The 57,671-nt window shown below is 59.9% G+C and carries 47 protein-coding genes; 21 read left to right on the top strand and 26 right to left on the bottom strand.

Annotated elements, in window-relative coordinates:
• Positions 1 to 47: 47 nt before the first annotated feature.
• From ABD819_RS11915 to ABD819_RS11905, 3 genes are read left to right on the top strand one after another with little or no spacing between them, the layout of a single operon-like run.
• Positions 48 to 1,586, top strand: coding sequence for a carbon-nitrogen hydrolase family protein (locus tag ABD819_RS11915; protein WP_425553980.1), 1,539 nt, complete (start codon positions 48 to 50; stop codon positions 1,584 to 1,586).
• Between the two features lie 13 nt (positions 1,587 to 1,599).
• A complete protein-coding gene (locus ABD819_RS11910) occupies positions 1,600 to 2,184 on the top strand; it encodes an ATPase (protein ID WP_345124560.1) in 585 nt (194 codons plus the stop codon).
• A gap of 6 nt (positions 2,185 to 2,190) precedes the next feature.
• Positions 2,191 to 2,418, top strand: a complete 228-nt coding sequence (locus tag ABD819_RS11905) for a hypothetical protein (RefSeq protein WP_345124558.1) — start codon at positions 2,191 to 2,193, stop codon at positions 2,416 to 2,418.
• Between the two features lie 16 nt (positions 2,419 to 2,434).
• Here ABD819_RS11905 and ABD819_RS11900 read toward each other — a convergent pair whose 3' ends face one another.
• On the bottom strand, positions 2,435 to 3,022 hold the full coding sequence (locus ABD819_RS11900) for a GNAT family N-acetyltransferase (protein ID WP_345124556.1): 588 nt from the start codon (positions 3,020 to 3,022) through the stop codon (positions 2,435 to 2,437).
• A gap of 124 nt (positions 3,023 to 3,146) precedes the next feature.
• Between ABD819_RS11900 and ABD819_RS11895 the strand changes: the two genes are divergently transcribed.
• The gene (locus tag ABD819_RS11895; protein ID WP_345124554.1) at positions 3,147 to 3,860 is read left to right on the top strand and encodes an SDR family oxidoreductase; all 714 of its coding nucleotides are present in this window, start codon (positions 3,147 to 3,149) and stop codon (positions 3,858 to 3,860) included.
• 351 nt (positions 3,861 to 4,211) lie between these two features.
• On the opposite strand, the gene ABD819_RS11890 is transcribed toward ABD819_RS11895, so the two are convergent.
• Both ABD819_RS11890 and phhA read right to left on the bottom strand, forming a co-directional pair.
• Entirely contained in the window at positions 4,212 to 4,955 is a 744-nt protein-coding gene (locus tag ABD819_RS11890) for an RDD family protein (protein WP_345124552.1), read from the bottom strand.
• 40 nt (positions 4,956 to 4,995) lie between these two features.
• Positions 4,996 to 5,769, bottom strand: a complete 774-nt coding sequence (phhA, locus tag ABD819_RS11885) for a phenylalanine 4-monooxygenase (RefSeq protein ID WP_345124549.1) — start codon at positions 5,767 to 5,769, stop codon at positions 4,996 to 4,998.
• A 365-nt stretch (positions 5,770 to 6,134) separates the two neighbouring features.
• Here phhA and ABD819_RS11880 point away from each other — a divergent pair, with 365 nt between their 5' ends.
• From ABD819_RS11880 to ABD819_RS11850, 7 genes are all read left to right on the top strand, one after another.
• Positions 6,135 to 7,094, top strand: coding sequence for a stage II sporulation protein M (locus ABD819_RS11880; protein ID WP_345124545.1), 960 nt, complete (start codon positions 6,135 to 6,137; stop codon positions 7,092 to 7,094).
• A 48-nt stretch (positions 7,095 to 7,142) separates the two neighbouring features.
• Positions 7,143 to 8,147 (top strand): hypothetical protein, encoded by a 1,005-nt coding sequence (locus tag ABD819_RS11875; protein ID WP_345124543.1) that lies wholly within the window; start codon positions 7,143 to 7,145, stop codon positions 8,145 to 8,147.
• Positions 8,148 to 8,454: 307 nt separating this feature from the next.
• A complete protein-coding gene (locus ABD819_RS11870) occupies positions 8,455 to 9,237 on the top strand; it encodes a DUF4129 domain-containing protein (protein WP_345124538.1) in 783 nt (260 codons plus the stop codon).
• A complete protein-coding gene (locus tag ABD819_RS11865) occupies positions 9,237 to 10,652 on the top strand; it encodes a DUF4350 domain-containing protein (RefSeq protein ID WP_345124536.1) in 1,416 nt (471 codons plus the stop codon). The genes ABD819_RS11870 and ABD819_RS11865 overlap by 1 nt, the downstream gene beginning before the upstream one ends.
• Before the next feature lie 172 nt (positions 10,653 to 10,824).
• Positions 10,825 to 11,823 carry an AAA family ATPase gene (locus ABD819_RS11860; RefSeq protein ID WP_425553979.1) on the top strand — a complete coding sequence of 333 codons (999 nt, stop codon included), beginning with the start codon at positions 10,825 to 10,827 and terminating at the stop codon, positions 11,821 to 11,823.
• Between the two features lie 48 nt (positions 11,824 to 11,871).
• Positions 11,872 to 12,255 carry a four helix bundle protein gene (locus tag ABD819_RS11855; RefSeq protein ID WP_345124530.1) on the top strand — a complete coding sequence of 128 codons (384 nt, stop codon included), beginning with the start codon at positions 11,872 to 11,874 and terminating at the stop codon, positions 12,253 to 12,255.
• A 29-nt stretch (positions 12,256 to 12,284) separates the two neighbouring features.
• Positions 12,285 to 13,634 carry a DUF58 domain-containing protein gene (locus ABD819_RS11850; protein WP_345124527.1) on the top strand — a complete coding sequence of 450 codons (1,350 nt, stop codon included), beginning with the start codon at positions 12,285 to 12,287 and terminating at the stop codon, positions 13,632 to 13,634.
• Between the two features lie 9 nt (positions 13,635 to 13,643).
• Here ABD819_RS11850 and ABD819_RS11845 read toward each other — a convergent pair whose 3' ends face one another.
• The gene (locus ABD819_RS11845) at positions 13,644 to 15,443 is read right to left on the bottom strand and encodes a hypothetical protein (protein ID WP_345124521.1); all 1,800 of its coding nucleotides are present in this window, start codon (positions 15,441 to 15,443) and stop codon (positions 13,644 to 13,646) included.
• 168 nt (positions 15,444 to 15,611) lie between these two features.
• Between ABD819_RS11845 and ABD819_RS11840 the strand changes: the two genes are divergently transcribed.
• The 5 genes from ABD819_RS11840 to ABD819_RS11820 all read left to right on the top strand — a co-directional run bounded on the left by ABD819_RS11840 (position 15,612) and on the right by ABD819_RS11820 (position 20,925).
• A complete protein-coding gene (locus tag ABD819_RS11840; protein WP_345124515.1) occupies positions 15,612 to 17,564 on the top strand; it encodes a beta-N-acetylhexosaminidase in 1,953 nt (650 codons plus the stop codon).
• Positions 17,565 to 17,622: 58 nt separating this feature from the next.
• Positions 17,623 to 19,116 carry a hypothetical protein gene (locus ABD819_RS11835; protein WP_345124513.1) on the top strand — a complete coding sequence of 498 codons (1,494 nt, stop codon included), beginning with the start codon at positions 17,623 to 17,625 and terminating at the stop codon, positions 19,114 to 19,116.
• Between the two features lie 49 nt (positions 19,117 to 19,165).
• A complete protein-coding gene (locus tag ABD819_RS11830) occupies positions 19,166 to 19,777 on the top strand; it encodes a 3'-5' exonuclease (protein ID WP_345124511.1) in 612 nt (203 codons plus the stop codon).
• Between the two features lie 110 nt (positions 19,778 to 19,887).
• Complete coding sequence (locus tag ABD819_RS11825; RefSeq protein ID WP_345124509.1) at positions 19,888 to 20,073, top strand: hypothetical protein; 186 nt, start codon at positions 19,888 to 19,890, stop codon at positions 20,071 to 20,073.
• A gap of 12 nt (positions 20,074 to 20,085) precedes the next feature.
• Complete coding sequence (locus tag ABD819_RS11820) at positions 20,086 to 20,925, top strand: hypothetical protein (RefSeq protein WP_345124507.1); 840 nt, start codon at positions 20,086 to 20,088, stop codon at positions 20,923 to 20,925.
• A 29-nt stretch (positions 20,926 to 20,954) separates the two neighbouring features.
• On the opposite strand, the gene ABD819_RS11815 is transcribed toward ABD819_RS11820, so the two are convergent.
• From ABD819_RS11815 to ABD819_RS11710, 22 genes are all read right to left on the bottom strand, one after another.
• Positions 20,955 to 24,827 (bottom strand): hypothetical protein, encoded by a 3,873-nt coding sequence (locus ABD819_RS11815; RefSeq protein ID WP_345124505.1) that lies wholly within the window; start codon positions 24,825 to 24,827, stop codon positions 20,955 to 20,957.
• A 107-nt stretch (positions 24,828 to 24,934) separates the two neighbouring features.
• Positions 24,935 to 25,723, bottom strand: coding sequence for a LytR/AlgR family response regulator transcription factor (locus ABD819_RS11810; RefSeq protein WP_345124501.1), 789 nt, complete (start codon positions 25,721 to 25,723; stop codon positions 24,935 to 24,937).
• Positions 25,698 to 26,756, bottom strand: coding sequence for a sensor histidine kinase (locus ABD819_RS11805; protein ID WP_345124498.1), 1,059 nt, complete (start codon positions 26,754 to 26,756; stop codon positions 25,698 to 25,700). The genes ABD819_RS11810 and ABD819_RS11805 overlap by 26 nt, the downstream gene beginning before the upstream one ends.
• A gap of 89 nt (positions 26,757 to 26,845) precedes the next feature.
• Positions 26,846 to 28,159: an erythromycin esterase family protein gene (locus ABD819_RS11800; protein WP_345124496.1), complete on the bottom strand. Its 1,314-nt coding sequence runs from the start codon at positions 28,157 to 28,159 to the stop codon at positions 26,846 to 26,848.
• Between the two features lie 179 nt (positions 28,160 to 28,338).
• A complete protein-coding gene (locus ABD819_RS11795; RefSeq protein WP_345124494.1) occupies positions 28,339 to 32,208 on the bottom strand; it encodes a sensor histidine kinase in 3,870 nt (1,289 codons plus the stop codon).
• A gap of 251 nt (positions 32,209 to 32,459) precedes the next feature.
• Positions 32,460 to 32,858: a DUF983 domain-containing protein gene (locus ABD819_RS11790; protein ID WP_345124492.1), complete on the bottom strand. Its 399-nt coding sequence runs from the start codon at positions 32,856 to 32,858 to the stop codon at positions 32,460 to 32,462.
• Entirely contained in the window at positions 32,858 to 33,118 is a 261-nt protein-coding gene (locus tag ABD819_RS11785) for a hypothetical protein (RefSeq protein WP_345124490.1), read from the bottom strand. Before ABD819_RS11785 ends, ABD819_RS11790 begins: the two co-directional genes overlap by 1 nt.
• A gap of 40 nt (positions 33,119 to 33,158) precedes the next feature.
• The gene (locus ABD819_RS11780; protein WP_345124488.1) at positions 33,159 to 33,734 is read right to left on the bottom strand and encodes a DUF420 domain-containing protein; all 576 of its coding nucleotides are present in this window, start codon (positions 33,732 to 33,734) and stop codon (positions 33,159 to 33,161) included.
• Positions 33,718 to 34,380 carry a hypothetical protein gene (locus tag ABD819_RS11775; protein ID WP_345124485.1) on the bottom strand — a complete coding sequence of 221 codons (663 nt, stop codon included), beginning with the start codon at positions 34,378 to 34,380 and terminating at the stop codon, positions 33,718 to 33,720. Before ABD819_RS11775 ends, ABD819_RS11780 begins: the two co-directional genes overlap by 17 nt.
• 3 nt (positions 34,381 to 34,383) lie before the next feature.
• The gene (locus ABD819_RS11770; RefSeq protein ID WP_345124482.1) at positions 34,384 to 34,728 is read right to left on the bottom strand and encodes a cytochrome C oxidase subunit IV family protein; all 345 of its coding nucleotides are present in this window, start codon (positions 34,726 to 34,728) and stop codon (positions 34,384 to 34,386) included.
• Positions 34,729 to 34,819: 91 nt separating this feature from the next.
• Positions 34,820 to 35,593, bottom strand: a complete 774-nt coding sequence (locus ABD819_RS11765) for a cytochrome c oxidase subunit 3 (protein ID WP_345124478.1) — start codon at positions 35,591 to 35,593, stop codon at positions 34,820 to 34,822.
• Between the two features lie 21 nt (positions 35,594 to 35,614).
• Positions 35,615 to 36,202: a cytochrome c oxidase subunit 3 gene (locus ABD819_RS11760; protein ID WP_345124474.1), complete on the bottom strand. Its 588-nt coding sequence runs from the start codon at positions 36,200 to 36,202 to the stop codon at positions 35,615 to 35,617.
• A 96-nt stretch (positions 36,203 to 36,298) separates the two neighbouring features.
• Positions 36,299 to 37,150 carry a heme o synthase gene (cyoE, locus tag ABD819_RS11755; protein WP_345124471.1) on the bottom strand — a complete coding sequence of 284 codons (852 nt, stop codon included), beginning with the start codon at positions 37,148 to 37,150 and terminating at the stop codon, positions 36,299 to 36,301.
• A gap of 66 nt (positions 37,151 to 37,216) precedes the next feature.
• Entirely contained in the window at positions 37,217 to 38,356 is a 1,140-nt protein-coding gene (locus ABD819_RS11750) for a COX15/CtaA family protein (protein WP_345124466.1), read from the bottom strand.
• 144 nt (positions 38,357 to 38,500) lie between these two features.
• A complete protein-coding gene (locus ABD819_RS11745; RefSeq protein ID WP_345124463.1) occupies positions 38,501 to 40,384 on the bottom strand; it encodes a cytochrome c oxidase subunit I in 1,884 nt (627 codons plus the stop codon).
• 31 nt (positions 40,385 to 40,415) lie between these two features.
• Positions 40,416 to 41,489 (bottom strand): cytochrome c oxidase subunit II, encoded by a 1,074-nt coding sequence (locus tag ABD819_RS11740; RefSeq protein WP_345124460.1) that lies wholly within the window; start codon positions 41,487 to 41,489, stop codon positions 40,416 to 40,418.
• Positions 41,490 to 41,581: 92 nt separating this feature from the next.
• On the bottom strand, positions 41,582 to 42,892 hold the full coding sequence (locus tag ABD819_RS11735) for a quinol:cytochrome C oxidoreductase (RefSeq protein WP_345124458.1): 1,311 nt from the start codon (positions 42,890 to 42,892) through the stop codon (positions 41,582 to 41,584).
• A 6-nt stretch (positions 42,893 to 42,898) separates the two neighbouring features.
• A complete protein-coding gene (locus ABD819_RS11730; RefSeq protein WP_345124453.1) occupies positions 42,899 to 43,645 on the bottom strand; it encodes a c-type cytochrome in 747 nt (248 codons plus the stop codon).
• Positions 43,645 to 44,172 (bottom strand): DUF3341 domain-containing protein, encoded by a 528-nt coding sequence (locus tag ABD819_RS11725; protein WP_345124449.1) that lies wholly within the window; start codon positions 44,170 to 44,172, stop codon positions 43,645 to 43,647. Before ABD819_RS11725 ends, ABD819_RS11730 begins: the two co-directional genes overlap by 1 nt.
• Positions 44,165 to 45,622, bottom strand: coding sequence for an NrfD/PsrC family molybdoenzyme membrane anchor subunit (gene nrfD, locus ABD819_RS11720; protein WP_345124444.1), 1,458 nt, complete (start codon positions 45,620 to 45,622; stop codon positions 44,165 to 44,167). Before nrfD ends, ABD819_RS11725 begins: the two co-directional genes overlap by 8 nt.
• A gap of 11 nt (positions 45,623 to 45,633) precedes the next feature.
• On the bottom strand, positions 45,634 to 48,660 hold the full coding sequence (locus ABD819_RS11715; protein WP_345124440.1) for a TAT-variant-translocated molybdopterin oxidoreductase: 3,027 nt from the start codon (positions 48,658 to 48,660) through the stop codon (positions 45,634 to 45,636).
• Between the two features lie 98 nt (positions 48,661 to 48,758).
• The gene (locus ABD819_RS11710; protein WP_345124437.1) at positions 48,759 to 50,099 is read right to left on the bottom strand and encodes a c-type cytochrome; all 1,341 of its coding nucleotides are present in this window, start codon (positions 50,097 to 50,099) and stop codon (positions 48,759 to 48,761) included.
• 487 nt (positions 50,100 to 50,586) lie between these two features.
• On the opposite strand from ABD819_RS11710, the gene rpsF reads away from it, so the two are divergent.
• The 5 genes from rpsF (at position 50,587) to ABD819_RS11685 (ending at position 57,142) form a co-directional block, all read left to right on the top strand.
• On the top strand, positions 50,587 to 50,964 hold the full coding sequence (gene rpsF / locus ABD819_RS11705; protein WP_345124435.1) for a 30S ribosomal protein S6: 378 nt from the start codon (positions 50,587 to 50,589) through the stop codon (positions 50,962 to 50,964).
• Positions 50,965 to 51,019: 55 nt separating this feature from the next.
• Positions 51,020 to 51,253 (top strand): 30S ribosomal protein S18, encoded by a 234-nt coding sequence (gene rpsR / locus ABD819_RS11700; protein WP_188560159.1) that lies wholly within the window; start codon positions 51,020 to 51,022, stop codon positions 51,251 to 51,253.
• Positions 51,254 to 51,345: 92 nt separating this feature from the next.
• On the top strand, positions 51,346 to 51,789 hold the full coding sequence (rplI, locus tag ABD819_RS11695) for a 50S ribosomal protein L9 (protein WP_345124433.1): 444 nt from the start codon (positions 51,346 to 51,348) through the stop codon (positions 51,787 to 51,789).
• A 203-nt stretch (positions 51,790 to 51,992) separates the two neighbouring features.
• Entirely contained in the window at positions 51,993 to 54,749 is a 2,757-nt protein-coding gene (locus tag ABD819_RS11690; RefSeq protein ID WP_345124431.1) for a GSCFA domain-containing protein, read from the top strand.
• Between the two features lie 287 nt (positions 54,750 to 55,036).
• The gene (locus ABD819_RS11685) at positions 55,037 to 57,142 is read left to right on the top strand and encodes a thioredoxin domain-containing protein (protein WP_345124428.1); all 2,106 of its coding nucleotides are present in this window, start codon (positions 55,037 to 55,039) and stop codon (positions 57,140 to 57,142) included.
• Positions 57,143 to 57,671 lie beyond the last annotated feature (529 nt).

Here is a 57,671-nt window from a genome sequence, read left to right as displayed (position 1 = left end):
TGCTGCGCACCCTGCGCCGCTCCGACTTCAAGGCGATTAAGGGCATTATGGACCAGGTGTATTCCAACATGGAAGGCGCGTGGTCGGCCGACGAGTTCAGCGCCCTGATTCGCAAGTTTCCGGAGGGCCAGATTGGTATCGAGGACAACGGCCGGCTGGTGGCCGCAGCTCTGGCCATCATCGTGGACTATGACAAGTACGGCGACAAGCACACCTACGCCAAAATCACGGGCAACGGCAAGTTCGACACCCACGACTCGGACGGCGACACGCTCTATGGTGTCGACGTATTCGTGGACCCCGAATACCGCAGCCTGCGCCTGGGCCGCCGCCTCTACGATGCCCGCAAGGAGCTGTGCGAAAACCTGAACCTGCGCGCCATGGTGGCCGGTGGCCGCATTCCCGGCTACGCTACCTACGCCAACGAGATGACCCCGGCCAAGTACGTGGAGATGGTGCGGAACAAGGAATTGGTCGACCCCATCCTCACTTTCCAGCTCAGCAACGAGTTCTACGTGCGGAAGCTCATCCGGGGCTACCTGCCTTACGACTCCGAATCAAAGGCTTACGCCACGCTGCTGGAGTGGATTAACGTGTATTACGAGGAAGAAGAAAAGCTCATCGGCAACACCAAATCCAACGTGCGCATCGGCATTGTGCAGTGGCAGATGCGCGCCACCCGCAGCCTGGAAGACCTGTTGCAGCAGATTGAGTTTTTCGTGGACACCGTGAGCGGCTACAAGTCTGACTGCGTGATGTTTCCGGAATTCTTCAACGCTCCGCTCATGGCCCTCACCAACGAGGATTCGCCGGCGGTGGCCATCCGGGCCATGGCGGCCTTCACCGAGCCCATCAAGGTCAAGATGATGGAGCTGGCCGTGAGCTACAACATCAACATCGTAGCCGGCTCGATGCCAGTTTACCTCGATGAAAAGCTGCACAACGTGGCCTTCCTCTGCCGCCGCGACGGCACCGTGGACGAGCAGTATAAGCTGCACGTCACGCCCGACGAGGCCAGCTACTGGGGCATGCGCGGGGGCGACAAGCTGAAGTGCTTCGACACGGATTTTGGCAAAATCGGCATTCTGGTGTGCTACGACGTGGAATTCCCGGAGCTCTCGCGCATGCTGAGCGACGAGGGCATGAAAATCCTGTTCGTGCCCTTCTGGACCGATACCAAAAACGCCTACCAGCGCGTGCGCCTCTGCGCCCAGGCCCGGGCCATCGAAAACGAGTGCTACGTGGCCATCACCGGCTCGGTGGGCAACCTGCCCCGCGTCGAGAACATGGACATTCAGTACTCGCAGTCGGCCGTGTTCAGCCCGTCGGACTTTGCCTTCCCGCACGATGCCATCGTGGCCGAAGCCACGCCCAACACGGAGATGACGCTGATTGCCGACCTCGACCTCGACCTGCTCAAAGACCTGAACACCAGCGGCGCGGTGCGCAACCTGCGCGACCGTCGCAAGGACCTGTACTCGGTGAGCTGGGTGAAGAAAACCGAGCGCGACGACGAACTGCTGGAGCAGGGCGTGGAGCGCGCCCCCAAAACGAGCTCGCGCCGGAAGGCCATCGCGGCCGGGTAGGTACATTTGGAAGATGAACGACCAACCAAAACTGTTTTTGATTGGCGGGCCCAACGGAGCCGGCAAGTCAACGTTCGCGCACGAATTTTTAGCAGACAACCCGGACTTCATCTTTTTGAATGCGGACGAAATAGCCTGGAGCATTCGCCCCGAGAACGTGCGTGATGCCCGCATCCCGGCGGGACGAGCCTTTGTAACCCGTCTGGCTGAATTGCGGACAATTCGGGCCAACCTGGTTGTTGAGTCTACGCTGTCAGGGCTTTCCCTGGCGCAACAACTTCGGCAGTTTGTAGCGGCCGGATACCGTATAACGTTGGTTTACGTGTTTTTGCCAACGTGGGAGCTATCCGCCGGCCGGGTAGCCGGGCGGGTTTTGGACGGTGGACATGACATTCCGATGGAAGATATCATGCGTCGATTTGCCCGGAGCAAGAAGAATTTTTGGCGCACCTACCGCCTTTTGGCCGACGAATGGCAAATGGTTTTGAATGCCGACGCTCGATTTGTGTACGTAGCCAACTTTCAAAACCATAACCTCACCGTTCAGGTGCAACCTGTTTTTCAAGCGTTTATCGAAGAACAAGAACTTAATTCATAGCTCATTATGAAATCAACCATCATCTCGGAAGCTCCGCAGGGGTATATTGAGGAAGTTCAGCGCATTGGCCAAAACGCCGTAATTAAAGCCCAGGAAAACCTGCGCCGCAAAGGCATCCCGCTGTGTTTCAGCCGCAACGGCCGCATCTACTACGAGATGCCCGACGGCAGCATCCAAACCGAAAACCCCTACCCGGAACTGTTGCGCCAGCGCGGCATCGTGCCGGCCGGGTAGCCGGGCCGGCTGGGCTTCAGGGGCGGCTTCCGACTCGTGAGGTTGCTAAAGTAGCGGCGGTCGTGGTTAAGTCATTTGGGGGCAGCAGCTTATAGTACACGGCCGTAGTGTGTAGCTGCCGGTCGCTGTTGAGAAAATATTCGGGTATCAGCCCTACAAACTGGTACCCCATTGCCTGGTACAGCAGCTCGGCGATGTCGCCGTGGCGGGTATCGAGCACCAGCGTGGTGCGGGCCAGCTGGCGGGCATGGTCCTCCAGTACTACTAATAGCTGGCGGGCCAGGCCCTGCCGGCGCGCCCGCCGATGCACCAGCAGCTTCGATACTTCGGCCCGGTGCAGGGAGTTAGGCCGGGTGGCCAGGTCGAGCTGCACGGCCCCCAGCAGGTCGGTTTCGCCGGGCTGGCGGGCCACGAGCAGCACGCGGGAGCCGGCTTCGATGGCCGCGACAACGCTTTGCCAGTAGTGGAGGGCCTCGGCAACGGGCAACGGCGGCAGAAAGCCGACGGAAGCGCCCGAATCGACGGCATCGTGAAGCAGCGCGTGGAGCTGAGGCAGCAGGGCCTGGGCTTCGGCCGGACTGAGGGAGGTGATGAGGGGAGCCATAGAAGCCGCAAGAAAACTATTTCGCTTCGAACCGGCTTGGCAGCAGGGCTTGCCGCTGCTGCCGGCTGCGCATTTTTTGCGTAAACTTCGGCCCCATTCTTCTCGTCATTTCCCACTAGCAACTATGCGCGCTTTCATTACCGGAGCCAACCGGGGCCTGGGCCTCGAACTTACCCGCCAATACCTGGAGCGGGGCGACCAGGTGTTCGCCGCCAGCCGGCATCCCGCCGAGGCTACCGACTTGCAGCAGTTGCGCCAGCAGTACGCCGACCGCCTCGTGCTCGTGTCCCTCGACGTGACCGATGACGCGTCCATTGCCGCCGCCGTGCTGGCCGTGAGCGCCGCCACCGATGCCCTCGATGTACTCATCAACAACGCCGGCGTGTACCCGCACGCGGGCTCCGGCGATGCCCACCAGCGCCTCGGCCAGCTCACCCACGCCGATGCCATCGAGGCCATGCAGGTGAATGCCATTGGGCCGCTGCTGGTGTCGCAGGCGCTGCTGCCGCTGCTGCGGGCCGGGCGCAAGGGCCGCATTCTCAGCATGTCGTCGGGCCAGGGCTCGCTGACCTGGAAAGCCACCGGCGACCCCTACCACTACAGCGCCAGCAAGGCCGCCCTGAACATGTACATGCGCAGCCTGGCCGCCGAAATCGGCAACCAGGGCCTGATTTCGGTGATTGTGGACCCCGGCTGGATGCGCACCGGCATGGGCGGCGACGCCGCCACCCAGGAACCTGCCGACTCGGCCCGCGGCATTATCCGGCTGGCCGAGCAGCTGCACGCCGAAGAAAACGGCAGCTTCGTGACCTGGCAGGGCCAGCCCGTGCCGTGGTAGCGGCCAGAAATTGCTGGTGCGTGTGTTGCAATCCGTCCGGCTTTTGGCCACTTGCTTTTGATTTTAAACTCGTTTTGAGCTAATTGCAGAAAGGCCCGACTCATCCAGAGTCGGGCCTTTCTGCAATTTATCCGGCTGCCGCCGGGCGCAGGTTGAACGGTCTGGTCTGACCGCCCGAGGCGGTCTGACCGGTTGTCGGGGGGGGCGAAATCGGGGGTTCTTCAACCGGTCAGACCACCTCGGGCGGTCAGACCGGAGCAACGAACCTGGAATCGGGCCTTTCTGCTTGAGACGACCTTGCGGATGAGCTAAGCCAGTGCGTCGCCTTTTCGCCGCTATTACGTGAAAACGCTAATTGCCAGTGGCCAGGTGGACGTAGTCGCGCAGCACGGTTTTCAAAAAAGGCTCGTCCTGCAAGTCGGTTTGAATGCCGGTAAGCGTTTTTACCTTGTTGGCTATCTGATTCAATACCTCGTAGTTGCCGCGGGCGCTGGCTTGCTGCAGCAGCTGGCGCACCAGGGCCACGTCGTGGTCGGCCAGCACGGCTACTTGCGGAAACACCACCTGGTAGCCCGCAATCGAGCTCAGGCCGCCCAAGGTGGTTTCAAAACCAGTAGTTGGGCGCACTTTCACCACGGTGGTACCGGCGGCCATGTCGCCGAGGCGCTGCCCGCGCTGGCTGGCCGCGATGGAAATAATGGCCACCAGGCCCGCAAACTGTAAGTCGATGATGCGCAACAGCCAGCGCAGCAGGTAGTCACCGATGCTCGGAGCCGTGCCATCGAGGCGCATCACCTTGATGTTACGGGCCTTCTTGCCGATGCTCTGGCCGTTGAGAAACACCTCGCATACCAGGTTATAGAAAACCAGCGGGGCGTAAGCCAGAAACGCAACCAGGATGACCAGAGGACCAAAACTGGATTCAGAAGGGCGACCACCCGAAACCAATGGCACTACCAGCAGCATGGCGCACAGCATAGCCCAGGCTATCAGAATGACATAGTCGATGATGGCCGCCACAATCCGGTCGCCCAGGCTGGCGATTTCGTATTCGAGGGTGACGTTTTGGGCGGTGTGGACGCGGATGGAACTCATACAAAGAGTGAAGGGCAGATTTCAGCTCGAAAAATAGGGCTTAGCCAACGGATTCCGGCTGGGCAGCCAGCAGGCGCAGCAGCTCGGCCTCCAGAGCCGGCACCGAGGCAGCCAGCTGCTCGTAGGAATCGATGATAAAGTACACGTCCTGCATCCGGTCCTTCACGTAGGGCGTGGCCAGAATGTCGGCCACGTCGAAGGGGCGGCGGGCGGGCTCATCGCTCAGGCAAAACTTGGTTTCGCCGGCCGACGACAGGATGCCCGCGCCGTAGATGCGCAGCCGGTCACCTTCGTTGATGAGGCCGAACTCGACCGTGAACCAGTAGAGGCGCGAGAGCAGCTGTATGGCCCGGGCATCGTGGAGGTGGAGCAGGGCCAGGGTGCCCACGGCTTGCAGGAAATCGGCAAAAAACCGGTCCGTGAGCAGCGGTACGTGGGCGAATACGTCGTGGAACATATCGGGCTCCTCCAGGTAATCGAGCTGGGCCGGGGTGCGCAGCCAGGTGGTGGCCGGAAAGCGGCGGGCGGCCAGCAGCTCGAAAAACGTGCGGTCGTCCACGATGCCGGGCACGGCCACCAGGCTCCAGCCGGTGGCTTTGTCCAGCAGCGGGTTCACCTCGGCAAAGTCGGGGATTTTGGCGGCCCGGAAATCGATGCGGGGCAGGCCTTCGAGAAAGCGTCGGGAAGCCACGGTGGGCAGCACCTGCATCTGGCGCTCAAACAGGGTGCGCCACACCCACTGGTCGTCGGCGGTGTAGGCGGCATAATCCTGGGGCAGCAGGGTGTCAGACGTAGTATCGGGAGCGTGGTTCATAAAAAACGAGAAAGTGAGTAAGGGTGAAACTGTAGCGCGAAGCGGTGCTTCGCGTCCCCGAGCCATAAAAACGAGAAAGTGAGTAGGGGTGAAACTGGAATTAGCTTAACAAAAACTGCCTGCCTCCGGGGTCGGAAGCAGGCAGTTGCAAAATTTGCAAGTAGGAGTGCCGGGACTAGCCGGGCTACGCCAAAGCCGCTTCGCCCCGGGAGGGTGCGTAGGTGCAATAGCGATAATAGCGGCGGGCTAATGATGCGAACATGGTGCAAAGATAGACGCAAATCGGAAAATATCGCATTGCCCCTCTTTCATGGGCGCGGCGTGGGGCAGCGGCTACTTATCTTTAAGGCCTTCAACTCTGAGCCATGCGAGAAGCCGTTTTTTTGCGCCAGAACCAGGAGCGCTGGCAGCAGTACGAAAAGCGCCCTCCCGCCGGGCCCGACGAGCTGGCCGCCCGCTTCGTGGCTCTGACCGACGACCTGGCATACGCCCAGACCTTTTACCCCTCCTCCCCGACCACGGCCTACCTCAACGGCCTCACCAGCAAGGTGCACCAGCGCCTGTATGCCAACAAGCGCCAGGACCGCGGCCGCTTCGTCCGGTTCTGGGCCCTGGAGCTGCCGCTGGTGGTGGCCCGGCACCATGGCACGCTGGCCTTCACAGCGCTGCTGTTTGTACTCTTCACGGGGTTGGGCGCGCTGTCGGCGGCTTACGACGACTCGTTTGTGCGGGTGGTGATGGGCGACAGCTACGTGAACACGACCATTGAGAACATCCGGCGGGGCGACCCCATGGCGGTGTATAAGCAGGAGGGCGAAACGCTGATGTTTCTGGGCATCACGGCCAATAACATCTACGTGGCCCTGAGCATTTTCGTGCAAGGCGTGACGCTGGGCATCGGCACGCTCGTGCAGATGTTCCGCACGGGGCTGATGCTGGGCTCGTTCCAGTATTTTTTCTACCACTACCACGTGCTGCGGGCCTCGGTGCTCACCATCTGGATTCACGGTACGCTGGAGATTTCGGCGGTTATCGTGGCTGGCGCGGCGGGCTTCGTGATGGCGCGGGGAATATTGTTTCCGGGCACGTATGGGCGGGGCGAAGCGTTCCGGCAGTCGGCCCGCGACGGCCTGAAAATGGCCATCGGGCTGGTACCCATCTTTATCGTGGCCGGCTTTCTGGAAGGCTTCGTGACGCGCCACACTGAAATGCCGGTGGCGGCCAGCCTGCTAATTATTGGCAGCTCGGCGGCGTTTATCGGCTGGTATTTCGTGGTGTACCCCCGGCAGGTGGCGCGGCGGCTGGCGGCTCCTTCTTCGCATTAATTTACCCGCGAGCAGCCTGACTGCCACGTTTTTATCTACTCTATCATCATGCAAGCAAAAGCTACCTACACCCGGGAAGCCGACTATCGCCGGGAGCGCGACTTCGGAGCCAAAGTTGGGGCTACGTTCGAATTTGTGACGGCGCAGTTCCGGCCGCTGGTGAAGTGCCTGGCGTATTTCGTGCTGCCGGGGGCCTTGCTGGCGGGCATCGGCATGGGGCTGATTATGAGTAATTTCCTTACAAAGATGCCGTTTGCGGGCTCGCGCAACCGCCTGGGCGGCCCGGTCGAAATCGCGCATCAATACAATAACAGCCCTTTTTCAGCGCTGTCCTTCGTGGGCATTGGCCTGGCGGCGCTGGGCTTCATGCTGGCGTTTCTGCTGCTTTCGAGCACCGTGTACGCTTTCGTGCGGGTGCGCATGAGCACACCCGCCGCCGAAACCGTGCGGCCGGGCCAGGTGTGGGCCTTTATGTGGCCCCGGCTGGGCCGCGTGGTGGGCGGCTGGCTGCTATTGGCCATCATTATGGTCATTGGCATGGGCGTGGTGGGCGGCGCGCTGGCGCTGCTGGGGCCGGGCTTCGTGGTGCTGCTGTTCTTTCCGATGGTGTGGGTGGTGGTGTGCCTCACGCTCTACTTTCCAGTCCTTTGGATGGAGGACGATGGCGTAGTGGCGGCTTTCCGGCGCTCGTTTTACCTGATAAAGGGTAAATGGTGGTCGTCACTGGGGCTGTACATTGTCATGTCGATAATTACCGGCATCCTCAACTACGCCTTTATCATCCCGTTTTACGGCCTGATTGTGGCGCGAACAATGCTCAAAATCCCGGGTTTCGACTCCGAAATCCTGAGTGTGGCGGCCATGTGCTTCTACGCCCTGGGCTGGATTCTGACGGCCATGCTGCCGCTGGTGGCCATGCTTTTTCAGTACTTCAACCTCGTGGAGCGCAAGGACGGCGTAGGCCTGCGCCTGCTGGTTGATTCGCTGGGCCGGACGGCCGCCCCGCAGGTGAGCGGCGGCACTTACCAGCCCGACGACGAAGGCGAATACTAAGTAGTCGTTCAAAAGCAAACGGGTTGTCAGTTACTCGTTACTTGTTGTCAGTCAGACGATTGTCATCCTGCCGACAACTGACAACTACAGCAGTTTCCGAGTTCATGTACAGAGTTAAAAGTTGAGAGTTAAAAGTTAAAACCCACTACGTCTGATTTTTAACTTTTAACTCTCAACTTTTAACTGTTTTCAAAAATGTACACTGACTCGGAAACTGCTCTAATGACCACCAACTTAACTTTCGGTTCCTATTTTACAACGAGTGGCATTGTTCGGCGTGCGTAAATTTCTGGTTCGGCTTCAGCCAATGCCCGTGGGCCAACCGGCGCGGGTAATTCGTGCGCTGCTGCTGGGGCTGGGCCTGCTGGCCCTGCCCGGCGTGCCAACCCTGGCCGCGCCGGCCCCCGCCGATTCGGCCAGCGTGGCCCGGCACCCGCGCTCCCAAGCCCTGCCGCCCGACCGCAGCATGGTCCTGCCCGTGCGCCGCGCCAATACCGTCCGGCTGCGCGAGTTGGCCGCCCAGCGCGAGTTCCGCTACGTGGAGCCCGATGCCAGTACCGATGCCTGGGATGCGTTCTGGGCGCGGCTGTGGCGCTGGCTGAGTGGGCTGATGGGCAGCCCCACCGGCCGCTTCACCTGGAAATATGGAATGTATGCGGCCGTGCTGGCGGCGCTGGTCTACGCCGTGCTCAAGCTGTTGCAGGTGGATATTACGGGGGCCTTCGGGCGCGCGGCGCGGCGCGGCCCACTGGCGTATGACACGGCGGCGGAGAACATTCACGAAGTTGATTTCGCGGCCCGCATTGCCGAAGCCGAGGACGCCGGCAACTTCCGCCTGGCCCTGCGCCTGGGCTACCTGGAGGTGCTGAAGCGCCTCACCGACCGGGGCCTCATCAACTGGCAGCCCGACAAAACCAACCACGCCTACCTGGCCGAGCTGGCTCCCGGCTCCCAGGCCGAGGCGTTCCGCGGTGCCACCCGCGAGTTTGAGTACGTGTGGTACGGCGAGCTGCGGCTGAATGCCGCCCTCTACCAGCAGGCCCGCGCCAGCCAGCGGGCCGTGGCTTCTCCTAACGCGCTACCCGCCTGATGCCTCAGCTCACCACCTTTCGCCTCTACCTGCTGGGAATCGCGCTGCTGTTTGGCGGCTACGTGGCCCTGGAATACAACCGGCCCAAGCCCCTGAACTGGAGCCCTACTTACGCCAACAAGGACAAGATTCCCTACGGCACCTATGCGCTCTACGACCAGCTCCCGCGCCTGCTCGGCACCGATTCGGTTGAGGTCGTGCGGCTGCCCGTGTACAATCAGCTCACGGGTCTGGGACCGGCAGAAATCCCCGAAAACCGGGCCAAACCGACCAGCGAGGAAACAACTGTTCCGGCTGCCGATTCGAAGGGTGACCCGGCCGCGACTGATTCAACGGCGACGGTGGCAACCACCGACGAATCGGAAGAAGTAGCCCTCGAAGAGCAAGCCGACGAAGACGATACCAATCGGGAAGCCATTCCGCTGCTCAGGCAGCAGGCCAACTACTTATTTATCAACGAGGATTTTGAGCTGAGCCGGCCCGATGCCCTGGCCCTGCTGCGGTTCGCGGCGCGCGGCAACGACATTTTTGTGGCGGCCCAGAACTTCAGCAGCGGGCGCGGCCTGCTGCGCGACAGCCTGGGCTTCCGCGTGGAGGATGCCGAAATTAAAACCCACAAAGGCCCTCAGGGCTTCCCGCAGCTCGATTCAGTGGACCTGCGCTTCACCAACCCGGCGCTGGCAGCGGGGCGCACCCGCCTGCCCGGCAGCGGGGCCCGGCAGCGCTTGGTGGTCGATTCGGGCCGGGTGGGCCGCACCCTGGCGACGGATGCGCAGGGCCGCGCCACGTTCGTGCGCCTCGACTACGGCCGGGGGCATTTTTACTTCTGCACCACGCCCATCGCCTTCACCAACTACTACCTGCTGCGGCCGCGCACCGCTGGCTTTGCCGCGGCAGCCCTGGCCTACCTGCCCGCTCGCCGCACTTTTTGGGATGAATACCAGAAGCAGGGGCCCGTGGGCGAGCAGTCGCTGCTGCGCGTGGTGCTGGCCCACGAGCCCCTGCGGCTGGCCTACTACCTCATTCTGGTTGGCGGGCTGCTCTTTGTCTTTATCGAGGCCCGGCGTCGCCAGCGCATCATCCCCACCATCAATCCCTTACCCAATACCACGCTGCTGTTTACGCGCACCGTGGCCAGCCTCTACCGCCAGGGCAGCAGCCACGCGCTCATCGCCGAGAAGAAAGTGGGCCTGTTTATGGATTATCTGCGCACCCGCTTTCAGGAAACCAGCCCAGACTTTGGCGATGCCGACTTTCGCGAGCGGCTCAGCCAGAAGGCCGGCGTGCCCCGGCCCCGCGTCGATGAGCTGCTGCGCATTGTGAACTTTGCCCGCACCGCTCCCCAAATGAATGACCAGCAGCTGCTGCAATTGAGCCGGGCACTGAGTGATTTTAAACGGGAAGTCAATCGCTGATTGACGCTGATTAACCGTGATTTCGCTGATTATTTTGATTTTTGACGGGGTCCTTTGTGGTTGCCTGCCGTTGCTTCTGGTGCTTGATTTTACCTATAACTTTTGCTCAATGAGCCGTTAGCTTTAGATGGAAAACGAAAATACTTTTCAACCGACTGAGGAGCAAGCAGCTATGGCAGCCGCCACCGTGGCTACTCCCGAGCCCGGCTTCGCCCCGCGCACCGACTTTGCCCGCCTCACGGCCCAAACGGCGGAAATTCGGGCCGAAATCGGCAAAATCATTGTCGGGCAGGCCGATTTGCTGGAGCTGCTGCTCACCGCCGTGCTGGCCGATGGCCATGTATTGCTCGAAGGCGTGCCCGGCGTGGCCAAAACCCTCATGGCCAAGCTGCTGGCCCGCACCCTGGAAGTGCCGTTCAGCCGCATCCAGTTCACCCCCGACATGATGCCGAGCGACGTGCTGGGCACGTCGGTATTCCGGCAGAACAAGGGCGAGTTTGAGTTTCGGCGCGGCCCCATCTTCGCCAGCGTCGTGCTGATTGACGAAATCAACCGCGCCCCCGCCAAGACGCAATCGGCGCTGTTTGAGGTGATGGAGGAGCGCACCGTGACCCAGGACGGCACCACCTACCTTATGGCCGAGCCCTTCCTGGTGCTGGCCACCCAAAACCCCATCGAGCAGGAAGGCACCTACCGCTTGCCCGAGGCCCAGCTCGACCGGTTCCTGTTTAAGCTGCACGTGGGCTACCCCACCCTGGCCGAGGAAGTACAGATTCTGACCGGCCACCACGGCGGCCAGGGCAGCACCAACCTGGAGGCCGTGCGTCCCATCCTGAGCGCCGCCGACCTCGCCCAACTGCGCCAGCAAGTGCGCCAGCAGCGCGTGGAGGCCAATATCCTGGAGTACATCGCCAAGCTGGTGGGCCAGACGCGGGCGCACAAGTCGCTGTACCTGGGCGCGTCGCCCCGTGCCTCGCTGGCTTTGCTGAACGGGGCCAAAGCCCTGGCCGCCCTGCGCGGCCGCGACTTTGTGACGCCCGAGGATGTGCAGTTTCTGGCCCCCAGCGTGCTGCGCCACCGCATCATGCTCACGCCCGAACGCGAGATGGAAGGCGGCACGCCCGATGAGGTGGTAAAGCAGATTATCCAGAGTGTGGAGGTGCCGCGGTAATTCAGTTAAAAGTTAAAAGTTGAGAGTTAAAACTTTTTAGAGTTTGAAATGAGCGCTGAGAATACTGTTCTGTACAAGAGCTACGCCTTTGCGCAACGCATTGTGAAACTGTACAAGTTGCTTTTAAAGAACAAGCAGCCACGCGCTATGGCAGAACAGCTTTTGCGAAGCGGAACATCCATCGGTGCCAATGTGGAAGAAGCTACTGGCGGATTTTCGCGCCGGGACTTTGCCGCCAAATGCAGTATTGCTTACAAGGAGGCCCGAGAGACGCACTACTGGCTGCGTCTACTCCGCGACACAGAATGTCTTGAGCCACGTTTGGCAGAATCCCTAATCGAAGGTGCTGAAGAACTGAAACGAATGTTAGCGGCCATTTTACTTTCCACACGCAACGACGAATTAAAAGAAGAAGAGTCACCCGTTTTTTAACTTTTAACTCTCAACTTTTAACTTCTTCCTTGACTCTTTTCCTCACCACCCGCTTCTTTCGCGCCCTGATTTTGATTATCACGGGTTTCGTGGTGGCCTTCTTCTTACCCTGGCTGCTGGGGCCGATGAAAATCGCGCTGGGTTTGTTTGTCGTGCTCACCCTGCTCGATGCGCTGCTCCTCTATGCGCCAGCGAAGGGCCAGGCCGCGCCCGTGTTCGGGCGGCGCGTACTGGGCGAAAAGCTCGCCAACGGCTCGGACAACGAGGTGCAGATTTACCTCGAAAACCGCTACCGCTTTCCCATTCAAACCGAGACAATTGACGAGATTCCGCACCAGTTTCAGCGGCGCAATGTGCTGTTCAAAACCAGTGTAAAGCCCGGTGAAACCCAGATTATCAACTACCAGCTGCGGCCTACCAAGCGCGGCGAGTACGAGTTTGGGGCGCTGAACATCTACGCGGCCTCGCCGTTGGGGCTGGTGCGGCGGCGGTTCCGGTACGAGCAGGGCAAGGTGGTTCCTGTTTACCCGTCGTTTCTGCAAATGCGGCAGTACGAGCTGCTGGCCATCCACAACCGCCTCACGGAAGTGGGCGTGAAGCGCATCCGGCGCGTGGGCCACAGCCTGGAATTCGAGCAAATCCGGCCCTACGTGGCCGGCGATGACCCGCGCAGCATCAACTGGCAGGCCACGGCCCGCCGCGCCGGCACCGGAGCTACCGACGAATTAGTGGTGAACCACTTTCAGGACGAGCGGGCCCAGCAGGTGTACTGCCTCATCGACAAAGGCCGGGTGATGCGCATGCCGTTTGAGGGCCTGAGTCTGCTCGACTATGCCATCAATGCCACGCTGGTCGTCAGCAACATTGCCCTGCTCAAGCACGACAAAGCCGGGCTGCTCACTTTCTCCAATAAGCCCGGCGCTGCACTGGCCGCCGACCGCCGGCCGGGCCACCTGCTGAAGCTGCTCGAAATTCTCTACCGCCAGAAAACCAAGTACCTCGAAACCGATTTTGAGCTGCTCTACGCTACGGTGCGCGCCCGCATCAAGCAACGCAGCCTGCTGATTCTGTTCACCAACTTTGAGACGCTGCAAGCCATGCAGCGGCAGTTGCCCTACCTGCGCCGCCTGGCCAAAGACCACCTGCTGCTGGTCGTATTCTTCGAAAACACCGAGCTGCGGGAGTTTCTGAACGCGCCGGCCGCGAGTACGGAGGAAGTGTACAACCAGACCATTGCCGAAAAATTTGCCCAGGAAAAGCGGCAGATTGTGCTGGAGCTGCAACGCTATGGCATCTACTCGCTGCTCACCGCGCCAGCGGATTTAACGGTGAATACCATCAATAAATACCTGGAGTTTAAGGCCAGAGGGTTGATTTAACCACGCGGCCTACTCATCAAAGCCGGCCAGCTGGGCATCATCGAACCGCACGGTGGCCTGGCCGTAATGCCGAAACGCCACGGTAACGTGGTCGAATTCCGCCCGGGGGGCTTTGATGTAGAATTGCAGCTCCTGCGGCACATTGGGCTGCAACACCCGCTGAAACTGCACGGTGCGCTCGCGCACTACGCGCGGACCCTGGCAAAACCGCACCACAAACTGGGTCATTTTGCCTTCAATCCACTCGGCCTGGCTGGTGCTGGCCACGGCCCGGCCCTGCACCCACCTGAACTGCCCCGGCCGGGCCGGAATATCGAACTCGGCGCTACTGGGGTGCGCGACATCGAGCAGCAGGGAGCAATTGCCGCGCAGGGCCGGCAGCCCGCAGTCGGCGCTGCCGGCCAGGGATTCAAAATCCTGTTTCCAGAGCACGCGGTAGTTGCGCGGCGTGCCGGTAAAATCGTAGTTCGTGTCGAGCAGCAGGCGGGCTTCGAGCGGTACGTCGTAGCGGCCCAGAATGCGCCACCAGTAGGCCCGCGTCATCTGGCCGGCCACCAGCAGGCCGCCCAGGTGGGCCTGATAGGTGAGCCACAGGTTGTAGTAGCAGCCCAGCACCGCGAAACCGGCGTAGGCCAGCAGCCAGGGCCGCCGGGCCAATAGCCACTGGTGGGCCGCCGCGAAAGGCCAGGCCAGCACGGCGTAGCTCTGCACCATGGCCCGCTGGCCGAGCGAGCCGCCGTACAGCCATTCGTCCCAGGCAAAGGTGACGTAGGTGAATAACACGATGAAAACGAGCAGCGGCCAGAACGCGGCGGGCTGCTGCCGGCGCAACGCGATGAACCCCAGCAGCGCCACCACCAGTAGCGGCGAGTACAGCAGCCAGCCACTTTTGAAGCTGAAGATACCATCCCACAAATGCGGACGCAGCCAGCTAAATCCCTGTTGCTGGTAGCTATACACTATCCAGTCGCCGCTCACGTAGTGCCAGTAAAGCGGCTGAATACTCAGGATGGCGGCCCCGGTCAATCCGGCGGCCAGTAGCAGTCCCCAGTGCTGCCGCCAGAACGCCAGTCGCTCCCGCACGGCCGGGCCGGTGGGCCGCAAACCCCAGAGCAGCGGAATGAGCCCGGCCAGCAGCTCGGTGGGCCGGGTCAGGGCCATCAGGCCCACCACGGACCCGATGGCCAGCGCCCGGCCCCGGCTGGGCTGCCGGTAGAAGGCCGGAGTGAGCAGCAACAGCGCGGCATACCAGGTAAAGAGCCAATTATGCGTCATGGCCCCGCCGATGGCGCTGTAGTCCAGATAATTGGTTCCCAACACGATACCCAGCAGCGTGAGCGCCGTGGGCCATTCGCCAAAGCGCGGGCGCAGGGCGCGGCGCAGCAGTGCCAGCCCCAGAATGGCCATCAGCACGCTGGCCCCGAGAATGGCGAGCTGATAGGGCGGTGAGAAGCCATCGGCCGGGTAGCCCAGCGGAGCGGCCACGGCGTGGGCCACCAGAAAAAATGGCAGGTACTGCACGGCCATACCGGCCGAATATTTCATGACGTAGTGCCCGCTGCCGGGGTGCCGAAACGCCTGCTGGAAGTCGGGCGTGGGCGCGTAGTCGCGCATCATCTGGTCCTTAAATTGAAGGTCCCTGATGTCGTGGTGAATGAAAATGGCCGGCAGGTAGAGGTAGTAGCCCGACACGTCCCAGCCAATCACGGCCCCCGAATCCTTCGTGTTCCAGCGCGGCAAAGGGCCAAAGGCGATGGTTGCGATAAACAGGCTGCAAAATAGCCAGGCCAGCCAGGACGGTGATTTCATACGTGGATAACTAGCCCGATTTTGGCGCAAGTTGGGCACAAAGTCACGTTCCCAGGCGGCGCGATGCCGTACTTTGGGCCGATGACAAGATTCTGGCTTACCCTTTTCTTTCTTGGCTGGCTTGGCTTGCGGGGCGCGCCCAGTAGTGCCCAGCCCGCCTCGCCCCTTTTGCCCCTACCCGCCGAAACGCGCTGGGGCAAGGGCCGCCTACTGCTAAAAACGCCGCTGAAGCTCCAACTCGCCGCCGACCCCAGCGTGCGCGATGCCGCCCGCCGGATGCTCACGCGCCTGCAAGGGCCAACCGAACCGGCCAAAGGCCCGGTGCTGCAAATCCGCTACGGCCGGGTGGGCCGGCCCGAGCAGCTTGACGAAGAACGGTACAGCCTGCGCGTGACCCCGATGGGCGTGAGCATCGACGCGCCGACGAGCCTGGGCGTGCTGCGGGCCCTGGCCACGCTGGAACAGCTGCCCATCACCGAGAAAAAGCAACGCTATTTGCCCGAGGTCGACATTCAGGACCGGCCGCGCTTTGCCTGGCGGGGGCTGTCGCTCGATGCGGCGCGGCACTTCCTACCGGTGGCCGTCATCAAGCGCACTATCGACGGCATGGCGGCCGTGAAGCTGAACGTACTGCACTGGCACCTGACTGATGACCAGGGATTTCGCATCGAAAGTAAGGTGTTTCCGCGCCTGCACACGGTGGGCAGCACCGATGGCCTGTATTACACCCAGGCCGAGGTGCGCGAGGTGCTGGCCTACGCGGCGGCGCGCGGCATTCGGGTGGTGCCGGAGTTCGACGTGCCCAGCCACACCACCAGCTGGATTGTGGCCTACCCGCGCCTGGCCTCCAACGATTCCACCTACGCGCCCTACCAGCTGTGGCGCACCACCAACGTGGCCATCGACCCCACCCGCGAAACCACTTATACCTTTCTCGATTCGCTGTTCACGGAAATGACGACGCTGTTTCCGGACCCGTATTTCCACATTGGCGGCGATGAGAACGACGGGCGCAACTGGCGGCGTACGCCGCGCATCGTGGCGTATATGCGGGCGAACAATATGGTGAAGGCCGACGGCAAAACCGTGGACAAGCACCAGCTGCAAACCTACTTCAACCGCCGCGTGCTGGCTATGCTGCAAAAGCGCGGCAAAATCATGATTGGCTGGGACGAAATTCTCGGCCCGGATTTGCCCAAGGAAGCTGTGATACAAAGCTGGCGCGGTAAAAAAGGCCTGAACGAGGCCGCCAAGCTAGGGCACCCCGTGCTACTGTCCAACGGCTACTACCTCGACCTGAACTACAGCGCCGCCACCCACTACGCCGCCGACCCGCTGCCGCCCGATACGCCCCTCACCCCGGCCGAGCAGGCCCTGGTGCTGGGCGGCGAAGCGGCCATGTGGACTGAATTCGCCGATTCCGTCATCATCGATTCGCGCATCTGGCCCCGCGCCGCCGCCGTGGCCGAGCGGCTGTGGTCGCCCCAGGCCGCCACCCAGAACGTGGCCGACATGTACCGCCGGCTCAACCTGACGTCCGGCCAGCTGGAAACGCTGGGCCTGCGCCACCGCAGCGCCCCTGCTTTGCTGCTCAAGCAATTAGCGGGTTCCAACAATGTTGCACCGCTCCGCATCCTGGCCGAGGTGCTGGAGCCCGTAAAGGAATACAAGCGCCATTTCCAGGGCTATAAGTACACTACCGCTACCCAGTACAACCGCCTGGTCGACGCGGCGCCGGCCGAGTCGGAAACCGCCCGGCGCTTCAGCGGGCTGGTGGATAGCGTGCTGACTGTGCGGCCTGCTGCGCCCGTATGGTTGCCGGCCTCGATGCGCCAGCTGGTGGCTTTGCGGGCGTTGGCTGTGCGCTGGCAGGCCAACGATGTACTGATGCAGCCGCTCTTCTTCAGCAACCCCGGCTTGCAGGAATACGCCCCGCTTTCGGCCCAGCTGGCGGCGGTGGGCGCTCTGCTGCTGGAGCGCCTCACGCAGCTGCAAACTGGCCAGGCACCCTCGCTCGCCTGGCAGAAAGCCGCCCGCGCCACGCTCGATGCCGCCCAGGTGCCCGCCGGCCAGGCCGAGCTGGCCGTGGTGCGGGCTGCCCGGAAGCTGGCGGGGCTGTGAGTTTCTTTGTAGTGGCCAAAAAGCGTCATGCTGACCGGCAGTTACCTTTTCTCTGATTTTGCTGAATAACCCCAAGCTGCGTCTTCTCCTCCTCCGGCTGGCCCTGTTGCTGGCGCTGGCCCCATTCCTGCTGCTCACGGCCTTCAACCAGCCGTTTTTCGACGACTTCCGCAACGGCTACTGGATGCGCGAGCACGGTACCTGGGGCGTGCAGGTGTGGCTGTTTCAAACCTGGACGGGCCGCTTCACCACCACGTTTATCATGACCGTGCTGAACCCCGTGGCCTACGGCTGGCTGGGCGGCGTGAAGGTGGCCGCCGCCGCCGCGTTTGGGGCGCAGTGGGCCAGTTTGGCGTATTTGCTGCGGACCCTACTGCACACCGTACTTAAGGCCACCTGCTCCCGGAGCCAGGCTTTCTGGGCCGCCGGGCTGCTGCTGGCGCTGTTCTGCAATGCCGCGCCGGTGCCGTTTTCCTTTCTCTACTGGTTTTGCGGCATCGTGGCCTACCAGCTGCCGCTGATGGGCCTGCTGACGTTTACGGCCCTGGCCTTGCGGGCGGGCTGGGGGCCGGCTCCGGCGCGCTGGCGCAATGCGGTGCTGGCCGGCCTCCCGCTCGTGCTAGCCCTTACTGGCAACGAGCTCACACTGGTGCAGGCCGGGCCGGTGCTGGCGCTGCTGAGTTTCGCCTTGCCCACCACAGCCCGCCCGAAGCTGGTGCTCTGGCTGCTTATCGGCGCAGCGGCCGTGACCATTGCCGCGGCCGCGCCTGGCAACTGGGCCCGCGCCGCCGCCATGGCTCCCCCTTCCGACCCGTATTACGCCTACCGCTGGCTGGTGCTTATTCCGCGCTCCATCTATTCAATGGTGCTTTTTCTGATAAAGCCCATAGTTGGCCTGAGTACGCTGGCGGCGGCGGTGGTTGGGCTGTGGGTGGGCCGCCAGCAGCGGGCGACGGGCCGTGCAATGGCTCCGCTGGCGCGCCGGCAGTGGTATGCGATGCTGCTGGCCTTTGGGAGCCTGAATTTCCTGGGCTTCCTGCTGTTCCGCTACCTCATTGTGGGTGCGCCACTCATGCGGGCGCAGAACGAGATTCTGCTCGTGCTCCTACTCTCGACGGCCGCGCTGGGCTGGCTGGTTGGACAACAGATGGCCGCAACGGCGGCCTCCGGAGCGGCACAGCGGCAGCTACTTCCGGCACTTCAGCTGCTGCCGCTGCTAATGGTACTGAGCCTGTTCGGGGCCGGGCATGTGCCCGAGGCCTGGCGCGAGCTGGCTACCAGCGCGGCTCCCTTCGATGCCCAGATGCAGGCCCGGTTTGCCGCATTGCGGGCGGCGCACCGCACCGGTACGCCCCAGCTCACGCTGCCGCCGCTACGCCTGCCCTACGGCCGGGTGCTCATTCCGCTGCGTCAATTCAGCTCGGATATTGAGTTTGATATTGACCTCAGCATTGGCTGCGAAGGCAACATTAACGGCGTGATGGAGCGCTACTTTGAGGTGCCCGACGTGTGCAGCCAGGCGACAGCGGCCGCGCTACCGGCAGCGGATTAAGCATCAGCCCATAGCTGGATTTGTGCCGCCAGAAGCTAACTTGCCTATTATGCAAGCAGAAATCACCCAGGCGTTGGCCAATCTCAACTTCACGGCCATCGACTTTGAAACCGCCAACGAGCGCCGCGACAGTGCCTGCGCCGTGGGCGTGGTGCGGGTGCGGGGCGGCCAGATTGTCGACTCCTATTACACCCTGCTGCGGCCCCGCGTGCTGCGCGTAGACTGGCGCAACCAGCAGGTCCACGGCATTGCCGAAGCCGACCTGCACGATGCGCCCTCCCTGGCCGATGCCTGGCCCGCGCTGCTGCCCTACCTGCACCGCCAGCCCGTAGTGGCCCACAACTCGTCGTTCGACGTGAGCGTGCTCGAATACACCTGCCGCGATTTCAGCCTGCCCATTCCCGCCTTCCACGCCCTGTGCTCGGTGAAAATGGCCAAGCTGTGCTGGCCGCAGCTGGAGCGCCACAAGCTCAACTACGTGGCCGAGCATTTCGGCATCGAACTCAACCACCACGACGCCCTGAGCGATGCCCGCGCCTGCGCCGAAATCACGGTGCAGGCCTTCCGCTCGGGCACGGCGCTGCCGCTGTGCTACAAGCAGCGCGAGCTCACGGCCGGGCTGGCGGCGCGGGCGGCCAAAGCCGCCAGAGTGCGCTGGTAAATTAAAAACCGGTTGGCTCTAAAAGCTTTCTATATTTGTTTACACTTTCAGCAGCAACTTCGTGTTCGACATGAGAGTTTAACTGCCTGAATCTGCTTAAAGCTCCTGCCATGAAAGCGCCAATGTCTCCTGAAATTGCAGCACTACTGCAAGACCCCCGTGCAGCTCGTAATCTCATGAATGCCGTATTGGAATCGCGCACCGCACTTGGCAAGCAATCCATAACCGTTCGTCAGGGCGACAAAGTCACCCGTTACAAATCGGTAACTGCCATTCATCGGGGCAAAAATAATTAAGCGGGGACCCCCATGAATTTCCTCTTTACAACTGTCCTGGTGCTCCTATTGGTGGCGCCAGGACTTTCTTTTTTTCGGTTTTATCACGCTGGACGTTTTTCAATTCGATACAGCAACCTGACCATTACGGACCAAGTGTTTCGGTCAATCGTGCCAGGGCTGCTGCTGCAAGCCTGTCTCATCTGGAGCATCAACCATTGGCATCCAAATGGGTACTCGGTTCGCCTCGATTTGCTAGGCATCTTGTTGTTGGGAGCAAAGGAAGACCGTACTGTTCAACTGGCCTTTCGCCTGCTGCAAGCCAATTTGGGTGGTACCATCTTGTACGAAATGGCTTTACTGGCAATAATGGCCACAACTGGTTGGAGCACCCGGAAGATTGTGCGGCATTTTAAATTGGACCGTCGATTCCGATGGTTTCGCTATGATAACGAATGGCACTATCTGCTGACTGGTGAGATTCTGGAAACCAGTGACATTTCCGCCATCATCCGACTGCACGAGGCCAAGCATATTGACTTTGTGGTGGTGGATGCACTGATAAAACTGGAAACGGGCGATATGCTTTACTCTGGCATTCTGGCTGGCTATGAGTTAGCGGTTGACGGAGGCCTGCGTACCCTTTACATCCACTCGGCTCAACGCAAACAGCTAACCACTCCTCAAGACGAAAAAGCGGCTTCCGACAACTATTACCCGGTCGAGGGCGACTTGCTTACACTACCTTACGAACAGCTGCTCAATCTAAACCTGAGCTATTATCTTGATGAGAAAGATGCTGCTAGTGAAGGCGACGACTCTGCGTCAATTACAGGCGAAGGCCCACAAATCTCGGTTAGCAAGTCCGAATAGCCTGCCAGGCAAAGCCTTACGCCTCCCCCTTAAAACAACACCGCCACCTGCATGCGCCCGGTGTGCACGGTGTTGAGGCCGCTGGACTTGCGGCCATCGTAGGCCAGCGTGATATTCAGGCCGTTGCTCAGGCGCTGCTCCACATTCAGCGCCCAGGTGAAGTTGCTGCCGGGGCGAAGCGCATTCAGGATTTCGATGGCCACCACCGAGTTGGGGTCGGTGCCGGCGAACTGCACGCGGGTGTAGCGCGTGACCGCCGTGATGGTACGCTTATTCACCTGGCTCAGGCGGGTTTCCAGGCCCAGCTCATCAAAAATACCGGGGTTGGTTTCGGCGGGCGTGGGCGGGAACGTGGCCAGCGGCGCATCCAGCGTATTCTGCTTGAAGGTGCGCAGGTACGTGCCCGTGAGGCGCAGCGAAGGCGTGGGCTGGTAGCTAATTTCGGGCTGCACCGCGTAAATCAGCAGGCGGTAGTTGCGGGTGGTGAGGTAGGTACTGGCCGATTCGCGGATATCGCGCGAGCCCGTGATACGGCCCGTGAACGACGCGGCCAGCGTGCGACGCACCAGCACGCTCTGAGTGCTGAAATTGCGGCGGTCGAAGCCCTGCACCAGCTGCGTTTTCTGCTGGGTTTGCTGCACAGTAAACTCGGCCCCGAAAATGGGATTGGACCGATTGAAATAGAGCGTGTTGCGAAACAGCTGGTTGAAGGCCAGCAGCTGGTTGTCCTCCTTGTCGTAGCTGAAGGGGCTGAGCCGCGAGAGCAGCGCGGGGTCGGTGGTGCGGCGGTCGACGGTGATGCTGCTGAGCGTGGCGAAGCGGGAGGCCACGGCGCGCCAGCCGCCGGCCTCGCGCCAGCCGCGCGGCGCGGCCATGGTGAGGCGGTAGCTCAGGCGGTTGGTGAAGGCGATGCGGTAATCGGCCGTGGGCAGAAACACTTTGATGAACGTGCGGAACTGCGCGTCCGGGGCCTGGGCCTCAAAAAATTCGTCCTTCTGCTGGATGCCGTCGCCGTTGCCATCACGCCAGAAGTGCGTGCCCTGCCCGGCGGGCACGGCCAGAAACGAATAGTCGCGCTTCAGCTCGCGGCCGGTGGCCACGCTGTAGCTCAGCTCGGAGCGTATTTGGTTTTGCAGCAAGCTGGCGTTGTAGAATACCTGGCCCAGGACAGTGCGGTTGCGGGCCAGGCCCAGCGAGTCGAGGTCGCGGTAGGTGGCAAGCACGCGCAGGTCCTGGGTTTTGCCGAGGCGAGTGGCCAGCGTGCCCTGCCAGGTTTGGGCGGTGCCGCGCCGCTGCAGGGCAGTTTGCTCGCGGTTGGGGGTTTGGTCACGCCGGTAGCTGTAGTCGAAGCGGTACTGGGTGCGGGCCGAGTCGCGGCTCTGCACAAACACATTGTGCTCATCAAAGTAATTGGCCGAGCGAATGGTATCGGTACTGGCCGAGCTGACGCGGTTTTTATCGAACCGGTAGGCGTAGCCCGGCACCACGCGGCCGCCCACATACCGCCCCGTGGCCTCGCCCCGCGCCCAGTCGGACCGGAAGCGCCCAGCGTCGGAATTCAGCACAAACAGGGAGCCACGCATCTCCAGCCCGCCCACTTTCTGGGCCGCATCCAGCCAGTGCTGCTGTCCGCTCACCTCGCCCGGCCGGAAGCGCCGGCTGAAGCGGTAATTGACGCTGTTGTTCACGTCCTTCATCACCCCCAGGCTCAGGTTGAAAATATTGTCCTCACGGGCCGTCGGCGTGATGCCCGTGACCTGCGTGGTATTCGCGTTGCTCCAATTCCGGTCAAATTCGATGTCGCGGTAGCGGTCAATCGGCGCGAAGCGCTTGCCCGTGTACTCGTAGTCCAGCGTGGAGCGCAGCCGGTAGCCGCGCAGCACGCTGCCGGCCAGGGCGGCGGGCAGGCGAGCGTCCTGCACCACGTAACCGACGTGGAAGGCCCCGTCCTGGTCGCTGGCCGGCGAGAAGCGGTTGCGCTCCAGGCGCGAGCGGGCGGCATCCACGAACACCGTCGTGCTACTGTCCAACTGGTAGCTCACGCCGCCGGTCACCAGCTGTTTCAGCAACGGCGTGGGCACGCGGCGCACGGGCAGGTAGCGGCCCTGGCCCGGTCGCAGGTAGTCGTACACCGAGCCGTTGGCGCTCTGGAAGCGCGGGTTGGTGCTGCGCTCGTAGTCGCCCCGGCCCTGCCCCACGTCCGTGAAGCGCACCGTGAACGACTGGCGCACCGAGTCAATCGGCGTGTCGGCTCCCACAAACGTAAACACCTCCACCGGCCCCGGCAGGCCGGGCAGCTGCCGCAGCTCGCGGTGGTACTGCACCAGGCGGCGGTCGTACGCCGCGGCATCGCCCCCGGGAAATTCGCCCACCGCCACGTTGCCCGCCCGCCCCAGCTGCGCCCGAATGGTGTCGTTGAGGTTGAGGTTGGGGGCGTTGTTGGGGTTGTCGGATTCCTGGTAGAGATTACCGTGCACGCTCAGCCGGCCCACCTGCTGGTAGTGGCTGGCGGCTACCAGCGAGCGGGCGTAGTTGAGGTCCGAATACTCAAAATCAATCTTAATGCGCGAGTTGCGCGTGATGAGGTGGCGCGGCGTGAACGTGACCTCGGCCAGGTTGTAGTCGATGATGTAGTCGGCATCGAAGCCCCGGGTTTGCAGGCGGCCATCGAGGTACACCTTCTCCGAATTGGCCAGCACGATGATGAACTGCTCGCCGTTGGGCCCGTTGAGGCGGTACGGCCCCTGCACGTTCTCAATAGGCGTCACGTCGATGCTGGCAAACTTGCCCTTGGCCACCCCGCCCGCGATGGCCGTGGACGAGCGCCACGCCACGCCCCGGCGCACACCCGAGCTGCTGGCGCTGCTGGCCGTCACGCCCGTGGCTCCCGTCAGGGGCGCACGGTCGCCGAGGGGCAGCGGCGCGGCGGTGCCGGCCACCTGCCGGTTGGGGTCGGTGAGCTGGGGCTGGCTGATGGCCGGCGGGTTGAGCGTGGCCGGTGCGGGACCATTGGGCAGGCCGTTGGGCAACTGCCCGGCCGTGCCGTTCAGAAACACCGCGTTCGACACGCCCGGCGTGGCCCCCAGCCCATACAGCCCCACGATGGGCGGGCCAAAATTGGCCTCCACGGCCGCGCCCTGAATGTTTTTGTAGTAGCGCAGGAAGTAGTCGGGCTTGTTGCGCAGCACCACGTCGCCGGCCGTCAGGTTCCAGTTGGGACTGGTGAGGGTGATGTAGATTCGGTCGAACTGCTGCAGCTGCTGGGTGTTGCCCTCGGGCTGAAACGGCACGTTCTGGTCGGAAATGGCCGCCGTCAGGTTGATGTTCTCGGTGAGCTGACCTTCGAGCTGCAGGTTCAGGGCCGAGTTCACGAACACGTTCTGGGTGTTGCCAAAGCTCAGCCCCCGCGACAGATTCCCCGTCTTACTGATGCCCGGCGTGCTCAGAATCTGCTCCTTCACCGAAAAATCCTCGAACCGCACCACCGGCTGCCGGAAGCCCAGGCTGTCCATCAGCCCGATGGGCCGGCGGTAGCGGGCCGCCGCCAGCCGCAGCGGCAGCACCCGGTAGCACACCAGTATCGAATCGGGCCGGGGCACGCCGCTGCTGTCGCGCGGGGCCGTCCGCACCCAGCGGAACCGGTCGGTGCGCCCGTCGTAGTCCACCCCGCGCCCCTGCACGAGCACGGACGACGGCACCACCGTAAGCGTATCAGCAAGGGCAAAGCCGGTCGTATCGCGGCCCGGCGCGAGGCGCACCCAGCGGCAGCGCCGGGTAGTGGGCGGCGGGGCCTCGCTGGTTTTAGCAGGCCGCGCCTGCGCCCGAGCTTGCAGATTTATAAGTAACAGCGCCGCAACGAGCAGGCCCACAAAGGGGAAGCACAGGCGTAAACGACGAATCATATAGTAAAGGTCGGGAGTAGTGCGGTTAACGCGGACAACCAGTGGTTTCGTGCCCGAATTAGCGGTGCCGGCCGACTTGATGAAGAAGCCGATACTTCCCTTGTGCCCTATCCTTCCAGCCAGCGCCGAAATTCCGGCGTTTGGGCGGCGCTGGTAGTCAGCATCGCAGCCGAGCCCCGCAACTTCACCACCAGGCGGTTGTTGAAATAAGACTCAACCCGGTCAATGAAAGCAATGTTAACCAGCTCGGAACGGTTGATGCGGCCGAAGCGGGCCGGGTCGAGCTGGCGTTCCAACTCCGTAAGCGTCCCGCTGAGCGGGTAGCGTTTGCCAATGCCGTCCACAGCAAAGGTTACGCCTTCATCAGCCTGCACGTAAGCCACCTCGGCCACTTGCAGGATGTAGAGGCCGCTCGGCATTCGCACCGAAAAGCGCTGTTTGTACTGCGGCTGACTACCCTGGCGCAACACCTGGTGCAGCTCGCGCACCACCTCGGCGCTTAGGCTGGCGCTGGTGGCGGCTGGTGCAGCCGTCAGGCTGCGGCGGAGCAGCTGGTACTTATCCAACGCGCCCTGCAACTGCTCAAAGCTGAAGGGCTTGAGCAGGTAGGCAATGCCATTGCCCCGAAACGCGGCCAGCAAAAACTGGTCGTAGGCGGTGGTGAAGATGATGGGGCAGCTCACCGGAAATTGCTCGTAGAGCGAAAATACGTTGCCGTCGAGCAGTTCGATGTCCGACAGAATCAGGTCGGGCATGGGGTTGACTTGCAGCCAGACCAGGGCTTTTTCCACGCTGCGCAACACGGGCGGTACCGTGGCCCCGAGGCCCGTTCGGGCCAGCTGCTGCTGCAGCTGCCGGGCCGCCGGCTCCTCATCTTCCAGAATCAGAATAGTCATGCGCAAGGGTTTGATGATGAGCGAGCGGCCCCGGCGGGCGGGCCTGGGGCAGCAGCGGCACGGTAACGACGAACACCACTGGCGTGGCCTCTACCCGAATTTCCTGGCCGAACAGAAGCCGGTACCGCTCCCGCAGATTGGTCAACCCAGTCCCGACCGAATCGACGGGCGTGCGCTTGGGCCGCCGGGTGTGGCGCACGCTGAGGCTGGTGGCCGTGGCCTCCAAACTGATAACCAGCGGCTCGTCTTCGTTGCCCGCATTATGCTTAATGGCATTTTCGAGCAGTAGCTGGAGCGTGCCGGGCACCACCAGCAGCCCGGCCACCACGGCCGGGGCCGGCAACTGCCAGCGGAATCCGTAGGCCGCCCCGAACCGATGCCGCAGCAGGTAGATGTACTCATCGGCAAACTGCAGCTCTTCGGCCAGGCTCACCACGTCTTCGTGCTGGTGCCGAATCAGGAAGCGGTAGAGGGCGGCCAGGCGGGTGAGGTATTCGTTGGCAGCTACGGGGTTTTCCAGAATCAGGCCCCGCAGCACGTTGAGGTTATTGAACAGGAAGTGCGGGTCGAGCTGGGCCTTGAGGCTGCGCAGCTCGCTTTCGGCCTGGGCTTTTTGCAATTGCAGTACGTGGCGCTGCACTTCAAAATAGCGTTTGCCGGTGAGCAGCACCGCCAGCAGCCCATAGCTTTTGGCGTGCAGCAGCAGGCCCGACAGCACCGCGACCAACGACCAGCGCACCGCCTCCTTGCCCAGCAGCCAACCGTAACCGCCGTGGTAAAGCACGGCGCTAACCAGCAAAAAAACCAACAGCCCCGCCAACGCCCGGCCCCGCCGCCGGGAATCAAGCAAGCCCGGCAGCACCCCAAACACCAATACATAGGCCGCCGCCGTATCGAGCAGCACCGTGTAGGCCATGCCCAACGCGGCCCGAGCCCAGCCAAAATCTATTACGTACGTCCACAGAATGAAGGGTGTGGCCACCAGCCAATACACGGCCGTCGTCAGTAGGTCGGAGCGCGAGGGGTGTTGCATGCGGGGGAGGGTGGTTGGTCAATGAGCGGGCGCAGCCCCGAAGGTGCCACTCTTTGACCAATATTGCGGATTTCGAACTTCGTTGACGCTTATTTTCCGGCAGTTTGCCCGGCAGCCGGCGGTGTCAAAGCCTGCACCGGCCCCGAGTCGCGCACCAGCACCAGGTACTGCACGTAGGCCGCCGCCGGCAACGCAGCCGAGAACTGAATCTGCTGCCCGGCCGGCACGCCGGGCGCGTATCGCACCTCAATGGGCTGGCGGGTAGTGGCGGCCTCCGGCGCGTTGAGTCGGAATAGGGTGGTGCTGCCCGGTGCCGTGCGCTGCTTCAGCTCTGATAGCCCGGTCAGTACCGATAGGGGGCCGTCGTGGTTGAATTTGTCGGTGACACTGTAAGGCTGCCCCGCCATTTGCCAGGGCGTGGGCAGGCCAGCCGTGGGGTACAGCATCTGGCACCCGCTGAACACGCATAGCACCGATACCACCTTACCGCGCAGCGGTACACCTTGCCCCAGTCGGGCCGCCATGCTCCGGAAATTACCCTGAATAGAGCTTTGCAACACGTGGGCCAGCCCCCACAAGCCGTATAGCTTCTCGTGCGCGAGCTGCTGCGTCTGGTATTGCACTTCGAAATTGGCCACCAGCATGTCTTCCCGCCCGAAGCCCGCTGGCCGAAAGATGTTGCCCAACAGCAGCGCCAGATTATCATAGGTGGCGGAGCCAAGTGCTTGCCGGTAGCGAACCGCCTGTGCGGCCAGCAACCGGGCGGCGCGTTGCCCCACAACGGCTAGTGTGCCGACATCGGCGCGGCGCAGCAGCGTCAGCACCGAATCAAGCGAAGCCCGCAACGGGGCCGGCACTGGGCGGGTGCCCAGCAGCGTTTGGGCGTAGTCGGCGGCCAGCGGTAGGTCCTGTATTTCGTCGAGGCCAATGAAGCGGATACGACGGGCCGCTGGCAGTGTTTGGTTCAGGGCGCGTATGCGTTGGACTTTAGTAAAGAATTCTTGGTTGCCCCATTGAATGGTGCCTGCCACCCAGCTTCGAAATACGAGGCGGAGGGTGCTATCCTGCCCCGTGCGCAAGTATTCATTCAAATAATACGCCTTAGCGCAGTCGACTTCGGCCACGTAGGTACGCACGCCAGCTCGTTGGTTGAGGTGCTTCAACAGGGCAAAATCCAGCTCCTGCGGCCGCGCCACGCCGTGCGACTCGCCCAACAGAAATAGCTGGTTATCGTAGAATTTCTGGTCGAACAGCTTAAATTCCGGCGCAGCTAGGGCAACGTTTTCCTGGGGTACGCCCGCAAAAATTGGCGTTGGCGCGGCGGGCATCTGTGCCTGCCCGGCTCCCGACAACAGCAGGAGTAACGGGCCAACCAGAAGACGAAGGGGAGAAAATAATTTCATGGGCTTGGGCTGAAAGGGTGAATGATGCCCAAAACAACCCTCCCCAGCCATCAAGTCCGCCCTTGATTTAGCCAACCGCCCGAAAATGCCTGTGAAGTGAGGCAAAAAATGAATAAACCACGTTGGCATTAGTTCAGCCGACCACTCGCCTTCCGGCCATTGCTCAGGGAATTTCCCTGCTACCCGGCCAGCGGCAGCTCGATAAAAAAGTCCGTCCCCTCCCCCACCTCGGTTTCAAACCAGATTTTGCCCCCGGCGCTTTCAATCCCGCGCTTGGCCACCGCCAGGCCAATGCCCGAGCCGGTGGCTTTGGTGGTGAAATTGGGCACAAAAATCTGCTCCCGCACCTCCTCGGAAATGCCCGCCCCGTTGTCGCGGATGGCCACCCGGACGCTGCCGGTGCCCAGCGCCTCCAGCGACACGTCGATGTGGGGCGCGCGGCCCTCAGGCACGGCCTGGCGGGCATTTATCAGCAGGTTATTGAAGGTGCGGACCAGCAGGTTCTCATCGGCATACACCAGGTAGCGGCCGGTTTCAGCATCGGGCGGCAGGTGCAGGGCCAGGGCGCCGTCGTCGGTATCGGGCTGGTGCAGGGCGGCGCAGCGGCGCAGTATGGCGGCCACGTCCAGCCGCTCGGGCCGCATGGCGGGCAGGTTGGTGAAAGTGCTGAAACTGGTGGCGATGTCGCTCAGCACGTCGATTTGGGTGATGAGCGTCTGGCTGATGCGGCTGATGAGCTCCTCGGCATTGGGGCGGCGCTCAGCAATGGCTTTTTGCAGAAACTGCAGGCTCAGCTTCATCGGTGTGAGCGGGTTCTTGATTTCGTGGGCCACCTGCCGGGCCATCTCGCGCCAGGCCGCCTCCTTCTCCTGGGCGGCCAGCTCGCGCTTGCTGGCCTCCAGCTTGGTGAGCATGGCATTGTACTCGCGCACCAGCAGGCCGATTTCGTCGTCGGAGCTGCGGTAGTCCAGCAGCTCGTTTTCGCCGGTGAGCGTGGTCTGGGTCAGCTTTTCGGTGATGAGCTTGAGCGGAGCCGTGAGCTGCCGCGCCGCCACAAACGCCAGCCCCAGAAACAACAGAAACATCAGCGTGAAGATGTTCAGAATCGTGGTAAACAGCTCCGTCAGCTTGGTATTCAGCTCCTTTTCCGAATCGAAGAACGGAATGCCCACGTAGCCCAGAATCGGACCGGTCGGCATGGCAATGTCGTCGGTCAGCGGCTCGCTGGCTGGCCGTTGGCCTGGAATCGAGCCCCCAGCAGCAGCCTTTGGCTTGCTACCTCTCGCATAGCCCAGCGCGTGGCCGGCCAGGTCCGCCACTACTGCCTCTCCCGCGCCAGCCCGCACGGGCAGGTACAGGGCATTGAACGAGAGCGTGCCCGCCCGCTCCGTGAGCAGCGCCCGGGGCCGGTTTCGCTCGCGCAGGCTCACCATGGCCTGCGGGTTGAGCAGTGGCCCCAGCAGGCCGGCATCGAAAATAAGGGGCTGACTGCTTGCCAGCAGCTCGCCGTGGGCATCGTAGAGGTTGAGGTCGGTTTCGGTGAGCGCGGCCACGTTTTTGGCCAGGGCCGCCAGCGTGGGCCGCGCCGTACTGTCGGATAGCAGGTGGCGCTGCCGGCGCAGGCTTTCCAGGGCCAGCTGGCCACGGCGCTCGTAGGTGCGGGCCAGGTCGCGCTGGTAGGAGTCAATCAGCTGGCTGGCCGTGGCCACGCTCACCACCACCAGCGGCACCACGATGCCCACGTTCAGCAGCAATTGAATGCGGGTACTGAAGTTGAGCCGGGGCACCGCCCGGCCACGTGCCAGCAGCAGCAGCCCGCTCAGCAATAGCCAGAGAAACGACGAAAGCAGAAACTGAAAGGAGAAATTCGCCAGCCAGTCGCTGAGCGAATACGTGGCCGTGGTCACCACCACGGTCCGGTCGAGGGAGCCACGCACGGCAAAGTGGTGGTAGCCCCGGCGGGCCAGGCCGGTGGTGTAGAGGCGGGGCTCGGCCAGCAGGGCGGTGGGCAGGCGGTTGGCGTAGTCAAAATCGCCCTCGCTGTACACCAGCCGGCCGTGGTTGTAGCCTGCGTAGCTCAGCTCGGTAGCCAGGCCGGGCTCGAAGAACTTCTGGTCGACCAGCAATTCGGGCAGCACACTGTACGAAGTCAGCTTTTTCAACGTCAGCTCCACGCGCACCGCGCCCAAGGGTAGCCCGATGCCGTTCACGCGGTTGCCGGGCACGGTGATGTGGGCCACGTACCGCCGCGAGCCAAACGGGTTATCCGACTGCACCAGAAACACGCCCGCCTGGTCGGTGGGCGTGGCAATGCGCGCCGTATTTGCGCGGGCGGCCCGCAGATTGGGGGTGCCTGGCGCGGTACCCACGGCATCGCCCGCGGCATCATAGAGCGTGATACTGCTCTCGTACTTGTCGAAATAGTCGCTCAGGTACTGCCGGGCAATGCGCTCGCGCACCGCCTCGGGCCGCCCAAAGGCCGCCGACAACGACCGCCGCACAAAGGGGTCAGCCGCGATTTTGCGCATCTGCTCGCCCAGCAGAAACTCCCCCTGAAAATCATTGTCGACAAGCAGGTTGCCAGCCAGCCGCTGCTTGTCGACCAGCAGCTGCTTCTCAAAATGCGCGTACAGCGCCAGGGCTCCCGTGGCCGAAGTCAGGGCCAGCAGCAGCACAATCAACACCGAGGATTGATAATTACTCTCCGCCCGCTCGGGGCGCAGGTTCACGGCCCGCACCAGCGAGGCAAACAGCAGCAGCACGCCCAGCAGCAGCACCCACGGTTGCCCAAAAGCCAGCCCCAGGCCCAGCACGGGCACGGCCGCCAGTGCCGGCCCCAGCAGCAAGGCCCGCCGGGGTACGTGCTGCAACAGCGCCCCCGCCACCTGCGTGAGCCCAAACAAGCCCACCACCCACACCGCCGTATGCAGCAGCACGGCCAGCGCCAGCAGCATCCACGGCCCGGTTATCTGAAGATTGTGGGTGATATCCAGGCTCAGCTGGGAGCTGCCGAACACCGTGGTGTAGTAGGCAAACAGCAGCGCCAGCCATCCGCAGAATGCCAGCCCCACGCCCACCGCCGCCAGGGCCTGCCCCAGTGGCGTGCGCGGGGCGGGCAGCCGGGTGGGCACCTCATCGCGCCGCCACAAAGCGGCCGCGCCGGCCGCCAGCAGCAGCAGCAGCAGCGCATTCAGCAGCAAGTCGCCCAGCGACGGGGCCCACCACGAGGCCGCGTACACGCGCGGGTCGAACAGCGGCAGCTCGATAAATGAATAGGGTAGCCCTAGGTACAGCAGCACGCCCCGCAGCGCCGCCAGCGGCAGCACCAGGGCCGCAACGGCCACCCCCGTCCGCCCGGCCTGCCACCAACGCCAGGCCAGCAGCAGCCACCCCAGGGCATAGAGCAAGCTGCCCAGCGCCAGCAGCGCCAGCGGCACATACTGCCCCGTGAGCGGGTTGGGCTGCAGCCGCTTGATGGAAAACAGGTAATGCCCGTCGGCTGCTTCGAACCGGGCCCGGTTGCTGGCGGCACTATCGGCCACCACCTGCAGCTCCATGCCCCGAAACAGCGCCTGCTCGCCCCCTTCCCGCAAATAGCGGTTGCTGATACCGTAGTGCCGTTCCAGAGGCAGGTAGGTGAGAATGAGATAAGGGCCCGCCATGCGGCGCAGCAGCAGGAAATGCCCCACGGGCGTTTCAATCAGACGTTCAGCCGTAGTGCTCACGGCCTCAGCTTCCGGCCGTAGCGTGGCATCGGACCAGTAGCGCAGCACCCCGTTTTCGAGTACGCAGGTGGGATAGGTTGTTTGGGCCAGCAGCTCCTCGAAGCTGTAGCCGCCGCGGGGCAGGTGAGCCGCCACGGAATCAGCCTCGCGTCGGGCCGTGGTTTCGGCGTCGCGCACCAGCTGCTGCAAGCGCATCACATCCGTACGCTGCACCACGCCCGGGGCCTGCGCGTAGCGGCTGGCCAGGTAGCCCCCCCCAAAGCAGAACACCGCCCCCAATAGCAACAGCCAGGGCCAGCGACGCCACGCCGGCGCTTGAGTCATGGAAGAGCTGGGGTACTGAATCGGGCGCAAAAAAGAAGGTGTCAGGTCAGTGATTCGGCGAAGCCAGGCAGCTGGCTCAAAGTAAGCAGGAACGCAGCTAACGGCCGTTTAGCCCCGAAGTGCCAATTAACAAGTACGCAGCAACCAGCCCACTAAGCACAATGCTTATTCTTTCCGGCACCCGCAAAATCCACGCCTAATAAAAAATGCTGCCCGGGAGCAGCATTTTTACACCAGTAAACAACTTTCCTTTAGTGGGTTAAGAAACGCGGGTCGAACCGGGTGCCGCCGAAACCATACAGCATCACGGCCCGCGAATAGCGGAACAGCAACGGAGTAACGGCCAGTACGGCCACGGCCACCGTGGTTACATACACCCACACCGGCGGGTCGTTGGCAAAGAAATAGAGCAGAAACCCAATGGCCAGCAGTATCCCCGTCGAAAAGCCCGAGCTGATGTACATGGCCCCGTAGTAGAAGCCCGGCTCGGGCTCGTATGTTCGGTGGCACACGGGGCAATCAGCCGGCATTTCCATGAAGCTAAAGCTCAACGCCGGATGATTAAACAGCTTGCCGGTATGGCAATGCGGGCAGCGCAGAGCCAACAAAGCCAGCGCCGTAGACGGGATAGCCGTGGTGGGCTGGTCCATTAGGCCTTGGCCTTGGCAGCCTTGGGGTGCGTGCGGCGGTACCAGAAATACCCTACCGCGCCCATCAGGATGTAGGGAACGGTCATCATGTACACAATGCCTTTGTTGAGGCCGGCGACATCATAGTCGTCGCGCTCCTGCCGGGCGGCTTCCACCTGCGACTTACACATCACACATTGCGCACGGGCCGCCAACGGGGCCAGGCTCAACAACACGCCCAATAGCAGGGCAAATGAGGCAGCAAAAAAGGTCTTTTTCATAACTAAATCAACACGAGGATTACAGCAAAGTTTCTTGGTATCAGGTATAATACGGCGAAATCATGAAATAAACGACAACCCCCGTTACCGACACGTACAGCCAGACGGGAAAGGTCCAGCGGGCAATGGCTTTGTGCTTGGTGTACTGCCCGGTAAGGGCGAAGTACAGGGTAAACAGCACCAAACCAACCGTCACCACCGCCAGGCTGATGTGGCTCAGGAGCAGGAGAAAATACACCGTCCGAATGGTACCCACGCCACCAAAATGCGTGCTCTCAACCTGCGAGTGGTACGCTACATAAGACAGCAAAAACAAGCCGCCCAACGCAAAGGCAGTGCCCATGGATGCCCGGTGAGCCAGCACGTTCTTCCGACGGATGAAGTAGAAACCGGTGAGCAAGGCTACCGCCGTCAGCGAGTTCAGCACCGCATTCACCGCAGGCAGGGAATGCAGATACGCATCAGCCCCGGAAATCTTGAACAGCCCCTTATAATAAAACAGCACCGCTACCAGCAGCGGTACTACAGCACCCAGCGTACCCAGAATGATTTTGTAGCGCGTGTAGTCGCCAGGGGCCATCACTGACGGATGCAATTGGTTAGTGGGGATGTTCATAATCGTAAAGCTGCACGGTAACTTCCGTAAGTAGACGGTCTATTTCACGGCCGTCGGTCCCATCGTAAACACCCCGAACCAGGCTTTGGTTGTCGACTAAAAACAGCCGGCCGGCGGGAATCGGGCCGGCGGGTACCGCTCCGGGCAAGCGCCTGGGGTCGGCTTGGAGGCGGAATTCGCGCCGGGCCAGAGAGTCGAGCATGGAGCGTGGCCCGAAGATAAAAAACCACTTGCCCGCAATGCTGCCGTACTGTTCGGCCAGGCGGGACGGGGTAATTTCCGCGTTCAGAACAAAGGTGGCTAGCCGCACCCGGGGCTCGTGCCGAAATTTCTCCTGCACCCGCAGTAGCTGCCGCGCCACCTTTGGGCTGGCCTCGTCAGCACCGTAGAACTGGGCAATATAAAGGCCTTTTTCAAGCTCCTCACTGCTCACGGTGCGGCCCGTGGAAGCTTCGAGCTGGAAGCCCGAGATGGGGTGAAAAACAGTATCGCGCTGCCACTTCCCGCCAACCTGCGTGGAATCCACGCGGTCGGGCAGGTAAGTTGGCAGCGCGTAACGGTTGGTGCCGAAGCGGAACAGGAACAAAAAAGCCAGTACTGGTACCAATAGCAGCAGCCCCAGCAGCAGGGTTTTACGGGGCCGCATCCGCTAGCTAAACATGTTTTGCAGGACTTCGCCCATGAACGAGCCTTCGGTAACCAGCGCCACCAGCAACCACACCAGCAGCGAAACCGGCACCATAATGGTCCAGATTAAGCCCTTGGTTTCGTGCTTCAGGTGCATGAATTCCGCCACGATGAAGAAGGCCTTCATAATGGTGAGCACGATGAAGATGCTGTTGCGCAGTGTGCTCGGGTGCATCAGAAATACGAAGACGAACTCTACGGCCGTGATGCCGACGAGAACCCCAAAGACTTTCCAAATCCAGCCAGTATTCGGCTTGGCAATTTCACCGGGGGCGAGCGTGTGTTGGGTGGGTGCGTGGGAATCCATAACTAGTGAATAAGTAAATGAGTGAATGAATAAGTCAGGAATGAACGAGGTGAATGCTGGTTCATTCATTCGCTCATTCGCTCATTCACTTTTAAACGAGATAGAAGAAGGTGAAGACGAATACCCACACCAGGTCTACAAAGTGCCAGTAAAGGCCGATTTTTTCAATCATCTCATAGTGGCCGCGCTTCTCGAAGGTACCGTTGGTAGTAGCAATGAAGCACCAAACCAGCAGGCAAACGCCCGAGAGTACGTGGGTACCGTGGAAGCCCGTAATGAAGAAGAACAAGTCGGCGAATAGCACCGGACCGTACTGATTCATGGCCAGATTGGCCCCACGGAACATGGTACCATCGGCCATCAGTGTGCCCTCGGCGTGGCCATGGATGAAGTGGCTCCACTCCCAGGCCTGGCTACCCAGGAACGTTGCGCCGAACAGGATGGTCCACAGCAGCCATTTTTGCACGTCGTTCTTGTCCATGCGGTGGCCGGCCTCTACGGCCAGTACCATGGTCACGGAGCTCAGAATCAGAATCATGGTCATCAGAGCCACGAAACCCAGAGGCACGTTGGCTTCGCCCATACCGGGAAAAGCGTTGAAAACGTGGTCCGGAATCGGCCACCAGCGCGTGCTGAATACGAAGTCCTTGGCCTCGCCCGTAAATACCTCGTGCTTATGGCGAATCATGCCATAAGTAGTCAGAAACGCGGCGAAGGTGAAGGCGTCAGACAGCAGGAAGAACCACATCATGAGCTTGCCATAGCTCGCTTTGAAGGGTTCATTGCCGCCGTCCCAGTTGCCAGTGCGCGGAACGTCGAGGGTAGCGGAAGCAGCGGGCGGCTGCAAAGTGGTCGGTTGGGCCATAGCGGACAGCGTAACGTCGTTTTAGTGGTTCAAAAGTAAGAACAAATACAGGTACAGCCAAAGCCCACCCAGGAAGTGCCAGTACAAGGTGGCATTACTGATGGAGAGCATGGCGCGCGAATGCACCTGATAATTAAGGGTCCGGCGAAGGACAACGGCCAGGAAAACCAGACCTGTAACAAGGTGAAAAGCGTGAACACCCATCAATACGTATACGAACGAACCGGACGGATTAGCGTCGGCTCCACCAAAGTAGGTGTTGCCCGCCACCAGGTCGCCGAAGCTGTAGTACTGGCCAACCAAGAAAGCCAGGCCTAGTACGAGCGTGATAATCAGGCCGGTTTTGGCCCGGCTGATTTCGTCTTTACGGGCCGATAAAAGCGCCCATTGCATGCTGGCGCTACTCAGGGCGATGAGGACAGAGTTAATGAGCAGCGAAGCGGGCAGGTCGAACTCGCGCCAGTTGCCCTCGTCGCGCCGCACGATGTAACCACTGGTGAAGGCGGCAAACATCATCACAATGCTGAAGATAAGCAGGACGAGCAGCACCCGCTTGGGGTGCCAGCCTAGTCCAACTTCCTTTTCAGAGATACTTTCAGTGGGATTCATATTATTAGGATTTAATGAGTAATGGTTAATGAGTAAGTGCGGAAATTGAGCCGAAAGAGCAGTCAGCAGGCGCTACTAATCATTAACCATTAATACCTACATTTTGTCCAGAACCAGCGCTATTTGTACGATGGGCAAGTATAGAAACGAGGCAAACATGATGCGTAGCGCCGCCTTGCGCGACTGCGTACGCATGAGCTGCACGGTGAGCAACAGGAATAGCACGCCGGCCACCACGGCTACCAAGGCTGAAATCCGGCCTGAGATATTGAATTCCAGCGGAAGCAGGCTCAATGGAATGAGCAACAGCGTGTAGGTCATTATCTGAAACGCCGTGCGGGCGTCGCGGTTGCCCGGCGAAGGCAGCATTTTGAAGCCGGCCCGCTTATAGTCCTCGTCGGCCACCCAGGCGATGGCCCAAAAGTGCGGAAACTGCCACATGAACTGAATACCGAACAGCACCCACGCCTCTACGCCGATGTATCCCGTGGCTGCTACCCACCCAATGAGTGGTGGCAAGCCGCCCGGAATAGCGCCCACCGCCACGCAAATGGGCGAAATGGTTTTGAGAGGGGTGTAGATAAACCCGTAGAGGATGAGCGAAAGCAGCGACAGGCCCGCCGTGAGCGGGTTGAAGCAGTACCACAGCAAGCCGAGGCCAGCTATGCCCAGCAACACGCAAAACACCCAGGCCTCGGCGGGCGAAAGGATGCCTAACGGCAGCGGCCGTTGAGCCGTGCGCGTCATGAGCTTGTCGAGCTCACGCTCGTGAACCTGATTGATGATGTTGGCCGAGCCAGTTACGAGCAGGCCGCCCAGCATAACGAGCAGTGCCCGGGACCAGCTGAATTCGTGTGCACCCAGCAGATAGCCGATTGCGCTGGAAAACGCTACAGTGAGCGAAAGCCGGAATTTAAGCAGCTGAAAATAGGCGCGGGCCTTAACCATCAATCCTTGGAATAATTGCGTCGTTGGGCTCATCGCCAGAAGCCGTAGCCAAACGGGGCCGCAAAGTTACGCAACAACCGGCCGGGCGGCATCCGTGAATGCAATTGTTTCCGGTGTTTTTCGGGCACGAGCCACCGCCAGAACCGCTAGAAACTGCACCCCAAACAAAATAGTAGCCAGTGCGAGGTGTATTGGCTGCACTGCTGCCGGCAGCGCAAAAGAGGCCAGTATGATGCCCGCCAGGATTTCCAGCCCAATAATACCGAGCGTGGCCACCACCAGTTGGCGCATAGTGGCGCGGGCCAGCTGCCACAGCTCGTAGCCTACGTAGCAGTTCAGAAGCAGCACCAGCGCCGAAACCGTCCGATGTACGCTGAATATGCTGCCGAGCTGGGCGACCCAGGTTTCCCGACCCACGTACCCAGCCGCTGCCGATACGACATCGACCTGCTCACGAACTTCCGTGCCCAGGAGAATCTGCCAGAATGTGAGCAGCAGCGCGGCCCAAAGCCACAGGTACAGCCCCAGTGCGGGTTTGTGGGTAGTGGCCATAACTTTCGATGGGATTAACTCAGCCACGAATTCGCCTTGTGCCCTCCCCCACCGCGCCCGGTCTACTGCGTACAGCAGCAGGGCCACAATCAGCAGGGCCAAGGCCATGTGAATGGTCACCATCACGGGCAGCAGATTGGTCGAAACTACCAACGAGCCCAGGTAGCCCTGCACACCAGTGAGCAGAAACGAAGCCAGGGCCAGCCAGAAAATGGGCCGGTCGCGCCGCCAATACGGCAAAGCAAAAACAACCGTCAGAAACACGAATACCCCTATCAGGGCTCCTAGCAAACGGTTTACGTATTCAATCCAGGTTTTAACCGGGTTGAAATCCGTTTCGATATACTGGCTTGGATGGGCGAAAATGCTGCCCGCTACCTGCGCAAAACCCATTCGTTGCAGGGTACGCGCCAGCTTCTGGTTTTTGGCCACCCGCTGCGCCGTGTATACCTCTTTGTAGTCGGCCGGCAGTTGGCTCGCTTCGGTAGGTGGAACCCAGCGACCGAAGCATTTGGGCCAGTCCGGGCAACCCATGCCGCTGCCGGTACTCCGCACTACCCCACCCACTAAAATGAGCAAATACACCGCCAAAACCGTCAGAATACCCACGAAACGGAAGCGGCGCACGGCAGGGCTGATTCGAAAATTCTCCATGATAAAAATATCTCCTGCGCTACATTTCTTCAGTAGCGCGACGATTTAATCTGTTAATTCCAGCTCGCTAGCTCGCCCAGCATTATAACAAAAAAAGCGGGCCGCCGGTTGGGCGGCCCGCTTTGGGACTTATTCAGCTTACCGCTAGTCGGCCAACTCCTGCTCATATGGCAGGTTTGACGACTGCGTTTGCGAGTAAGGAATGTGCTGTGGGATAAAGTCCACATCCGAACCGGGCTTGCTGTAGTCGTAGGGCCAGCGGTACACGGCCGGAATTGCGCCGGGCCAGTTGCCGTGGCCGGGCTCGATGGGCGTGGTCCACTCCAGCGTAGTCGAGTTCCAGGGGTTCTGGGTGGCGCGACGACCGCGGAAGATGCTGTAGAAGAAGTTGAAGAGGAAGATGAACTGACCCAGGAAAACGATGATGGCCGCAATCGAAATGAACTTGTTCATATCGGCAAACTGCGAAAAAGCATCAAAGCCAGTCCAGGCGTAGTAGCGACGGGGGAAACCTGCGATACCTACATAGTGCATCGGCATAAACACCAGGTATACCCCGGCAAACGTCAGCCAGAAGTGGATATAGCCCAGCTTCTCGTCCATCATACGCCCGAACATCTTCGGAAACCAGTGGTAAACACCGGCGAACAGGCCGAAGAAGGCTGAACTACCCATCACTAGGTGGAAGTGAGCTACCACGAAGTAGGTGTTGTGCATCTGAATGTCCAGCGTAGCATTACCGAGGATAATACCGGTCAAACCACCCGAGATAAACAGCGACACGAAACCAATAGCGTACAGCATGGCGGCGGTGAAGCGGATATTACCGCGCCACAGCGTGGCCAGCCAGTTGAATACCTTCACGCCCGAAGGCACGGCAATAATCAGCGTCAGGAACATGAAGACCGAACCGAGGAAGGGGTTCATTCCCGTCACGAACATGTGGTGAGCCCACACTACGAACGACAGCATGGAAATACCAATCAGCGAACCAATCATGGCGCGGTAGCCGAAGATGGGCTTACGAGCATTCGTAGCCAATACTTCTGATACCATGCCCATAGCAGGCATAATCACGATGTACACTTCGGGGTGCCCCAGGAACCAGAACAAGTGCTGGAACAATACTGGTGAGCCGCCCTGGTTACTCAAGGCCTGGCCAGCAATATAGATATCCGAAAGGAAAAATGAAGTGCCGAACGAACGGTCGAACACCAGCAGCAAAGCCGCCGAGAACAGTACCGGGAACGAGAGAATACCAAGAATAGCTGTCAGGAAGAAGGCCCAAATGGTGAGCGGCAGTTTGCTCATGCTCATGCCACGGGTCCGCAGGTTGATAACGGTCGTCACGTAGTTCACACCGCCCAGCAGCTGCGATACGATGAAGAACACCATGCTCACCAACCACAGCGTCATACCAGCACCAGAGCCGGGAATGGCTTGCGGCAAGGCGCTCAGGGGCGGGTATATTGTCCAGCCCGCAGCAGCAGGGCCAGTTTCAATGAACAGCGACGAGAACATGATGACACTGGAAACAAAGAAGAACCAGTACGAGAGCATGTTCATGAAGCCCGATGCCATATCGCGGGCACCCACTTGCAGCGGAATCAGGAAGTTAGAGAACGTGCCGCTCAAACCAGCGGTCAGCACGAAGAATACCATGATGGTACCGTGCATCGTCACCAAGGCCAGGTAGAATTCGGGGTTCAGCTTACCAGCCTGAATCCAGCCTCCCAAGACCGGCTTCAGCCATTCCATGGTGCCTTCGGGCCAGCCAAGCTGCAAGCGGAACAAGCTCGACAGCGTACCGCCGATAACAGCCCATAAGATGCCTGTAATCAGGAACTGCTTGCCAATTTGCTTGTGGTCCTGGCTGAAGACGTACTTCCACAGCCAGTGCTGGTCATGATGCTCGTGGTCGTGGTCATCTTGATGCAGGTGCTCACCGTGTTCGATAGCCGGCACCGGAGCGGAACCAATACCGCCCTGCGTTTGCACGCCCGGTGAAAGATTGGGTTTGGGTGTCATGTCTGACATAGCGGAATACCGTTTTTATTAATTAGTAAGAGGCAGCCAATGGCGCTGGGGCCGCTTCTTTTTTCTCAGTTGCGGCAGCTACTGGAGTAACCATCGTTTTGGCTTTCTGTTTGAGGGCGGCCATAACTTCCGGGTTCTTTTGCGAGAAAGATTGTTGCGCGGCGTACCAGTTCTGGTAATCATCGGGCTCATCTACAATCACGGTAGCTTTCATAGCGAAGTGGCTACCGCCGCACACTTGGTTACAAGCAAGTTCATAGTTGAACTTCGGATTGCCCAGTTTGGCACGCATCTCATCGGTAGTCACCGTAGGCGTAAACCAGAAGCGGGTCGGCATACCAGGCACGGCGTACATCTGCACGCGGAAATGGGGCATGTAAACAGCGTGCAACACATCGCGCGAACGAATCTTAATCAGCACCGGCACGCCCTTAGGAACGTGAACTTCATTGGTTGTGAAGTCATCGAGCGCCGATTTGTCGCTCAGGTCAAAACCCCATTCGTTCACGGCATCAATCATGCGGTAGTTCACCACGCCCAGCTTCATATCGCGGCCGGGATAGCGCACCAACCAGTTGAACTGCTTGCCCATCACCTCAACTACCACCGAATCTTTAGGAGCCGGGCCCGTGATGCGGGTCCAGGCCTTCCAGCCGGCGAAAATAAGCGCAGCCATCACGATAGCCGGGATAATAGTCCAGATTACTTCAATCTTGTTATTGTGCGCAAAAAAGTAAGCGCGACGGCCTTCTTTGTGCTGGTACTTGTAGGAGTAAACGAAAAGCAAGGTTTGCGTAATGGCAAAAGCCACCCCAATTACCGCCATCGTAATCCAGAACATGCGCTCCATCTGATAGCCGTGTACCGAGGCAATCGGTGGGTTCATCTTGTTGAAGTTCTCAACAAAAGAATATGCGAACCACCCACCACCACCTACCAGAAAAACCAACATCAGAATAGCGTTTACGCTATTGCTCATGCCGACATCCCGGGTGAAGGTGCCCGAAAAAATGGAAGTAAAAATCTGCAAGCGAAACAGCAGGCCGAACACGACCAACAGCAACACCAGCACTAGCAAAATGGTAAGAGCAGTCATTGAGATTGTAGTATTAAGTATCTAGTAGGAAGTAGTAAATATTGGTCCGCAAGCAGGCTTGCTACTTGCTACTTCATACTACCTTCTGAATCTTAGGTAGTGTGGTGAATGCTCTCATCCAGGAACGGATGATTGACCGGAACCAGCGAGGCCGAAGCTAAGCGGCGCGTGAAGAGAATCAGGAAAGCGCCGAGGAAAATAGCAGCTACTCCAATCTCAATCAGAAACCCGTTTTCGCCCTTCAAAGTGCCCGGCATCAGCATTAAATAGAAGTCGGACCAGTGACCAATGAGGATGGCAATGGCGACGATTTTCATGATAATCATCTGGCGCTTGGCATCCCGCGTCATCAGACCCAAGAAGGGAAAGACGAAGTTGATGGCAATATTGAAATAGAACATACCAGTGTAGCGACCATCAAAGCCCCCAAGGCGCTGGTTGAAGTAAACAGCTTCTTCAGGCAAGTTTGCATACCAGATGAGCATGAACTGAGCAAACCATACGTAGGTCCAAAAAATGCTGAAGCCGAACATTAGCTTGCCTAGGTCGTGCAGGTGGCTGGATGTTAAAGCGCGCAGGTAACCGGCTTGTTTCAGGAAAATAGCCGTAAGGGCAATTGCGGCAATGCCGGACACCCACCACGAGGCGAACACGTACCAGCCAAACATGGTGCTGAACCAATGCGGGTCAACGGACATTACCCAGTCCCAGGCCGACATCGACGAGGTTACAGCATATAACACCAGGAACAGGGCCGATGCTGTGATGCTTTTATGAAACCAGTAGGTACCACCGAGCTGGTCCTCCTTCAGCGACAGCTGACGCAGCTTCCAGCTAAAAGCTCCCCAGATAACGAGGTAGCTCACCATGCGGATAACGTAGAACGGCAGGTTTAGGAAACCGCTCTTACCGGCAATAATTTTGTCGTAATTAGCATTGCCCTTCTCCATGATGCCCTCGTGGGTCCAGTGGAAAATGTCGTGCCGGCCAACCAGGAATACGATGAGCATAATCACACCACCGGGGATAACCCAGGCGCTGAGAGCTTCCGCAATACGCTTCACCATCACCGACCAACCGGCGTAGGCCACATAGTTGATAGCCACGAATACGGTACCAACCGTGGAAACGCCCAGGAAAAACAAGTTGCTGTGCCAGAGGCTAATAATCAGGCGTTTCAGCCAGATGGGGCCGCCTTCGTGCGCCGCGCCGTGAGCAGCAGCCGCAGTGTGTCCAGCAGCTTCGGTGTGCTCAGCCGCACCCCAGCCCAATACTGAAGCTAGAATACCGAGCGCCGTTATTACCACGCCGGTGATTATAATGGCCAGAAAAGTTTTACGGGCGCCATCCGTAACGACGAGCTGTTCAGCCGTGGCGCTTTGTTGTTGCGTCAGAGTTGCCATAGTACGTTAGTTAGCGGTGCCGTTAGTTGCTTTGGTATTGCCCTGGCCCGGCGTTTCGGAGCCGGTGCCAGCCTGTGCCTGACCCACGGGGGCCTGGTTGGTGGCATCTGTCATTTCAGTTGAATCGTTAGCCGTGCTGGTGGGGCCTTTAGCAATGAGCTTACTCAGCGCATCAGGCCCTTCACCCCGCTGTAGTACGCGAACATACATGGCGATTTTCCACCGTTCCTCAGGGTTAACAATTGACCCGTGTGGCATCATACGGTTGCGGCCCCACTGAATGACGTGGTAAATATGTCCGTCATTCATGGTTTTGTAGGCCCCGACCGTGTAGTTCGGCACGCCTTTATACTTCACGCCAACCAATCCATTACCGGCACCTTCTTCACCATGACAGTGAGAACAAATACGGGTATACAGCACTTTGCCTTCCTCAAGGTTGGCTTTGGTATAAGGGTAAGGATTACGTAACGTGCGCTCAGCGATGCCCACACTGTCCTTCGGAATGTGGCTATAATAATCCATTTTACCGCGCGGTACCGTGCCATTGGCCGGCGTACGCTGATTGATACCGAAAGAGTTGACCGTATTGAAGTGGGTCTGGCTCAAAGGGTCGTACGGGATAGACTCGTACATTTCCGGCGCGTATTCAACGCCCGGGTCGTTTCCATCGTGGGTGCAGGCCGTGGTGGCGAGCCCCAGGGAAAGTAGCAGCGCCGAAACGCGCAGGCTCAGATTCAGCGGATGCATCATTAGTGGTTGGTCATTTCTTTTTGGTTGACTTCCGATGCGCCATTTTCGCGCAACAGCTGGGTCAGCCGGGGAAATTGTGAACTGGTTTCATCTAGTTCAATGGCCATTACGAACTTGTCGTCGGTGGCACGTACATCCATCACCGGCACTTTAGGCCGCGGGTACAAACCCGTAATAATAAAGAAGGTGATGGCCATGCCGTGGCAGGTAAAGAATACCGTCAATTCGAAAGCAACCGGCACGAAGGCGGGCAGCGAAATGTGCGGCTTGCCCCCGATAATCATCGGCCAGTCGAACCCCAGCATGTAAATCTGAAGCCAGAGTGAAAAGGCCAAGCCCGTCATGCCGAAAAAGAAAGCAGCGATAGGAAGGCGCGAGCGCTCGATACCCAGCGCATCATCGATGCCGTGTACTGGGTAGGGCGAGAATACGTCGTAGATTTTCACGCCGGCGGCGCGCACGTTCTCAACGGCGTGTAGCAGCACATCCTCGTCGTCGAAGATGCCAAGGGCGAATTGCTTAGTCATGCTGGTTATAGGTTACGGGTGCCGAAGCCGGAGCCCCATGAATGGCTGGTTGATGAACTTGGGCAGCGTGCGCTTTTTCCGGATTGTAGGTCGGGCCATTGTCCACGGTGTACTTAAGAATGGTTTTCACCTCGGCCATGTTAATCACGGGGAAGAACTTGGCGAAGAGCAGGAACAGCGTGAAAAACAAGCCCAGCGTGCCTACATACAAACCGATGTCGATGATGGAGGGCGAGAACATAGCCCAGCTCGATGGCAGGTAGTCGCGGTGCAGCGAGGTAACGATGATTACGAAGCGCTCGAACCACATCCCGATGTTCACGATGATGGAAAGAACGAACGTGAGCGGAATGCTATAGCGCACCCGGCGGAACCACACCAGCTGCGGCGTAATCACGTTACAGGTCATCATGGCCGCGTAAGCCCACCAGTAAGGACCAGTAGCCCGGTTGATGAAAGCATATTGCTCAAACTCCACCTGCGAATACCAGGCGATAAAGAACTCCGTGATGTAAGCCACCCCTACAATGGAGCCGGTTACCATCATGATTTTGTTCATCAGCGCGATGTGCTCCAGCGTAATGTAGTCTTCGAGGCGGAAAACCACGCGGGTAATCAGCATCAGGGTGAGCACCATGGCAAAACCCGAGAAGATTGCACCAGCCACGAAGTAGGGCGGGAAAATGGTGGTGTGCCAGCCCGGTACGACCGAGGTAGCAAAGTCCATCGATACGATGGTGTGCACCGAGAGTACCAGCGGAGTCGAAACACCGGCCAGAATCAGCGAAACCGTTTCGTAGCGCGACCAGGCTTTGGCCGAACCTTTCCAGCCAAAGCTCAGCATCGAGTAGCTGAACTTGGCGATGGTGCCTTTGGCACGGTCACGAATCGAAGCGAAGTCCGGAATCAGACCGATGTACCAGAACACCAGTGATACGGTGAAGTACGTCGAGATGGCGAATACGTCCCACAGCAGCGGCGAATTAAAGTTGGCCCACAGCGAACCAAGCGTATTCTGGAAGGGGAAAACGTAGAATGCCAGCCACGGACGACCCATGTGCAACACCGGGAACATGGCAGCGCAGATTACCGCGAAGATGGTCATGGCCTCAGCCGCCCGGTTGATGGACGAGCGCCACTTCTGACGGAACAGCAGCAATACGGCCGAAATCAGGGTACCAGCGTGGCCGATACCTACCCACCACACGAAGTTGGTGATGTCCCAGGCCCAGTTCACGGTTTTGTTCAGGCCCCACTCCCCGATGCCGTACCAAACGGTGCGGTAAACCGAGTAGAAGAAAATTCCCAGGAAGAACAAGGCCACGCTCAAGGCGGCCATCCAACGAAGGTTGGGCTTGGCTTCCACCTGATAGCAGATGTCCTGCGTTACGTCGTGTAACGTCTTACCGCCTGTTACGAGCGGCTCGCGTACGGCTGATACGTGCTGCATAATGGTATGTATTAAGCGTTTTCTTTAGCAAAAAACTCCGATTCCGCGTTTCGAATCTTGGTCAGATACGTTACGTTCGGCTGTACGTTGATGGAATCCAGGGAATGGAAGGCGCGCTCACCGTCCTCGCGACGCAGTAACTGACTGATGCGGCTCTTAGGGTCACGCATGTCGCCGAAGACGATAGCCTCGGTGGGGCACGACTGGGCACAAGCCGTCACAATCTCGCCGTCCTGAGGCCGACGCTTCTGCTTTTTGGCTTCGAGTTTGCCGAGTTGGATGCGCTGCACGCAGAACGTGCATTTCTCCATCACCCCACGGGCCCGTACGGTTACGTCCGGGTTCAGCACCATCCGGCCGAGGTCAGTGAACATGTGGCCGTTTACGGTTTCAAACTTCTCGTTCGAGTAGTACGAGAACCAGTTGAAGCGACGCACTTTATACGGGCAGTTGTTGGCGCAGTAGCGGGTACCGATGCAACGGTTGTAGGTCATCTGGTTGAGACCTTCCGAGCTGTGCGTGGTAGCCAGTACCGGGCACACCGTTTCGCAGGGAGCGTGGTTGCACTGCTGGCACATCATCGGCTGGAAAATCACCTGCGGGTTGTCCGACGGGTCTTCCATGGCGGCGTAGGTAGCCACCTTGCCTTTGGTTTCAAACTCGTCCTTGTGGTGGTCCGAGCTGTAGTAGCGGTCGATGCGCATCCAGTGCATCTCGCGGCGGTTAATCACCTGCTGCTTGCCCACTACGGCAATGTTATTCTCCGTCTGACAACCAATCACGCACGAGCCGCAGCCGATGCACGAGTTGAGGTCAACGGCCATGCCCCAGTGGTGGTTATTGTACTGGAAGTCCTGCCACAGCGACACCTTGCTGGGCTTCTCCAACCCGTCGGGGGTGGACACCATCTCGTACTCGGTTACCTCCTTGGGGTTCTTCTTATACTGAGCCAGCGTATTTTCCTGCACCACCGGCTTGCGGTCCATGATGGTGTGGTGGGTCTGAGTTTGGGCGATGGGCGAGGTCGCCTCCGTCTTGGCCAGCGTCACCACGTTCATGTACATAATGCCATTGGCACCAGCCATTGCCAGCGGAGCAGCGTTCTCGCCTACTTTGTCGCCGGCTTTGCCAGCCAGCTTGCGGCCGTAGCCGAGCGCAATGCTCACCGTGCCATTGGCCTGGCCGGGCTGAATCAGCACGGGCAGCTCAACACTGCGGCCATTGGCGCTTATTTTGATTACATCGCCCTGCTCCCACTTGTTCTCAACGGCCATCTTGCGGGGCACGGCGAGGTAGTTGCCCCAGGTTGCCTTCGAAATCGGGTCGGGCAATTCCTGCAGGAATGGGTTGTTGGCTTCGGTACCAGCGGCGCTGAGGCCAACCTTCTCGTACAGGGCCAGCTCAATGCCGTTCGGCTTGGCAGCACCACTAATTTGACCAGCGGCGGCGGCTGGGCTCATCGCGGCATTCATCATGGCCGGTGCGGCGGGCAGGGCCGTACCCGTTGCCACGCCATCGTGCACAACCTTGTCCCAGGCGGCATCGGTAGGCGTCACACCGCGCCAGTTGGCGCGCAGGTAGCGGTAGTAGGTGGTGGTGTTGCCAGCCCAACGCAACAAGCTCTCCTGCGCCTGACGGGTAGCAAATAGCGGCGTGATAACCGGCTGCGAAAGACTCAGGAAGCCGCTTTTTGGCTCAAAGTCATTCCACGATTCCAGCCAGTGGCTGTCGGGAGCGGCGTACTGGCAGAGCGAGCCGGTTTCGTCCAGACGGTCATTGAGCGAGATGGTCAGGGCTACTTTGGCGATGCCCGACTTCACTTTCTCCGCCAACGGGTGGTTGTATACCGGATTGGCATTGTAGAAGATAACCGCGCCTACGCTGCCGTTATTCATGTCGTTCACCAGCGCGGCCATGCGGGCATCGTCGCCTTGGCGCACATTACTTGAAGCAGCACCAACCGTAGTACCGGCATTACCCAACGCTTGGTTGATGGCCGTAACCAACGTCTGTACGGCGGGGTCGTTCGAGCCCGAAACCACGAGTCCGGCGCTGCCGCTGGCCTTCAGCTCAGCAGCGGCCACGGCCAATTGCTTGCCGTAGCTGGCATTGCCGGCTGCGGAACCACCACCGACGATGGCATTATACAAATCCAAAGCAACCGCACCAAGCTCCGACGGCTTCACCGGCACGCGCACATCAGCGTTGGAGCCGGTGAGCGACATGTTGGGCTCGAACTGGAAGTGGCGCGACATGGTGCGCTTGGCACTGCTCACCTTGCGGTTTACCACGTACTGCTTAGCGTATTCAACCGGCGAAATCCAGGTACCGAGGAAATCTGCCCCGATGCTCACGATGACGTTGGCCTTACCAAAATCGTAGCCGGGCACCACGCCGCCGTTGGCTTGCAGCAGGCCGCTGGCCGACTGCGCGTCATACATGACGTGGGTGGTATTGGGGTAGCGAGCCGCGAATTCAGCAATGGCCTTCTTCGTGCTGGGGCTAATGATGGTGGGCGAAACGATGGCAATCCGACCAGTAGTAGCTGCCAGCTTGGTCCGGATTTCCTGGTCCACCTGCTTCACCTCGGCCTTCTGGCCTTTGATGGCAAAGTGCTGCAGGCGACCACCGTCGTATAAGCTCAGCACCGCTGCCTGAGCGCGGGCCGAAAGGCCTCCGCGCGTGATGGGCGACTCGGGGTTACCTTCCAGCTTAATCGGCCGGCCGTCGCGGGCTTTCACCAACACGGCGTTGTAGTCGGAACCCGTGAAGTAAGTGGAAGCGTAAAAATTGGAAATAGCCGGGTCGATTTCCTCGGGCTTGTTGAGGTATGGAATCGACTTTTTCACGGGGGTTTCGCATGAAGCCAGCGTAACCGCGGCCATGCCAAAACCCATTAGTTTGAGGAAGTCGCGACGAGGAGCCGAGGTAGCATCACTGCTCTCGTGGCTTTCCTTGACCGGCATGAACTCGGCAAAAGCCGATTGCATGAACTCCGGGGCGCTTTCCAGTTCCTCAATTCCTTTCCAGTACTTCATTTGGGAGGGTAATCAGTAGTCAGTATTGGGTAGTCAGTAATCAATAGCGAGCAGTTCAGATACTGACTACCCAGTACTGTCTACTATAAATCAATTTATTAGTAGTGGCACTTCGAGCACTCGGTACCGCCGTTAGACGATACGGTGAAGGGTGCGCCGGCATTCTTGGTGTCGTGCAGCTTCACGAGGTTATCGTAGTACTTGTTGTCTTTGGCGTTGATAGGCATCTCGCGGTGGCAATTGATGCACCAGCCCATGGTGAGAGCCGAATACTGGTACACCACTTCCATATTCTGGATGGGGCCGTGGCAGGTCTGGCACTGCAGGCCAGCCACTTGCGTGTGCTGCGAGTGGTTGAAGTAAGCCAAATCGGGCAGGTTGTGAATACGCACCCACTGAATGGGCTGCTTACGCTCGATGGCCCGGTAGATTTTCTTGATTTCGGGCGATTCCGTCTTAATCTGCGAGTGGCAGTTCATGCAGATGTTAGCCGAAGGAATGTTGGCCGACTTGCTCTTATATACCGAGGTATGGCAATAGGCGCAGTTAATCTGGTGTTCGCCGGCGTGCAGCTTGTGCGAGAAGGCAATCGGCTGGGTTGGCTGGTAGCCCTGCGTCAGGCCTACGGCCATTACGCTTTGTACGCCTTCGTAAAGCAAAACCAGGGCGAAAACCGTTCCTACAATGGCACGCAGCTTGGGCGAGCGATAAAACTTGTTCCAGTCGAAGCGCTGCTCCAGGATTTCAACGTCGCGGCCGTCGAGGTCTTTGCGACCCCGCAGCACATCCTTCATCAGGTTACCAATGATAACGAGGGTTACCACCAGCACAATGAGGACTACCACCAGCACGATGAGCAGAACGTCGACGTACTTGCCACCGCCTGATTCGGTACCAGCTTCAGCGCCATCTTTGCCATCAACCGCAGCTACGTTGGCAACCGTAGGGCCGGCACCGCCGCCCTTGCCTTCCTCAGCAGTGACGTAGGCAAAAATCGAGGTAATCTCTTTGTCCGAGAGGGCAAAAGAGGGCATTTGCTGCTTGTTGTACTTGTTGTAGATGGCTACGGCGTATTCATCGCCGCTGGCTACCACTTTGCTGGAGTTCTTAATCCACGGAATGAGCCAGGCGATGGTGCGGCGCTTGGTGATACCAGACAAAGCCGGGCCCACCACTTGCTCATTGATTGCGTGGCATTGCGTACAATTGCCCTTAAATAAGGCATCGCCAGCCGCGATTGCGGCGGCGTCCCCCCCACCAGCAGCGGGGGCCGCGATGGTAGCGGGCGTAGCGGCAGCAGTAGCGCCGGGCACTACGCCTTCTTTTTTCACGTCGGCAGCGTCGGCGGGCGCTTGGGCCGCAGCCTGTTGGGCACCGGCAAACGTGAGAAAGAGCGCCAGTAGCAGATGAGGTAACGAACGGGGTCGGATGCTATTCATAAGAAAATAGACGGTAAAACGAAACGCTAGGGCATTTCAAGGCCACAAATGTAAGTCAGGAATCGTAGGCGGCAAAAATTAGAGTGCAATTTCTAGGCATTCGCAGCCGCTTTCCCTGGTCCCATTTACCAACCCAATGCCCTACTTAACATCGTTATAAAATACGGGTAATTGGCTGCGAGTGTTATGGTTATTCACGCTGCATGACCAAGCAACCACCGGACATGCTCTGTTCGAGTACAACCTCTAAGTAGTGGCTTTTGTTGGCCTTGGGCCTGGGCAAATCCTGATGGGAAAGGCCTTGGGGGGAAGGCGATAAGCGCGACCCGTTGGAACGCGGCCGGGAAGGGCAAACCGGCCTGAGTCAGCACCTTGTTTTGGGCCTCACACTAAGGAAGAGCAAATCGCGGCTTGGCAATGCGCCGGAAAGTCAGTACCTTTGCGCCCCAATCATTTTTTTTCACCCCCAAAATTCACCCCCATCGTAATGGAAGTAAGAAATTACGAGACGGTCTTCATCGTAACTCCCGTGTTGAACGAGAGCCAGGTGCAAGAAACGGTCGAGAAGTTCACCCAGGTGCTTAAGGAAAATAGCGCCGCCATTTTATCCACCGAAGCCTGGGGCCTGCGCAAGCTGGCTTACCCGATTCAAAAGAAGACCACCGGCTACTATTTCTGCCTGTCGTTTACTGGCGAAGGCAACATCGTGGACGTGCTCGAACTGGCGTTCCGCCGCGACGAGCGCATCATCCGGTTCTTGACTACCGTGCTCGATAAGCACGCGGTTGAGTACAACAACCGTCGCCGCAACGGCGAGATGAACCAGCAGAAGGCTGCCAAGGAAACCGAAGCTGTAGCCCAATAACTCCGCAACGAACATGGCAACTCCCTCCTACAACCGGAACAATGACCGGTCGGCAATGAACAAGCCGCAGGACACCCGCAAGAAATACTGCCGCTTCAAGAAGAACGGCATTAAGTACGTGGACTACAAAGACCCGAACTTCCTGCTGAAGTTTGTGAACGAGCAGGGCCGCGTGCTGCCCCGTCGTCTCACCGGCACCAGCCTGAAGTTTCAGCGCAAAGTGACCCAGGCCATCGCTAAGGCCCGTCACCTGTCGCTGATGCCGTACGTAGCCGACGCCCTGAAATAAATTATAAATTTTGAATTATAAATTCTGAATTGAATGTGGGCGCAAGTCACTCATTTATAATTCATAATTTATAATTTATAATTTCTCTTCTAATGGAAATCATCCTCAAAGACGACGTTAAGGGCCTCGGTTACAAGAACGACATCGTGACCGTGAAATCGGGCTACGGTCGCAACTTCTTGCTGCCGCAGGGCCTGGCCATGCTGGCCGACAAGACGAACAAGAAAATTACGGCTGAGAACGTGCGCCAGGCGGCTCACAAAGCCGACAAAGTGAAGGGCGACGCCCAGGCCATTGCCGACTCAGTTGGCGACATGGTACTGGACATCCCAGCCAAAATTGGTGAAAGCGGCAAGATTTTCGGCCGTGTAACCACCCTGCAATTGGCTGAGGCGCTGAAGGCTAAGGGTGTGGACATCGACCGCAAGCGGTTGTCGTTCGACCAGGAGCCCGCCGCTGCCGGCGACTTTACTGCTACCGCTAACCTGCACAAGGAAGTGAAGCACACGGTGAAATTCCGCGTGGTAGCTGAGTAGTTTCGGTTTCGACACTATCCTAAAAAGCTCTGCCTTCCGGCAGGGCTTTTTTTATTCCTCCGCACGTGCCAGAGCCGGGTTAGGGGCTATTTTTGTTTTTGCGTAGTTAATAAGCGGGTAGTGGGCCCATCATACCAGCCCCCACCGGGATGCCAACCTGTTTTGGCCCTGCTACTGACTACCTTCTACTGACTACTTCGTTGATGTTTAGAACTGAACTTTCTATTGCCCCGGCCACGAGCCAGCTATCACGCACGGCACGGGTGCTCACCATAGGCTCCTGCTTCGCCGACAGTATGGGCGCACGCCTCACCTCCAACAAGGTTGATGCGCTGGTGAATCCTTTTGGCACGGTGTTTCAGCCGCTGGCCCTGAGCCGACTGCTGCGGGCCGCGGCTGGCGAAGAAGTGGACTGGCAGCAGCACCTGGTGCAAGCCCGCGGGCGCTGGCAGAGCTACGACCTGCATGGCAGCATCGGAGCCGACTCGCCAGTGGCGCTCCTGCAACTCATTCAGGCGCTGGTGCAGCGCACGGGCGAGTTTCTGCGCGGGGCCGATGCAGTGGCCCTGACGCTGGGCACGGCCTGGGCCTACCGCCTGCGCGAAACCGGCGAGCTGGTGAACAACTGCCACAAGCAGTCGGCGGACTTATTTGTACGGGAACTGCTGACCCCGGACGACATCATCAACGGCCTGGCCGAAACGCACGCATACCTGCGGCGCATCAACCCTGAACTGCGCTTTATTCTGACGGTGAGTCCGGTGCGCCATCTTAAGGACACGCTGCCGCTGAATGCGGTGAGCAAGTCGGTGCTGCGGGTGGCCACGCACATTCTGAGTGACCTGCTGCCTGATGTGGAGTATTTTCCGGCTTACGAACTGCTGACCGATGACTTGCGCGACTACCGGTTCTATGCCGATGACATGCTGCACCCGTCGGAAGTAGCGGAGGATTACATCTGGGATAAATTTGCCCGCACGTATTTCGATGCGGATTTTGGTCGGTTCCGCAAGGAATGGGCCGCGGTGCGGCAGTCGCTGGGCCACCGGCCGCTGCATGCTGGTGCGCCAGAGCATCGGCAGTTTCTGGAGAGCACCCAGGAAAAGCTGGAGCAATTGAGCTTACGCAAGGTGGATGTTTCGGCTGAGCTACAGCAGGTTCGCACCCAGCTTGCGGCGCTGCCGGTGCCTCAGCAGCCCGAGCCTGCCGTAGAAATCGAGGACGACGAGGAGCGGATTGATATCGGGGATGGCGCACCAGCTGCTCCAGCGCAAGCAACCACGCCGAGAGCTGCCGAAGCCAGCCCTTCGGCAAGCCGGCCTCCGCGCCTGTCGCCGGAAGAATTCCGGGCGCAGCGGGCAGCGCGGCCCGACCGCCCCGAGCGCGGCCGGCGCGATGGCCGTGGCAAAGGCCGGGTGCCTCAGCCGACTGAGAACGAGCAGTTTCAGACAACCTCTTTCGACGCGGCAGGCTCGCTTGCTTCGCCGGATTTGCAGGAAGAAAAACTGCCGGCAGTTGTCACGCCGGCGGCTCTTGTTACTCCGGAAGCAAGCACTACACCCAGCCAGGATGCGCCTGCGGCAGAGCAGGAAGCTGGCCTCAAAAAGAAGCGCCGCTCGCGCGGTGGCGCTAAGCGCACTGCCCGTAAGAATGCCCTGCGCTTAGCCGCTGAAATGGGTGTTGATGCAGACCAGGCCGATGATTTGGCAACCGCTCCGGATGCCGCGTCGGGCGATGCGATTGCTGTCCCGATTATAGTTGAGGGCCAGAATACTCGTCGCGAAGGCCAGAAATCAAGCGTTATCACTAAATCGCAGCCAGTGAAACGGGGCGGGCGGCGCGATGAATCGGGACGGGTTCCGCGCGTGTCACTGTTTGCGGAACCAGCCCTGGCAGCGGCTGAAATGCCCATGGCAGATGCCGAATTGCCGGTTTTGATTCCGATGCTCTCGCTAGAGACGCCAGCGGTGCAAGCCGGCGAGGATGCCTCCGACACTGAAACTTTTACACCTTCGCGCAACAGCCGCAACCGTAATAAGCGCAAAGCCGCGAATGCCGGAGCCGACGCAAGTGAAACAACCGAAACTTCGGCGGCGGTAGCGACTGATGCGGCGGCGGTTTTACCAATTGCCAACGCGGAGCAGCTCTTCGGAGCGACCGAACCCGAGGCGCGGCCGCAAGGCCGGGGCGACAACCAGCGCCAGCCGCAGGTGCCGGTAGCGGCGCTGCCAGTTACCACGCCAGACGCGACGGCTGTTTCGGCGGTTGAATCGGTTGCCAACCCCAACGAACCGAGCCAGCCGCCCACGGCGAAGCGGTCGAACCGCAAAAGCCGCGCAGTGAGCGGAGGGCGCGCGGAAAAGCCGGCCGTCGACACGCCGGTTATTCCTGTGCAGGATGCTTCGGCAGTCCGTACGCAGGTGGCCGCCGGCCGCATGACCGGCTCATCGGCGACATTAGTGGAGCCATCAGTCATGCCCAGGAAGGCCGCTACAAAAGCCGTGACAGTAAAACCTGCCGTGCCGAAAGCAAAACCCGCAACAGCGCCAGTGGCAGCAAGTGTACCGGTGGTAGTTGCGCCCGAAGTGCCAGCTTCAGCTAGTAAACCCAAGACTGCTGCTAAAGCAAAATTTAAAAAAACGGCCCCCACGGCTGTCGAGACACCTGCTGCCAAGGCAGTAGTACCGGCAAAGGCTGCGAAACCAGCCGCTGCTAAGCCCGCAGTCGTTAAAAAAAGCCCCGCGGTAGCAGCTAAGCCAGTAGCCGCAGTAACGGTAGCCACCAAGCCCCCAACCAAGGCCAAGCCGGCAGCAAAGACTGTTACCAAACCAGCACCAAAGCCGGCCGATGTGCAACCAGTGGCGACGAAAGCAGCTGGCAGCAAGGCAAGTCCAACCGCGAAAGCGCCGGCCAAACCAGCCGCCGCCAAGCCCAAAACACCGAAGAAGCCGGCCAAATAAGTGCCCGTTGCTAATTAGTTTGATAATGAGGAACGTCATGCTGAGCTTGCCGAAGCATCTCTACCACGAGAGTAATCTCAACGTTTAGAGTTAGTTGCGCAGTAGAGATGCTTCGACAAGCGGACGACAGATGAAGCATGACCGTCTATTTTAACATAAATTATTTACTGACGGGCACTTAGCCGCTTAAAAATCGCTGAAAGCCGGCGATTTACGTTAATTACATCCCAAGCCCGGCTTTTTTCGCCGGGTTTGGTGTTTCAGTACCTCGCCTCATTTTTCTCGCTATGGCCCACGCTGCGTCCCACACCAATCGCCTTGCCAAGGAAACCAGCCCCTACCTGCAACAGCATGCCCAAAACCCCGTGGACTGGTACCCGTGGGGCCCCGAAGCCCTGGGCCGGGCGCAGGCCGAGCAAAAGCCCATTCTGGTGAGCATTGGCTACGCAGCCTGCCACTGGTGCCACGTAATGGAGCGCGAGTCGTTCGAGAATGAAGCGGTGGCGGCAGTGATGAACACCCATTTCGTGTGCATCAAAGTAGACCGCGAGGAGCGGCCCGATGTGGACCAGATTTACATGGATGCCCTGCACGCCATGGGCTTGCAGGGCGGCTGGCCGTTGAACGTGTTTCTGACCGCCGACGCGAAGCCATTTTACGGCGGCACGTACTTCCCGCAGGGCAAATGGACCCAGCTGCTGACCAACATCGGTCAGGCCTACGCCGGCGAGCACCGCACCGAGCTGGAGCAGTCGGCCGAGCGGTTTATGGAGGTGCTTGGTACCAGCGAGCTGGCCAAATACGGCGCGCAGAACCGCAATGCCGCCCAGGAAGCTGATTTCAACGCATTGGAAGCCATTGGCGTGGCGCCCGAAACCGGCCCGGCTGGCGTTTCCGACGAGGAATTCAAGCTGCTGGTGTACAACCTGAGCACTAATTTCGACCGCGAGCGTGGTGGCATGAACCGCGCCCCGAAGTTTCCGATGCCCAGCATCTGGCGGTTTTTGCTGCGGGCCCACGCCATCAGCGGCAGCTGGGCGGTGCTGGACCAGGCGGTGCTGACTCTGCGCGAAATGGCCTGGGGCGGGATTTACGACCAGGCCCACGGCGGTTTCGCCCGCTACTCGGTGGATGGTGAGTGGCTGGCCCCGCACTTCGAGAAGATGCTCTATGACAACGGGCAGCTGGTAAGTTTATACAGTGAAGCCTTTCAGTTGACTGGCGATGAGCTATTTCGGGAAACGGTGTACAATACCATCGAGTTTATCCGGCTGGAGCTGACTAATAATGAAGGCGGCTTTTATTCGTCATTAGATGCCGATAGTGAGGGCGAGGAAGGCAAATTTTACGTTTTCACAAAGGAGGAATTGCGCGCAATTCTGGGTGACGAGGAGCCCCTGTTTTCCGACTACTACAACTGCACGGCGACTGGCAACTGGGAGCACGGCCGCAACATTCTGCACCGCCGCGAAACCGATGAGGCCTTCGCCGCCGCCCACCAGATTGCCCCCGGCGTGCTGCCCGCGCTGGTAGCGGGCTGGAAGCAGAAAATAATGGCCGTGCGCGCCACCCGCGTGCGCCCGGGCCTCGACGACAAAGTTCTCACCGGCTGGAACGCCCTCATGCTGCAAGGCCTGACCGATGCCTACCGCGCCTTCGCTGAGCCCGAATTCCTGGCAATGGCCGAGCACAACGCCCGCTTCATCGAAGCCAACCTGCGCGACGGTACGCGGCTGTACCGCACCTGCAAAAACGGCCGCGCCAGCATCAGCGGTTTCCTGGAAGACTACGCGCTGGTCATTCAGGCCTACATCAGCCTCTACGAAGTCACCTTCGCCGAAAAGTGGCTGCACGAGGCTGAAAAGCTGACCGAATACGTCATCAGCAACTTTTTCGACCCCAGCGAAACGCAGTTTTTCTATACCGACAGCAGCGCCGAGCCACTCATCGTTCGCAAAAAAGAGCTGTTCGACAACGTCATTCCCGGCTCCAACTCGGTGATGGCGCACAACCTGCGGCGCCTCGGCCGCCACCTCGAAAACCCGCGCTACACCGACCTGGCCACCGAAATGCTGGCCCAGGTGCGCCACCTCGTGGTGAAGGAGCCGCAGCACCTCACCAACTGGGCTTCGCTGTACGCGGCGCTGCTGCGGCCGGGCGCGGAAGTAGCTATTATCGGGCCGGAAGCCGATGTTTTTCGCGAAGAACTCAGCCGGCAATTCTTGTTTGATACCGTGCTGGCCGGCACCGAAAAAGCCTCGGAGCTGCCGCTACTGAAGCTGCTAAATATGGATACCACCGGGCGCACGGCGGTGCACATATGTCGGAATCAGGCGTGTATGGCTCCGGTGCATAGCGCAGCCGAGGCGCTGGCCGCGCTGGCCGCAGTTTAGCGCGTAGCGCGTAACTGCTGGCTAGGCCGTAACGCGAGTTTGCAACTCGCTGCCGCAAAGCGGCAAGTTCCGTTGAGCAAAGCAAGCATAGATAGCGGCCGCGCCACCGTGAATTATAGACTCACTTCACAGGAGGCCAGCAGTTCGCTTCGCTTAAACTGGAGGCGTCTCAGCAAACGGAAAACATAGCACGTTGAGGCTCAGAAAGCGAGCTTTAAAACCGTGGTTTTACGTGTTGTGAACGACCGTTTGCAGAACGTAAAAGCGTTAGGCTAGTACCGTTTCAAGAATTGGCTTCCCTGTTTCAGCCAAATGCCTCTAAAGCTAAAGAGCCAAAGTCGGCCTTTGCTGTCACAACGCAGTTGCTGCTGTTCTTCCTGAGTCCGAATCGTATCCTGTACTTGTCTCGTCCGGCTATATGTTGACAGGAATAAGGCAAGGGCCCTGCTCGGATTTTCCGGCGGGGCTTTTTCCTTGCAAATGGACTTGATTGGGGGTTAAGTAATTCAGGGCCAGGTGGGGCCGTTCC

Origin of the sequence: Hymenobacter antarcticus (genome assembly GCF_039539545.1) — a bacterium.
In the GTDB taxonomy this organism is placed as follows: domain Bacteria; phylum Bacteroidota; class Bacteroidia; order Cytophagales; family Hymenobacteraceae; genus Hymenobacter; species Hymenobacter antarcticus.
Note: the sequence above shows the minus strand (reverse complement) of the source record. Positions and strands in the feature narration are given on the sequence as shown.

Bases quoted from the DNA above. Each gene is read 5' to 3' on its own strand.
- ABD819_RS11740 (WP_345124460.1), bottom strand. From the start codon at position 41,489: ATGACTGCTCTTACCATTTTGCTAGTGCTGGTGTTGCTGTTGGTCGTG.
- ABD819_RS11710 (WP_345124437.1), bottom strand. From the start codon at position 50,099: ATGAATAGCATCCGACCCCGTTCGTTACCTCATCTGCTACTGGCGCTC.
- ABD819_RS11900 (WP_345124556.1), bottom strand. From the start codon at position 3,022: ATGGCTCCCCTCATCACCTCCCTCAGTCCGGCCGAAGCCCAGGCCCTG.
- phhA (WP_345124549.1), bottom strand. From the start codon at position 5,769: ATGAACCACGCTCCCGATACTACGTCTGACACCCTGCTGCCCCAGGAT.
- ABD819_RS11785 (WP_345124490.1), bottom strand. From the start codon at position 33,118: ATGAAAAAGACCTTTTTTGCTGCCTCATTTGCCCTGCTATTGGGCGTG.
- ABD819_RS11770 (WP_345124482.1), bottom strand. From the start codon at position 34,728: ATGGATTCCCACGCACCCACCCAACACACGCTCGCCCCCGGTGAAATT.
- ABD819_RS11730 (WP_345124453.1), bottom strand. From the start codon at position 43,645: ATGATGCATCCGCTGAATCTGAGCCTGCGCGTTTCGGCGCTGCTACTT.
- ABD819_RS11830 (WP_345124511.1), top strand. From the start codon at position 19,166: ATGCAAGCAGAAATCACCCAGGCGTTGGCCAATCTCAACTTCACGGCC.
- ABD819_RS11815 (WP_345124505.1), bottom strand. From the start codon at position 24,827: ATGATTCGTCGTTTACGCCTGTGCTTCCCCTTTGTGGGCCTGCTCGTT.
- ABD819_RS11775 (WP_345124485.1), bottom strand. From the start codon at position 34,380: ATGCGGCCCCGTAAAACCCTGCTGCTGGGGCTGCTGCTATTGGTACCA.
- nrfD (WP_345124444.1), bottom strand. From the start codon at position 45,622: ATGCAGCACGTATCAGCCGTACGCGAGCCGCTCGTAACAGGCGGTAAG.
- ABD819_RS11780 (WP_345124488.1), bottom strand. From the start codon at position 33,734: ATGAACATCCCCACTAACCAATTGCATCCGTCAGTGATGGCCCCTGGC.
- ABD819_RS11860 (WP_425553979.1), top strand. From the start codon at position 10,825: ATGGCAGCCGCCACCGTGGCTACTCCCGAGCCCGGCTTCGCCCCGCGC.
- ABD819_RS11745 (WP_345124463.1), bottom strand. From the start codon at position 40,384: ATGACACCCAAACCCAATCTTTCACCGGGCGTGCAAACGCAGGGCGGT.
- cyoE (WP_345124471.1), bottom strand. From the start codon at position 37,150: ATGGTTAAGGCCCGCGCCTATTTTCAGCTGCTTAAATTCCGGCTTTCG.
- ABD819_RS11795 (WP_345124494.1), bottom strand. From the start codon at position 32,208: ATGACTCAAGCGCCGGCGTGGCGTCGCTGGCCCTGGCTGTTGCTATTG.
- ABD819_RS11715 (WP_345124440.1), bottom strand. From the start codon at position 48,660: ATGAAGTACTGGAAAGGAATTGAGGAACTGGAAAGCGCCCCGGAGTTC.
- ABD819_RS11825 (WP_345124509.1), top strand. From the start codon at position 19,888: ATGAAAGCGCCAATGTCTCCTGAAATTGCAGCACTACTGCAAGACCCC.
- ABD819_RS11805 (WP_345124498.1), bottom strand. From the start codon at position 26,756: ATGCAACACCCCTCGCGCTCCGACCTACTGACGACGGCCGTGTATTGG.
- rpsR (WP_188560159.1), top strand. From the start codon at position 51,020: ATGAACAAGCCGCAGGACACCCGCAAGAAATACTGCCGCTTCAAGAAG.
- ABD819_RS11845 (WP_345124521.1), bottom strand. From the start codon at position 15,443: ATGAAATCACCGTCCTGGCTGGCCTGGCTATTTTGCAGCCTGTTTATC.
- ABD819_RS11905 (WP_345124558.1), top strand. From the start codon at position 2,191: ATGAAATCAACCATCATCTCGGAAGCTCCGCAGGGGTATATTGAGGAA.
- ABD819_RS11735 (WP_345124458.1), bottom strand. From the start codon at position 42,892: ATGGCAACTCTGACGCAACAACAAAGCGCCACGGCTGAACAGCTCGTC.
- ABD819_RS11820 (WP_345124507.1), top strand. From the start codon at position 20,086: ATGAATTTCCTCTTTACAACTGTCCTGGTGCTCCTATTGGTGGCGCCA.
- ABD819_RS11690 (WP_345124431.1), top strand. From the start codon at position 51,993: ATGTTTAGAACTGAACTTTCTATTGCCCCGGCCACGAGCCAGCTATCA.
- ABD819_RS11810 (WP_345124501.1), bottom strand. From the start codon at position 25,723: ATGACTATTCTGATTCTGGAAGATGAGGAGCCGGCGGCCCGGCAGCTG.
- ABD819_RS11855 (WP_345124530.1), top strand. From the start codon at position 11,872: ATGAGCGCTGAGAATACTGTTCTGTACAAGAGCTACGCCTTTGCGCAA.
- ABD819_RS11910 (WP_345124560.1), top strand. From the start codon at position 1,600: ATGAACGACCAACCAAAACTGTTTTTGATTGGCGGGCCCAACGGAGCC.
- ABD819_RS11875 (WP_345124543.1), top strand. From the start codon at position 7,143: ATGCAAGCAAAAGCTACCTACACCCGGGAAGCCGACTATCGCCGGGAG.
- ABD819_RS11790 (WP_345124492.1), bottom strand. From the start codon at position 32,858: ATGGACCAGCCCACCACGGCTATCCCGTCTACGGCGCTGGCTTTGTTG.
- ABD819_RS11895 (WP_345124554.1), top strand. From the start codon at position 3,147: ATGCGCGCTTTCATTACCGGAGCCAACCGGGGCCTGGGCCTCGAACTT.
- ABD819_RS11760 (WP_345124474.1), bottom strand. From the start codon at position 36,202: ATGAATCCCACTGAAAGTATCTCTGAAAAGGAAGTTGGACTAGGCTGG.
- ABD819_RS11865 (WP_345124536.1), top strand. From the start codon at position 9,237: ATGCCTCAGCTCACCACCTTTCGCCTCTACCTGCTGGGAATCGCGCTG.
- ABD819_RS11750 (WP_345124466.1), bottom strand. From the start codon at position 38,356: ATGGAGAATTTTCGAATCAGCCCTGCCGTGCGCCGCTTCCGTTTCGTG.
- ABD819_RS11800 (WP_345124496.1), bottom strand. From the start codon at position 28,159: ATGAAATTATTTTCTCCCCTTCGTCTTCTGGTTGGCCCGTTACTCCTG.
- ABD819_RS11725 (WP_345124449.1), bottom strand. From the start codon at position 44,172: ATGACTAAGCAATTCGCCCTTGGCATCTTCGACGACGAGGATGTGCTG.
- rpsF (WP_345124435.1), top strand. From the start codon at position 50,587: ATGGAAGTAAGAAATTACGAGACGGTCTTCATCGTAACTCCCGTGTTG.
- ABD819_RS11890 (WP_345124552.1), bottom strand. From the start codon at position 4,955: ATGAGTTCCATCCGCGTCCACACCGCCCAAAACGTCACCCTCGAATAC.
- ABD819_RS11870 (WP_345124538.1), top strand. From the start codon at position 8,455: ATGCCCGTGGGCCAACCGGCGCGGGTAATTCGTGCGCTGCTGCTGGGG.
- ABD819_RS11880 (WP_345124545.1), top strand. From the start codon at position 6,135: ATGCGAGAAGCCGTTTTTTTGCGCCAGAACCAGGAGCGCTGGCAGCAG.
- ABD819_RS11765 (WP_345124478.1), bottom strand. From the start codon at position 35,593: ATGGCCCAACCGACCACTTTGCAGCCGCCCGCTGCTTCCGCTACCCTC.
- ABD819_RS11685 (WP_345124428.1), top strand. From the start codon at position 55,037: ATGGCCCACGCTGCGTCCCACACCAATCGCCTTGCCAAGGAAACCAGC.
- ABD819_RS11915 (WP_425553980.1), top strand. From the start codon at position 48: ATGGACCAGGTGTATTCCAACATGGAAGGCGCGTGGTCGGCCGACGAG.
- rplI (WP_345124433.1), top strand. From the start codon at position 51,346: ATGGAAATCATCCTCAAAGACGACGTTAAGGGCCTCGGTTACAAGAAC.